The sequence below is a fragment of the Aeromonas sp. FDAARGOS 1411 genome, assembly GCF_019047125.1.
Lineage (GTDB): Bacteria > Pseudomonadota > Gammaproteobacteria > Enterobacterales > Aeromonadaceae > Aeromonas > Aeromonas veronii.
Genome location: NZ_CP077214.1, coordinates 460,810 through 518,480 on the forward strand (window position 1 = coordinate 460,810; position 57,671 = coordinate 518,480).

The 57,671-nt window shown below is 48.6% G+C and carries 50 protein-coding genes, 1 other RNA gene and 3 pseudogenes (2 of these 54 only partly in view); 30 read left to right on the forward strand and 24 right to left on the reverse strand.

Going from position 1 to position 57,671, the window contains the following annotated elements; all coding sequences use genetic code 11:
* The 3 genes and pseudogenes from fdhF to I6L41_RS02060 form a co-directional block, all read right to left on the reverse strand.
* Positions 1-2,774: the 5' portion of a formate dehydrogenase subunit alpha gene (fdhF, locus tag I6L41_RS02050; protein WP_216961622.1), read on the reverse strand. 1,393 nt of this gene lie to the left of the window's left edge; only the first 2,774 of its 4,167 coding nucleotides appear in the window; its start codon is at positions 2,772-2,774; its stop codon lies beyond the left edge, outside the window.
* A gap of 531 nt (positions 2,775-3,305) precedes the next feature.
* Positions 3,306-4,517: an EAL domain-containing protein gene (locus I6L41_RS02055; protein WP_216961626.1), complete on the reverse strand. Its 1,212-nt coding sequence runs from the start codon at positions 4,515-4,517 to the stop codon at positions 3,306-3,308.
* A pseudogene (locus I6L41_RS02060) lies at positions 4,510-5,535 on the reverse strand (response regulator); the annotation flags it as partial. The gene I6L41_RS02055 and the pseudogene I6L41_RS02060, both read right to left, overlap by 8 nt.
* A gap of 127 nt (positions 5,536-5,662) precedes the next feature.
* Here I6L41_RS02060 and I6L41_RS02065 point away from each other — a divergent pair.
* Positions 5,663-6,724, forward strand: coding sequence for an HNH endonuclease (locus tag I6L41_RS02065; protein WP_216961629.1), 1,062 nt, complete (start codon positions 5,663-5,665; stop codon positions 6,722-6,724).
* 348 nt (positions 6,725-7,072) lie between these two features.
* On the opposite strand, the gene I6L41_RS02070 is transcribed toward I6L41_RS02065, so the two are convergent.
* From I6L41_RS02070 to I6L41_RS02085, 4 genes are all read right to left on the reverse strand, one after another.
* A complete protein-coding gene (locus tag I6L41_RS02070; RefSeq protein ID WP_216961632.1) occupies positions 7,073-7,633 on the reverse strand; it encodes a hypothetical protein in 561 nt (186 codons plus the stop codon).
* 182 nt (positions 7,634-7,815) lie between these two features.
* Entirely contained in the window at positions 7,816-8,931 is a 1,116-nt protein-coding gene (locus tag I6L41_RS02075; protein WP_216961635.1) for a hypothetical protein, read from the reverse strand.
* Complete coding sequence (locus I6L41_RS02080; RefSeq protein WP_216961637.1) at positions 8,928-9,530, reverse strand: hypothetical protein; 603 nt, start codon at positions 9,528-9,530, stop codon at positions 8,928-8,930. The genes I6L41_RS02075 and I6L41_RS02080 overlap by 4 nt, the downstream gene beginning before the upstream one ends.
* 39 nt (positions 9,531-9,569) lie before the next feature.
* Positions 9,570-9,818 carry a hypothetical protein gene (locus tag I6L41_RS02085; RefSeq protein WP_049637249.1) on the reverse strand — a complete coding sequence of 83 codons (249 nt, stop codon included), beginning with the start codon at positions 9,816-9,818 and terminating at the stop codon, positions 9,570-9,572.
* Between the two features lie 384 nt (positions 9,819-10,202).
* Between I6L41_RS02085 and I6L41_RS02090 the strand changes: the two genes are divergently transcribed.
* Complete coding sequence (locus I6L41_RS02090) at positions 10,203-11,951, forward strand: hypothetical protein (RefSeq protein WP_216961639.1); 1,749 nt, start codon at positions 10,203-10,205, stop codon at positions 11,949-11,951.
* 153 nt (positions 11,952-12,104) lie between these two features.
* Here the strand turns inward: I6L41_RS02090 and I6L41_RS02095 are convergent, their stop codons facing one another.
* Positions 12,105-12,689, reverse strand: coding sequence for a hypothetical protein (locus I6L41_RS02095; RefSeq protein ID WP_216961642.1), 585 nt, complete (start codon positions 12,687-12,689; stop codon positions 12,105-12,107).
* Between the two features lie 118 nt (positions 12,690-12,807).
* Between I6L41_RS02095 and I6L41_RS02100 the strand changes: the two genes are divergently transcribed.
* The 3 genes and pseudogenes from I6L41_RS02100 to I6L41_RS02105 all read left to right on the forward strand — a co-directional run bounded on the left by I6L41_RS02100 (position 12,808) and on the right by I6L41_RS02105 (position 14,915).
* Positions 12,808-13,014 (forward strand): helix-turn-helix domain-containing protein, encoded by a 207-nt coding sequence (locus I6L41_RS02100; RefSeq protein WP_080989933.1) that lies wholly within the window; start codon positions 12,808-12,810, stop codon positions 13,012-13,014.
* 773 nt (positions 13,015-13,787) lie between these two features.
* A pseudogene (locus tag I6L41_RS20750) lies at positions 13,788-13,973 on the forward strand (DUF4172 domain-containing protein); the annotation flags it as partial.
* A gap of 114 nt (positions 13,974-14,087) precedes the next feature.
* Positions 14,088-14,915, forward strand: coding sequence for a Fic family protein (locus I6L41_RS02105; protein WP_254203431.1), 828 nt, complete (start codon positions 14,088-14,090; stop codon positions 14,913-14,915).
* A gap of 76 nt (positions 14,916-14,991) precedes the next feature.
* On the opposite strand, the gene I6L41_RS02110 is transcribed toward I6L41_RS02105, so the two are convergent.
* The 4 genes from I6L41_RS02110 to I6L41_RS02125 all read right to left on the reverse strand — a co-directional run bounded on the left by I6L41_RS02110 (position 14,992) and on the right by I6L41_RS02125 (position 18,414).
* A complete protein-coding gene (locus tag I6L41_RS02110; protein WP_216961649.1) occupies positions 14,992-15,252 on the reverse strand; it encodes a hypothetical protein in 261 nt (86 codons plus the stop codon).
* Between the two features lie 49 nt (positions 15,253-15,301).
* Complete coding sequence (locus tag I6L41_RS02115; protein WP_216961652.1) at positions 15,302-17,182, reverse strand: hypothetical protein; 1,881 nt, start codon at positions 17,180-17,182, stop codon at positions 15,302-15,304.
* A gap of 68 nt (positions 17,183-17,250) precedes the next feature.
* On the reverse strand, positions 17,251-17,658 hold the full coding sequence (locus tag I6L41_RS02120; RefSeq protein ID WP_216961655.1) for an H-NS family nucleoid-associated regulatory protein: 408 nt from the start codon (positions 17,656-17,658) through the stop codon (positions 17,251-17,253).
* A 564-nt stretch (positions 17,659-18,222) separates the two neighbouring features.
* Positions 18,223-18,414: a hypothetical protein gene (locus I6L41_RS02125; RefSeq protein ID WP_033113929.1), complete on the reverse strand. Its 192-nt coding sequence runs from the start codon at positions 18,412-18,414 to the stop codon at positions 18,223-18,225.
* 111 nt (positions 18,415-18,525) lie between these two features.
* Here I6L41_RS02125 and I6L41_RS02130 point away from each other — a divergent pair, with 111 nt between their 5' ends.
* The 18 genes from I6L41_RS02130 (at position 18,526) to I6L41_RS02215 (ending at position 39,520) form a co-directional block, all read left to right on the forward strand.
* Positions 18,526-18,978, forward strand: a complete 453-nt coding sequence (locus I6L41_RS02130) for an antitoxin Xre/MbcA/ParS toxin-binding domain-containing protein (protein WP_216963793.1) — start codon at positions 18,526-18,528, stop codon at positions 18,976-18,978.
* A gap of 791 nt (positions 18,979-19,769) precedes the next feature.
* Entirely contained in the window at positions 19,770-21,401 is a 1,632-nt protein-coding gene (locus I6L41_RS02135; protein WP_216961658.1) for a methyl-accepting chemotaxis protein, read from the forward strand.
* Between the two features lie 128 nt (positions 21,402-21,529).
* A complete protein-coding gene (locus tag I6L41_RS02140) occupies positions 21,530-21,895 on the forward strand; it encodes a response regulator (protein WP_005361917.1) in 366 nt (121 codons plus the stop codon).
* Positions 21,896-21,905: 10 nt separating this feature from the next.
* Positions 21,906-22,223: an anti-anti-sigma factor gene (locus tag I6L41_RS02145; protein ID WP_139731791.1), complete on the forward strand. Its 318-nt coding sequence runs from the start codon at positions 21,906-21,908 to the stop codon at positions 22,221-22,223.
* Positions 22,210-24,375, forward strand: coding sequence for a chemotaxis protein CheA (locus tag I6L41_RS02150; protein WP_216961661.1), 2,166 nt, complete (start codon positions 22,210-22,212; stop codon positions 24,373-24,375). Before I6L41_RS02145 ends, I6L41_RS02150 begins: the two co-directional genes overlap by 14 nt.
* Positions 24,376-24,377: 2 nt before the next feature.
* Entirely contained in the window at positions 24,378-26,051 is a 1,674-nt protein-coding gene (locus I6L41_RS02155) for a methyl-accepting chemotaxis protein (protein WP_005361910.1), read from the forward strand.
* Positions 26,026-26,565, forward strand: a complete 540-nt coding sequence (locus tag I6L41_RS02160) for a chemotaxis protein CheW (RefSeq protein WP_232298106.1) — start codon at positions 26,026-26,028, stop codon at positions 26,563-26,565. Before I6L41_RS02155 ends, I6L41_RS02160 begins: the two co-directional genes overlap by 26 nt.
* Positions 26,562-27,425 carry a protein-glutamate O-methyltransferase CheR gene (locus tag I6L41_RS02165; RefSeq protein ID WP_216961663.1) on the forward strand — a complete coding sequence of 288 codons (864 nt, stop codon included), beginning with the start codon at positions 26,562-26,564 and terminating at the stop codon, positions 27,423-27,425. Before I6L41_RS02160 ends, I6L41_RS02165 begins: the two co-directional genes overlap by 4 nt.
* Positions 27,422-28,498 (forward strand): chemotaxis response regulator protein-glutamate methylesterase, encoded by a 1,077-nt coding sequence (locus tag I6L41_RS02170; RefSeq protein ID WP_216961666.1) that lies wholly within the window; start codon positions 27,422-27,424, stop codon positions 28,496-28,498. Before I6L41_RS02165 ends, I6L41_RS02170 begins: the two co-directional genes overlap by 4 nt.
* Positions 28,499-28,509: 11 nt before the next feature.
* Entirely contained in the window at positions 28,510-29,727 is a 1,218-nt protein-coding gene (locus I6L41_RS02175) for an EAL domain-containing protein (RefSeq protein ID WP_216961670.1), read from the forward strand.
* A 191-nt stretch (positions 29,728-29,918) separates the two neighbouring features.
* Positions 29,919-30,272, forward strand: a complete 354-nt coding sequence (locus I6L41_RS02180) for a DUF3135 domain-containing protein (protein ID WP_216961673.1) — start codon at positions 29,919-29,921, stop codon at positions 30,270-30,272.
* Positions 30,273-30,643: 371 nt separating this feature from the next.
* Positions 30,644-31,600, forward strand: a complete 957-nt coding sequence (locus I6L41_RS02185; protein ID WP_216961678.1) for a sensor domain-containing diguanylate cyclase — start codon at positions 30,644-30,646, stop codon at positions 31,598-31,600.
* 225 nt (positions 31,601-31,825) lie between these two features.
* Positions 31,826-32,584, forward strand: coding sequence for a flagellar motor protein (locus I6L41_RS02190; RefSeq protein ID WP_216961710.1), 759 nt, complete (start codon positions 31,826-31,828; stop codon positions 32,582-32,584).
* The gene (locus tag I6L41_RS02195; protein ID WP_216961715.1) at positions 32,562-33,437 is read left to right on the forward strand and encodes a flagellar motor protein MotB; all 876 of its coding nucleotides are present in this window, start codon (positions 32,562-32,564) and stop codon (positions 33,435-33,437) included. Before I6L41_RS02190 ends, I6L41_RS02195 begins: the two co-directional genes overlap by 23 nt.
* Positions 33,438-34,162: 725 nt before the next feature.
* Positions 34,163-35,437, forward strand: coding sequence for an HlyD family secretion protein (locus I6L41_RS02200; protein ID WP_216961718.1), 1,275 nt, complete (start codon positions 34,163-34,165; stop codon positions 35,435-35,437).
* A 495-nt stretch (positions 35,438-35,932) separates the two neighbouring features.
* A complete protein-coding gene (locus I6L41_RS02205) occupies positions 35,933-36,259 on the forward strand; it encodes a hypothetical protein (protein ID WP_156128806.1) in 327 nt (108 codons plus the stop codon).
* A gap of 52 nt (positions 36,260-36,311) precedes the next feature.
* A complete protein-coding gene (locus tag I6L41_RS02210; RefSeq protein ID WP_216961722.1) occupies positions 36,312-37,466 on the forward strand; it encodes a cupin domain-containing protein in 1,155 nt (384 codons plus the stop codon).
* Between the two features lie 50 nt (positions 37,467-37,516).
* A complete protein-coding gene (locus tag I6L41_RS02215) occupies positions 37,517-39,520 on the forward strand; it encodes a peptidase domain-containing ABC transporter (protein WP_254203376.1) in 2,004 nt (667 codons plus the stop codon).
* A 110-nt stretch (positions 39,521-39,630) separates the two neighbouring features.
* On the opposite strand, the pseudogene I6L41_RS02220 reads toward I6L41_RS02215, so the two are convergent.
* A pseudogene (locus tag I6L41_RS02220) lies at positions 39,631-40,175 on the reverse strand (IS5 family transposase); the annotation flags it as partial.
* 207 nt (positions 40,176-40,382) lie between these two features.
* On the opposite strand from I6L41_RS02220, the gene I6L41_RS02225 reads away from it, so the two are divergent.
* A complete protein-coding gene (locus tag I6L41_RS02225) occupies positions 40,383-41,291 on the forward strand; it encodes an ABC transporter substrate-binding protein (protein WP_216961726.1) in 909 nt (302 codons plus the stop codon).
* A 376-nt stretch (positions 41,292-41,667) separates the two neighbouring features.
* Here the strand turns inward: I6L41_RS02225 and I6L41_RS02230 are convergent, their stop codons facing one another.
* From I6L41_RS02230 to smpB, 8 genes are all read right to left on the reverse strand, one after another.
* Positions 41,668-42,123, reverse strand: a complete 456-nt coding sequence (locus I6L41_RS02230; protein WP_139731803.1) for a hypothetical protein — start codon at positions 42,121-42,123, stop codon at positions 41,668-41,670.
* Positions 42,124-42,125: 2 nt separating this feature from the next.
* Entirely contained in the window at positions 42,126-42,545 is a 420-nt protein-coding gene (locus I6L41_RS02235; protein WP_216961730.1) for a hypothetical protein, read from the reverse strand.
* A complete protein-coding gene (locus I6L41_RS02240; protein WP_216961733.1) occupies positions 42,542-43,777 on the reverse strand; it encodes a hypothetical protein in 1,236 nt (411 codons plus the stop codon). The genes I6L41_RS02235 and I6L41_RS02240 overlap by 4 nt, the downstream gene beginning before the upstream one ends.
* The gene (locus tag I6L41_RS02245; protein WP_216961735.1) at positions 43,759-44,628 is read right to left on the reverse strand and encodes a hypothetical protein; all 870 of its coding nucleotides are present in this window, start codon (positions 44,626-44,628) and stop codon (positions 43,759-43,761) included. Before I6L41_RS02245 ends, I6L41_RS02240 begins: the two co-directional genes overlap by 19 nt.
* A gap of 1 nt (position 44,629) precedes the next feature.
* Complete coding sequence (locus tag I6L41_RS02250; RefSeq protein WP_216961737.1) at positions 44,630-46,237, reverse strand: tyrosine-type recombinase/integrase; 1,608 nt, start codon at positions 46,235-46,237, stop codon at positions 44,630-44,632.
* Position 46,238: 1 nt separating this feature from the next.
* The gene (locus I6L41_RS02255) at positions 46,239-47,492 is read right to left on the reverse strand and encodes a site-specific integrase (protein WP_216961739.1); all 1,254 of its coding nucleotides are present in this window, start codon (positions 47,490-47,492) and stop codon (positions 46,239-46,241) included.
* Positions 47,493-47,694: 202 nt separating this feature from the next.
* Positions 47,695-48,054: a transfer-messenger RNA gene (gene ssrA / locus I6L41_RS02260) on the reverse strand.
* A gap of 166 nt (positions 48,055-48,220) precedes the next feature.
* Positions 48,221-48,709, reverse strand: coding sequence for an SsrA-binding protein SmpB (gene smpB, locus I6L41_RS02265; protein WP_005334498.1), 489 nt, complete (start codon positions 48,707-48,709; stop codon positions 48,221-48,223).
* A 169-nt stretch (positions 48,710-48,878) separates the two neighbouring features.
* Between smpB and I6L41_RS02270 the strand changes: the two genes are divergently transcribed.
* Positions 48,879-49,313 (forward strand): SRPBCC family protein, encoded by a 435-nt coding sequence (locus I6L41_RS02270; RefSeq protein ID WP_005334496.1) that lies wholly within the window; start codon positions 48,879-48,881, stop codon positions 49,311-49,313.
* The gene (locus tag I6L41_RS02275; RefSeq protein ID WP_019446547.1) at positions 49,306-49,653 is read left to right on the forward strand and encodes an RnfH family protein; all 348 of its coding nucleotides are present in this window, start codon (positions 49,306-49,308) and stop codon (positions 49,651-49,653) included. Before I6L41_RS02270 ends, I6L41_RS02275 begins: the two co-directional genes overlap by 8 nt.
* 81 nt (positions 49,654-49,734) lie before the next feature.
* On the opposite strand, the gene I6L41_RS02280 is transcribed toward I6L41_RS02275, so the two are convergent.
* On the reverse strand, positions 49,735-51,009 hold the full coding sequence (locus tag I6L41_RS02280; protein ID WP_139742760.1) for an amidohydrolase: 1,275 nt from the start codon (positions 51,007-51,009) through the stop codon (positions 49,735-49,737).
* Positions 51,010-51,188: 179 nt separating this feature from the next.
* On the reverse strand, positions 51,189-53,645 hold the full coding sequence (fadE, locus tag I6L41_RS02285) for an acyl-CoA dehydrogenase FadE (protein ID WP_216961742.1): 2,457 nt from the start codon (positions 53,643-53,645) through the stop codon (positions 51,189-51,191).
* A 254-nt stretch (positions 53,646-53,899) separates the two neighbouring features.
* Here fadE and lpcA point away from each other — a divergent pair, with 254 nt between their 5' ends.
* The 3 genes from lpcA to I6L41_RS02300 all read left to right on the forward strand — a co-directional run bounded on the left by lpcA (position 53,900) and on the right by I6L41_RS02300 (position 56,079).
* Positions 53,900-54,478 carry a D-sedoheptulose 7-phosphate isomerase gene (gene lpcA / locus I6L41_RS02290; protein ID WP_005334485.1) on the forward strand — a complete coding sequence of 193 codons (579 nt, stop codon included), beginning with the start codon at positions 53,900-53,902 and terminating at the stop codon, positions 54,476-54,478.
* Positions 54,479-54,642: 164 nt separating this feature from the next.
* A complete protein-coding gene (locus I6L41_RS02295) occupies positions 54,643-55,452 on the forward strand; it encodes a class II glutamine amidotransferase (RefSeq protein ID WP_019446544.1) in 810 nt (269 codons plus the stop codon).
* 291 nt (positions 55,453-55,743) lie between these two features.
* Positions 55,744-56,079 (forward strand): Hpt domain-containing protein, encoded by a 336-nt coding sequence (locus I6L41_RS02300; protein WP_201902739.1) that lies wholly within the window; start codon positions 55,744-55,746, stop codon positions 56,077-56,079.
* A 39-nt stretch (positions 56,080-56,118) separates the two neighbouring features.
* Here the strand turns inward: I6L41_RS02300 and yvcK are convergent, their stop codons facing one another.
* On the reverse strand, positions 56,119-57,033 hold the full coding sequence (yvcK, locus tag I6L41_RS02305; protein WP_047438497.1) for a uridine diphosphate-N-acetylglucosamine-binding protein YvcK: 915 nt from the start codon (positions 57,031-57,033) through the stop codon (positions 56,119-56,121).
* 113 nt (positions 57,034-57,146) lie between these two features.
* On the opposite strand from yvcK, the gene I6L41_RS02310 reads away from it, so the two are divergent.
* On the forward strand, positions 57,147-57,671 hold the beginning of the coding sequence (locus tag I6L41_RS02310) for an FIST signal transduction protein (RefSeq protein ID WP_216961743.1). The gene runs 660 nt beyond the window's last position; 525 of the gene's 1,185 nt are visible here — the first part of the coding sequence; the start codon lies at positions 57,147-57,149; its stop codon lies off the right edge, out of view.

The window sequence follows — 57,671 nt, forward strand, 5'->3', positions numbered from 1 at the left end:
ATGATCTGCTGCATCAGGCCGTTGAGCAGCATCACGTCGGTGCCGGGGCGGTGGGCCAGATAGAGGCTGGCGTGGTCGGCCATCTCGATCCGCTTGGGATCGGCCACTACCAGCCGCGCCTTGCCCATGGTGACGGCCCGCTTGATATGGGAGCCGATGATGGGGTGGGCCGCCGAGGTGTCGGAGCCGATGATGAAGATGAGATCCGAGTGATCAATGCTCGGGATGTCGTTGGTCATGGCGCCGCTGCCAAGTGACGCTTCCAGCCCGGTGACGGTGGAGGCGTGGCAGAGCCGCGCGCAGTGATCTACGTTGTTGGTGCCAAGCTCCCGGCGAATGAACTTCTGAAACAGGTAGTTCTCTTCGTTGGTGGTTTTGGCCGACGAGAAACCCGCCAGTGCATCGCTGCCATAGCGCTGGCGCAGGGCGGTGAAACGCTCGGCCACCAGGGCGATGGCCTCCTGCCAGCTGGCGGGCACCAGCTTGCCATCCTTGCGGATGAGCGGTGTGGTGAGGCGCTCCTCGCTCTGGATAAAGTCAAAGCCGAAGCGTCCCTTGACGCAGAGCAGCCCCTGATTGACCGGCGAGTTGCGATTCCCCTCCACATAGCGGATGCGGTTGCGCGTCTCATCGACGTAGAGGGTGACACCGCAGCCGACCCCGCAGTAGGTGCAGATGGTATTGACCGGCGTGAGCAGTTCGGTGCGCCCCTGCGACTTGTCGCGGGCATCCACCAGGGCGCCGGTGGGGCAGACCTGTACACAGGCACCGCACTGCACGCAGTGGGAGTCGCCCATCGAGAGTCCCGTGTCGAACTGCGGCCGGTTCGAGAGGGTACCATCGTTGTTTTTGGCAAAGCGCAGCACACCCTGTACCGCCTGCTCACCACAGGTCTGCACGCACTGGCCGCAGCCAATGCAGCGGTTGGCATCGAACACGATAAATTCGCTGCTGTTATCCACTGCAAACTTCTGGCACTGGCTGGTATCGAGAGCGCTCTGCTCGACCTTGTATTCGGTGGCGTAGTCGCGTAGAGCACAATCGGTGTTGGCCTGACAGCCGCACTCGAGGCAGCGGCTGGCCTCACTGCGGGCATCGGCATCGTTCAAACCGCGCTCCACCTCGGCAAAGCTGCCCTCGCGATCCTGCTCTGCCAGATGGGGCATGATGCTGCGGGCGACTTTTTTCAGGTGAGCAAACTGGGCGGGATCGACCTGCTTGAGTGTGGGAGCCTTGCAGGCGTTGAAGGGGCGAACCGGATCGATCATGTCACCGTGAAGGAACTGATCGATGGCCAGCGCGGCCTTGCGACCATCGGCGACCGCCTCGATGGCGGTGGCTGGCCCGCGGCGCAGATCGCCGATGGCGAACAGGTTGCCGTGGCCGCTGTGCATGGTCTCGGGGTGGGACTCTAAAGTCTGCCAGCGGGTGAAGGGGAGGGTGAGGGATTCCCCTTCCATAAAGCTGAGATCCGGCTGCTGCGACACTGCCGCAATCACGGTATCAAACTCTTCAAGGAAGAACTCGCCGGTGGGCTCCGGGCGGCGGCGACCGGAGGCGTCCGGCTCGCCGAGAGCCATCTTCTCGAGGCGCACCTGACAGACGCGACCACAGCTATCCGGCAGATTCTCAACCGGATTGGTGAGCATCAAAAAGCGCACCCCTTCGTGCTCCGCCTCGTCGATTTCGTACGCTTCGGCGGGCATCTCGGCGCGGGTGCGGCGATAGATAAGGGTGGTTTCAGCCCCCAGCCTGACCGCCGTGCGGGCGCAGTCGATGGCGGTATTACCACCCCCGATCACCGCAACCCTATTGCCGGTGGTGAGCCGCTTGGCTAGCATCCGATCCTTGAGGTAATCGACCCCGAGATAACAACCGGCCAGGGTGCTGCCCGGGTAATCCATCGGCACCGCCTTGGAAGCGCCAACCGCCAGACAGACCGCATCATAGTCGCGGTACAGAGCCGAGAGGCTGAGCTCCTGCCCCAGTCGCTGGCTGGTGTGGATCCGCATGCCGCTCTGGCACATCAATGCGATCTCCTGATCGAGGATCGCCTTGGGCAGCCGGTATTCAGGGATGCCGTAGCGCAGCCAGCCACCCGCTTCGGGCATCGCCTCGAACAGATCGACCTCGAACCCCTCGTAACCCAGATAGTAACCGCAGGTGAGGCCGCCCGGGCCGCTGCCGATAATGGCCACCCGCTTGCCCTTGGCGGGCTTCTTTGCCGGTTGATAGGGGGCAATCTCGGCCAGATCGAGATCGGCGGCGTGACGCTTGAGCTGACGAATGGCCAGCGGTTCATCCACCAGCGCGCGGCGGCACTGTGCCTCACAAAAAGCAGGGCAGACCCGGCCGATGGAGAGGGGCATTGGCAGGGTCTGCTTGATGACGGCCATGGCCGCCTGGTGATCCCCCATGGCGATGTGGTGCAGATAGGATTGAATGTCTACTCCGGCCGGACAAGCGCGCTGGCAGGGGGCTTCGCAATCGGCGTAGTGATCTGCGAGGATGCGGCCGAGCGCCTGCTGGCGGTGTGCGCGCAGGGTATCGCTTTGGCTGGTGATCACCATCCCTGCCTCGGGGCGCGTCTCGCAGGCGCGGCGGATGCCGAGACCGGCAATCTCGACCACGCAGAGATCGCACGGCGTCTTGGGGGCGCTGGTGTTGTCACCGCACAGGGAGGGGATGTCGATCTGGTGCTGTTTGGCTATCTGGAGCAGGGTTCTGGTCGGGTCAACCGTCAACTGAGCCCCATCGAGGGTGATGGTGATCATGGCGTCATAAACTCGCTTTCAAGGCGCAGAAAATGCTGCATCTGGCGGAGCCAGCAGGGGAAGCGACAGGGAGGCCGCTTGCTATACGCTCACCATAACAAAGATTATTTACAACTTTATTTGATTTTAGACAGCTTATTGTTCAAAAGGGAAAACGATTTCAGGTTGTCTTGTCTACCTCATCGGCTCGGCGCATCGTTGAGAACCATTCCTGTTAAAGCAAGCGATTCATTGTTTTATTGTCAGTTTATGCGTCTGGTAGAAGAGAGGCCACTCTCGCTCACGGTAGGCGTGATCCGCCAGTAGCACCATTTGTGATGCAACTTATTTTGCATAAATGGTGGCTCAAGGCATGCGGTGCATGCGGAGCAAAGGGGGTGGGTGGCACTCGGCTGGATAGACGGTTGCTGGATAGGGGGCGGGCATGCGTGAGTGGCGAGCCCGACACAAAGAAAATGGCCACCTTTTCCAAGGCGGCCATTCACGTTGTCGATCGGTGCCCTGTTGGCCCAAAGGGTTGGTCGCAGGAGATCAGCCGGATATCAGGGTCGGCAGTCGGGCTTGCCAGATCTGATGCCAGTGCTGCAGTTCACTGCGCGGCATAGGGCGGGCGGTAAAAAAGCCCTGACAGATATCGCACCCCAGCTTGGCCAGCAGTTGCCAAGTCTGCACATCTTCCACCCCTTCGGCGACTGATTTCAGCCCCAGCTTGCGTGCCAGCTCGATGCTCGACTCGATGATGGCCAGACGGGAGGGGTCGGCATAGCAGCGATCGACAAAAGATCGATCAAGTTTGAGCTCGGTAAACGGCAGCAGCGCCAGCTGCTGCATCGAGGAGTAGCCGGTACCGAAGTCATCGATGGAGAGGCCAAAGCCGTGCATCCGCAGCCGGGTCAGCACCTCCAGTGCCTTGCCGATATCCTCGACAAACGAGCTTTCGGTCACCTCCAGGGTGATCAGCTCGGGATTGACGCCCCAGCGCTGGCACTGGTTGATCAGGAAGTGGCAGAGATCTCCCTCAATCAGCGAGGTGGTGGAGAGATTCATAGACAGATTGAGGGATAGGCCGGTCTGGCCCCACAGATGGCAATCCTGCAGCGACTTGTTGATGATGACATCGGTCAGCTGGTCGATAAGGCCGTTGTTTTCCGCCAGCGGGATAAACATGCCGGGGGAGATCAGCCCGTATTCCGGATGCTGCCAGCGGGCCAGCGCTTCCATCCCCACCCACTGGCCGGACGCAAAGCCGACCTTGGGTTGATACCAGGGCAGCAACTGGTCGTTGTCGAGGGCGCGTTTGAGCTCGTCCACCGAGAGGACGAGGCCATCGTCCTTGCCCGAGGGGGCCGACTTGGGTGCCCAGGAGTCGATCAACTGGCGCAGCCGCTGCGGGTTGGAGGGTTTCTCGATGCGACCCAGCACATGAAGACCATAGGCCGCGCTCATGCGCAGCACTGCTTCCACCACGTCATCTTCCAGCGCGCTGGAGAGGATGATGCCGCCCCGAAAGCCGCCCAGCGAGAGGCGGCGCAGCAGCGCCATGCCATCCATGCCGGGCATCCGCAGATCGCAGAACAGGATGTCGACAGTGTGGCTCTGGTATAACGCCAAGGCTTCGATGCCGTCTGCGGCCTCCAGTAGTTGCTGATAACCGAGCGCCCGGATTTGGTGCATCAGGGTCTTGCGTTGAAAACCGTGATCCTCGACCACCATGATGACCAACTCGTCTGCCGTTCTACTCATCGAGCCACAATCCCATTTCACGTTCAATATTGTTCATCTGTTCTTCCACTCTCTGTGTCAGCAGCGCGAGCTCGCTCAACTGTTTGAGGCGGGCCGCCGATTCCAGTTGCGCCGCCTGCTCGGCCAAGGAGATCTCCCCGACCATTCTGGCTGCCCCTTTGATGCGGTGGGCGATCTCCACCAGCTCCTGGCTATCATCGGAGGAGAGCGCGCTCATCATAGCGTGGCAATCTTTCCGGTTGGAGGCCAGATACTCCCTTGCCATGCTTTTGGCAATATCTTCATCGCCAAACAGATCTTGCCAGCGACCGATCATGTCGAGATTGATGGCCTGTCGTGCGTGCACTCTCTCTGTGATCGTAGTCGCGGGCAACCACCGCAGCAGCATCTGGCGCAGTGACTCCAGCGAATAGGGTTTGCACAGCATGCCGTTCATGCCGGCTGCCGTCATATTGGCTGCCGCCTCCTCCGAGGTATCGGCGGTGACGCCGATGATGGGGGCTTGCTCCCCTTGTTCCCGCAGGTGGCGGGTCAGGGTGTAGCCATCCATGTGTGGCATGTGGCAGTCGGTGATCAGCAGGGCGAAATCCCGGGTTTGCCAGGCGCGCAACGCCTTCTCGCCATCTTCCACTACCTCGCACTCCACCCCCAGAATCGCCAGCTGACGGGTCAGCAGGGCGCGATTGACCAGATGGTCATCGGCGACCAACACCCGCCCGCCCAGTTTTTCGATGCTGGCGGTATGGGCGGCCACGGTTCGCTCGGTGATCAGCTCGCGGCAGCTTTCGAGCAACAGATCCGGGTAGAGGGGGGATTGGCCGAGGCGCCACCATTTCTCCGAGCCCATGCGTCCCCGCAACGCTTCGCGGGGGGAGAGGATGACCCCCTTGAGGGTGCCGGATTGCAGCAAGGTGTGCCAATCGTTCCCCAGACTGGACTCCAGCGCGGCCTCTTCCGCCAACAGCAGGCCGTCGAGATCGGCGGTGAGCTGGTGGATATCGAGGGGGGTTAACCGGGCTCTGTCGATGAAGTGGAGCTGCTTGCATTGGAGGGGGGGATGACACTTCTCCATGTGTCAGAACCACAGGGGGATGCCTTGGCGCGTAGCGGCTTGAGTTGGCAGAGTCTGATCCTTGGAGGCGAACATGCACGCTTCCCCTGAGCAGCAACTCTCTTTTATTGCCTATCTGCAACGCATCTTTACCGAAGGCGATTTTGTTGCCACTTACAAGTGCGCCTTGCTTCACGGGATTGCAGATATCGCAATTGAGCGCAGTACCGAGACCCATGAGCTGATGGCGGCGCGCACTATTACGCTGGACGAACTGGCCACCAAGTTTGTGGAGCTCTATTGGCAGCACAGTCTGCCCTACTCGGCGACGGGAGAAACGGCCACCTTGCTCAAACAGAGCAGCGGTCGTCAGGCCATCATGCTGACGGAGTTGTCCCGGCTGCGTGAAGAGGGGGTCCGCTCGGTAACTGCACTGCGTCGTCACGACGCCTGGCGGCCTCTTCTTGCCCGAGTTCGGCGCATCCTTGTTGAGGGACCCTTGTGGCGTCTGCAGATCCTGGGTGGGCGAGAGGAGTGCCACCTCTATCCTCATCAAAGGGGCGCGGATCATATCTGCCTTAACCCCGGCATTCTCTACTGTCTCCACCGCTTTTACGATCTGGTGGTCTCCCTCTCCCGACAGCATTGGTTACAGCTTATCTGCGACATCAAGGGTAATCAGCCACTGATTGGCCCAAGTGTGGGGTTGGAGAATTTTCTATTTGGTTCAAGCCGTCAGGCACTGGGGCGAGTAGGAGAGGTATTGAGGGACTTGCAGGGAGGAACCTGTTTTTACTGTAACAAGGCGATACACGGGAGTGGTGAGGTAGACCATTTCATCCCCTGGCGTCGTTATCCAATCGATTTGGGCCACAACTTCGTACTGGCACACGCCAACTGTAACCGGAGCAAACGGGATTTTCTTGCCGCTCCCGAGCACAGGGATGCTTGGTACGAGCAGAATATCCTGACTCACGGGGCGTACCTCACGGATGAGCTGGCCCCTCTGGTGAGCGTCGATGCCGAGCGTTCTACTGCCATCGCCACTTGGGCCTATCAGCAAGCACTCCTTGAGCATGCCAGGTTGTGGCGTGGTATTGACCTGTTTGTGGACGTGACAGCCCCCAGTGTGAATATTCCTCTGCGCTTTCTGTGAGACGTTGAGGCTTTCACCCTAGATAAACTCGATAAAAAAGGGCCACCTCTTGCGAGGTGGCCCTTTCCAAACGTTTGGTGGAGTTCTTTAGACCTAAGATGCATAGAACGAATGAACGAACTAATTATTTTCAATTAAAACAATGTTTTATAATGTGATCTTTTTAAAATAGGAATTTTTTTAGGTAAATTTGTTCTGTTTTTCCACGGTCTGTGGACAACCTCCCCCGCATAGGGGTGACTTTTTTCCTGATTTTACATAGTTGGTTTTTGAGTGAACTTCTGATGAGTTGCTCGCTTGTAGCCAACGTTAGGCCGGTCTTACCCTAGATACAGGTCGATGCTCTTTCTAGACCTTCAACGCCTTCATCACCTCCTCCACGGCTGCCAACCTACCTCGTAAGGAACGATACTCCTGACAGGTATGCCTAAGCGCATTCTCAATAGTCTTCTCTAGCGCGGGGAAATCTGCTCGTAGCTCGTTGTATTCAGCGAACGTGGCCTGGTATTCCTGAATTTCAAATCGATAAGATTTCGCCTTAGCCTCCAATTCTTCCAGCCCCTTTCGCACCTCATCCTTCACTTCCACGACAGCCTTTTGCTCGACCTGAGTCACTGGAACCTGTGGGCCAAGTAGATCCTCCCGAAAGGTAGCCTCATCAAACAGCTGCGCTTTGACGTAATTTGGACGAAACCATTTATTGCCCACACTGCGCCTATTCAAAAGACCCATACCGACCAACTTGTTCAGGTGGCGGTATATGAGTCCATAGTATTTATGTTTTGATGGGCGCTTGAACTTGTCACCAAATACCGCGATTACGCACTCCTGTGCAGTGAAATCGTTCAGCTGTAACCGAATTAGTGCAGTGTAGAGTACGGTTGGAAGCCACACAGTTTGGGAGCCCATAGGTAACCCTCAGTCTCGAAAGACAACAATTAGTAGGAATCAAAATTAGGGTGAGGATTATAGTCCTCATCATTGGGTCAGACAACCTGAGAGATAATAGTAAGCTCTTACGAGGTTACTCATTGGCCCCGTTGGGGCCATGGTTAAAGGTGGTATTATTTTTCGGGAAATTAATTGTTTACTTAAATATAAATAGATTTGTAGACTAATTTGTTTATGTCTTTCTCTCTATCATATGGGTACAGATCTCGATAAACAGAGGCTGCCAAGTCAGAGACTTCCTTGCTAAGAATATCAAGAGCATCATCTTTTTCAACATTATTGAAAATTGACTGAACCTCATCTGGAGATTTTAGTGAATCTCTTAGAGTTTTATCATCCTTTAACTTTTGCAGCCAGAGATCAAGCCTGTGAAGAAGTAGCAGGGGAAAGTATTCAGGACATGTCAGTTGAGCATCCATGTGATACGCAATGCTAGTTAAGTCAAAGCTAGTAAGATTTTTGGCTACTTTCTTTTTATAATCTGGCATATCGGCCACAATATTCTTCATCAACCGAACGACTTTCTTAAGGCTTCCTCCATAAATAAAGTCCTTATCATCAACTTTCTTAATGTGAAGAAAAGGTTTGTTTTCGATGAACGCATGCTTTTCTTTATCGTAAATTCTCACACCGCGATCATGTTGTTGACCTGAACGTTGATAATCATAAGTGTCATACCAACAACTTGGGACAATATCAACCTTTCGAGCAAGGCTGCCACCACTTATTGAGATTGATTTTTTATTCGAGCAGTCAACAGTTGCTTGATGGTATCGGCTTGTCAGTTTAACTTCTGATGCCAAGCGGATTTCTTTAACTTTATCGAGCATAGGCCGCTTGTCAGAGGTATCTGTGTAGTTAGTTGATGGAAGTGCTGGTTGTTGGACAAGAACTACATCTCTTTTAAGAATCAACATATCGACATCGGAGTGTCCTTCAATATGAATATCTAAAGCGACAGAACCTTGAAGCCTGAATTCAGTATTAATATGGTCTGTTTCTAGCATGCCAACCAATGTATTAGCTACACGCGCCCCTTCATCTATTGAAACTTGAGTTGATTTAGCGCTCACTGGTGCCATTGCACCAATTACATACTTTATCGCATCACTGTCTTTGACCTTTTCATAACTTTCTTGTGGGCGATAATCATATGCAGCAGATAATGCAGTATAACCTTGATCAAGTGCATAGCGCTGAGCCGTACCCTGACGCCTTTCCTTCAATTTTTTCAAACGGTCACTAAAGTTGATCATTTATCACCTCGCGTCAGGTACATTTTTCCGAAAGTTCTTCTTCCATTACTATTAAAATATGCAGCTTCACCAGAAGTTAGTTCCTTATCAAAGATAACTTCACAGTAACCTCTATGTGAGTTCAACTCGTGGAACTGAGATGCATCAGGAGAATTACTATAACTATAATGAAGAACCCAGCCACCACGGGTTCCTGATTTTTTGGCAAGAGTTGCCGTATAGCTTTCGCTGGAGCTTTGTTTGGTTTTTAAGTTTATAGAAATCTTTTCCCAATTCTGCTCAATATCAATTTCAGCTTCCCAGCTATACTTTATAACACCGTCATCTTCGGAAAGCGTTTCACCTCTGACAGACCAAACACCATTTAAATCTGGAATTTTAAACAGTGGTACTTTCCATACATAGTTATTAAAAGTCCAATGTAAGGCAAAATATACAACAGCAGTTGAAACTGTTGCTCCAGCCATAAAACTGAAACCATCTACTTGGTGCAACCATAGAATAACGCTTGATATCAAACCAGTAAGAATAACTGATGCAGTTCCGAGATATCGACCAATTGTCGTTCTACTATGACCAAAAACAGCGTAATCATGCATATACCAATCCTTTCATGAGTAATAACATAATCCTGCTATTCATCGCTCTTTATTGGCTTGTGCCAAGATGCTGGCAGCCAGGGTCTTTGACGTTTCGCTGTACTTGCTGCTTTGTAGCACCATGGAGGCAAACGTCTCCATTTCAGCCCCAGTTTGCTTCCCAGCCCTAGCCTGAGACAGCGCGGAAGCCGCAAGGGAGCGCGCAGTGGCAGAGGAGGTTGTATCGTTGAGCACCTGCCCAGCAAGTGTTGCGACTTTATCGGAGGTCGTTTTACGGTTAGTTGTCATGACTATATCCTGTGCTTTGATTTTTATTTTGATACTATATGTGGTGCTGTATGTTTAAACAGCACAAACATATCCGATCCGATTGAGGCGATCAAGGAAAACGATTGATGTATCAGTAAGGTTGTTTTTCGAACTGATTGGGGAGCTTGGCAACAGCTATTCAACTATTTGATTTTTATCATTTTTATTGCTATTGCCACTCAAGTGGGGGGGGGGGATAACGTAATGTTCATGTATGGTGCAGTAAGCGCCATAGCTTCAATGACTTGGCGTTGAGACAGGCTTCCGCTAATGCAGGGACAGTTCGACTGCACTTATGGCACTTGGGCTTGGTTAGCGAGCATTCGCTGAGAACTGAAAGTAATCAATAACGGTGGGTTAGCAATGGATGGACACTACATCAACCTTTTCATGTGGGGATATCAAAGCCACTATCGGATTCAAATTCAGAGGTTAGCTCGCGATGTGCTTAAAAGACTGGGGGCTCCTTCAGAAGCGGAAGTGATTCTAGTTGGTGCTCGAAGCCCAAATAGCGATAACCGGAACCCAGTGTGCATCGAGCCAGAAGATGGAAAATGGCAGCTGTCATTATTTGATGGCCTAATTGATTCTATTGAATTTGCTTACAACAACCATGAAATGCAGAATTTGTATTTTGGTGATGCTCCGAGTATGCGTGATAAGCCGGAGTGGATGCGCCAAGATTCAGTGCGTACATCGGTAGAGCAGGCATTAAAAAAATTTGATGAAGAGTATCATGTAACTTCGTTCTGCGGAGCAGCTAGGCGCATTGATGACCACTATGTAACTCCTGTTATACAGATCCCAAATAGCCTGTTCTTGCAGCATCCCCCATTAGATCATCTGCCACTCAGAAAAGGCAATAATCAAAATGGATATCGTAGTCTCATCCATTCAGCTATGGCGGCTGTTCTGCATGAGGCAACGGAGGGGTTAAACAAGCCTGAACCTGGACGTTTTTCACATCGTGGTATGAGAGAGGCAGAAGAGATCGTCCGTATTGCTGCGAAAAATTTCATGCACACCCCAGGGTTATCAATCGAACGGCAGTACATGCATGACGATCTGTTTGCTACGTTGAATCTTGTTTCTTCCTTAATGTATGAAGGCTCGAAGGGAATTGGGCATCTTATCCTTGTTGACCCCAAGAATGATGTAGTCGAATTTATGGTTAAGTTTGCTGAGCCTGTGACGCTTCATGAACCAAGGTGGGTTAGGAAAGTTTTACAGATGGCGACTACAGGTATTGATATTATTGCGGACAGCCAGCGCATCTATGGACTGGGGCGACTTAAGGAATGGCATGATTCCAGTAACCAAGATGCATTTTTAGTCGTCTTTATCGACCATTATCACTGGGAGTTGCGTTGTGGCAATCAAGCATTACTTCGTAGTCATTATGCTGAACCTAAATTACCTCAAGAACCTTTTGATAAGGCTGCGTTCCTGGCAAATTATGCTCGACTCTTTCCAGAAACATCACATGAAAATGGATTAAATCTGTGGCATTTGATGATGGCTCAAGTTCGCCAAGAACACGGAAGTATGATTGTTGTTGCCAAAGATGCGGCTAGTGAAGCTCGTCGCCTTAGCAAGCAAGGTACATGTATTGAGCCCACTCTTCTTTCTGAAGAATTACTCCGAAGCGTCAGTGGCATCGATGGAACCATAATTCTAGATCCTGCGGGCTTCTGTCATGCTATCGGGATCATTCTTGATGGCGAGGCGACCGAACAGTGTACGCCATCAAGAGGCTCTCGCTACAACTCTGGAGTACGCTATGTTCATAAAGGAAGTCATCGAAGACTAGCTATTGTCGTGTCTGATGACCGGACTGTTGATATCATCCCTATGCTCAGGCCATTGGTAAGTCGTAGCATGATTGAGCAGCATGTAGCTAGGTTAGAAAATGCAACTATCGAAAATTTCCATGATCCTAGAAATTGGTTAGATAAACATCGTTTCTATTTAAATTTAGACCAATGCTCTAGAGTAAATAATTCACTTGAACGACTGGATAATCTCCCGAAAGAATTTTACCACCTTTATTTTTCCATAGAAAAATTTGAAGTCCATCCCGAAATGGATGAAAGCTATTTAACTGATGTATAGCGAGAGGATGGTATTCTGTACATCATATATTGACACTATTATGTGTACCGCTAGGTATATGAACGAGCAGCGGTGAGGTAAACTACATGACCTAAAATCACAGACACCTAGGGTCATGTAGTTAAGATCTGCTTATATATAGAAGGGATGATATTAGCGGGCCGACTCGGTGCTCCCCAAAGCCCTCATCACCTTCTCCACAGCTGCCAGCCGTCCCCTTAAGTCTCGGTATTTCTGACTGGTATTCCGAAGTGCATTATCAATAGTAATTTCTAGCGCGGGAAAATCTGTTTGCAGCATATTGTATTCAGCAATTGCTGCCTGGCACTCCTGAATTTCAATGCGGTAGAGGCTCGCTTTCGCGTTTAACTCATCTAAGAGAGCATCGTTCGATTGCTTTTTATACTCCTGAGCCTCCTGAGCCTCCTGAACTTCCAGCTCTCCCTGAGTCGCAGGGCCAATTAGTTCCTCTTGAAAGTTCACATCATGAAATAGAGGGGTTTTAACGAAACTTGGATACGATCGGACATCATCAACATTTCTCCGTTCCAGGAAACCCGCGTCAACCAACCTCATCAGATTACGATAAACGAGGCCATATCGCCTCTTATGGGCCTGATTGTACTCTGATTCACCAAAGACTGCGTTCAAGCACTCTGTTGTAGTGAAATCATCCATCTGCAATCGAATGAGTGCGGTATAGAGTGCGGTTGGTAACCACACAGTCTGGGAGCTCATAAGCAATCCTTGGTCTCGAACGAAAACATTTAGTGGGAATCTAAACTTGATTGCGGATTATAATCCGTGGTCGTTAGCCAGACAACCAGAGATAGTGCTCGCCAGTGAGAGGCGAGACATGCAAGATCTAGCAAAAAAATTTGGTGATGCTGTACGTAATAGACGGCTTCAATTGGGTGTATCGCAAGATGCACTCGCATATGCGGCCGAACTTGATAGAAGCTACGTAGGACGAATTGAGCGTGGTGAGGTTAATATCACCTTGGAAAAAGCTTATCGTCTTGCTAGGGTAATGGGGTGTGACATTCGCGACTTGCTGCCATAGATATATTTGCCAATTAATTATCTCTTCACCCAGATACAACTAAATTTTCCCATAATTATTCACAGTGATGGCGATTAGCATCATTGCCAGCTTTAGCATCTGCCTAAACACCTTTTTTGACCGTCATTGAACTCAGCTATCCATTCCAAAGGGAACTAAAGTGAGCGCAGCAGTGAAGACAGAGAGAACATGGGTATTCGTGTTGTTCATGCTCTATCACCTCTTGAATGCATCGATCCTGTTCATTCAGCCTGTCTATGACTGGTTTAACGATGAATACTCACTGACTGGGCTATATGTACTGCTCATGCCCTATCTCTGGGGCCTGATAACGGTACTGGGGGCGATTTTGTTCTTGTCAGACCGCTCTTGGAAATACCTGGCAGGCAATCTACTCGGTGGTTCAATTCTTCTCTTTTGGTGGCTTAGACTGGCATCCCAATATTAGTGAGTATCGTCAGGCATATGAATGAGTAGACCGAACGGCATTATCTTGGGGGTGGATTCATGCTGCGCAAGCTGCAAGCTCACAAGAACCATTCGAAACGAAAACGAGCTCCCGCCTTGTCTATCTACTGGTTGCTGTAGCGCCCCACAGCAGCAATAAATCGAGTTTTTCATTATCTCCGGTCTGAGATGTTCAGCCTGTATCTCCATCCTCATTACCAGCTCTGCTGTTTTGCTGCATGTGTTATATTCGGCTCAAACATTGAGCCGAATGATGGGCTGGGTCGGCTCATTATTGAGACCCTAGCACGTTGGATGAGGAAATAATGGAACCATTTTGGATTTGGCAACAAGCTGATTGGCCCCATTTTCGTTGGCGGGATAGCGAGATATTGCCCAGATTACGGCATGTGCAACGCAGGCTGGGAATTCTTCTTGGTAGCCACTCAAGATTGGGGAACTCCGACCAAACGTTGGATACGTTACTGGCTAACATCATCGCTTCTTCTGCTATCGAAGGTGAATGCCTCAATGCTCAATCCGTGCGTTCTTCCCTGGCTAGGCGGTTAGGGGGATCACAAACTCCGTCCTATCCCGTGTCAGATCGCTCAGAGGGGCTCGCGGCCATGATGCTGGATGCCATCGACAACCATGAACAACCACTGACAATTGAACGACTTTACCAATGGCATCGTTGGCTGTTCCCCGCCAACGAATGGTCGGTACAGCCAGTGAATGTAGGGCAGTTGCGAGGAGATGAGCCGATGCAGGTTGTCTCTGGGCGTGTTGATCGCCCCATCGTGCATTTTGAGGCACCACCCAGAGCGGCCCTTGACGATCAACTGGCCGAGTTCATGCTCTGGTTTAACCAGACTCAGCATGACCCCACGATGGATCCACTGCTTCGTGCGGCGATCTGTCATTTCTGGTTCGTGACCCTGCATCCCGTTGATGATGGCAATGGGCGGCTCACGCGGGCATTGACCGATCTCGCGCTGTCACAGGCTGACAGCCACAGCATCCGGCTGTATGCCATGTCAGTTGCGATTCTAGAACGGCGGGCTGACTACTATCGGGCACTGGAGTCAGCGCAGAGGGGATCGCTAGATATTACCTCCTGGATCTGTTGGTTCCTCGACACACTGGATTACTCCATAGAGTTGGCATTACAAAGTATCGCTCGTAGCCTTGCCAAGGCATTTTTCTGGTTGCGGCACTGTAATGACGATCTGAGTCCAGAGCAAACCAAAGTGCTGAATCGTTTACTGGATGGCGGCGAACAGGGTTTTGAAAATGGCATCAGTGCCAGTCAATATCAAAAAGTCGCCGGAGTTAGTAAGCCCACGGCTACACGCCATCTTGCGCAACTGTTAGATAGGGGGTGCATTGAGAAATTACCTGGTGGCGGACGCAATACACGCTATCAGATCTGCTTACACACCGAGGGAGTTTGAAAAAACATCGCCATGGGAGCGTTAATTTCGTTTGGTAGATGAGATCTGCGATTAACGTACTAATGACGCACTTTAGTTAAATGTTGACGCCATGATGCGTACCATCTGGCATATGGACGAATAAACTTAGCCGACAGTCTTGGCTCTCCACTGACCTTTTGAGCGACAACAAACCATCGAGAACATCGGCATCAATTTCAGGAACATCACCAGCCATGAGATTTGAAAGCAATTTGGTCAGAGCGATACGGACTCTCAGCACTTCGGCAAGCTCCTTTGTGCTCTGAGCTACCTCAAATGGTTGTGATTCGATTAAATCTTCCAATTTTTTACTCATAGACATCAGATACCTTATAATAAATGGCTAGGCCATTTGGCAGAAAATGCTATCCATTAACAGTAGAAAAGGCATCTCTTACATGTTTCACTATCACAGCATCTTGAGAAACTAGATGATTTAGACTCGATAACTTAATATATACCGGATTGTTTATTAAGTCAGAGTTGCGAGTATACATTTCAAGTGCTTTAATCGCCCATCCACCCAGTGATATATAGCCAGCCCCCATAACATTTGAGTATTCCATTACAGCCCCAGCAGCTGCGGGAATAAATGCACCAGCAAAATCCAGAGATGCTACTCTCGTTTGATTTTTTTCAATCCTTTGTATTTCTTTGTTTAAGCAGTAGAGCTTTTCTGTTCTTTGTTCCTCACTAAGCCTAGAAAACTCACCTATAATTTTTGGTAGAGTTCTAATAAGACTGCGTGATAATGCATCATCGAGTTCCAGTACGCTCATGTCATTATTAACTGCAAACACTTTACTCAAAATTGTCGATATCTCAGACTCTCGTATGGTTTGTGATGTACTAACAACTCCGTTATATAAGCCACTAATAATTTGGCAAGCATTAACCTCTGAGTAACCACTAGAGTCGAATGGAAAGTGATGGGCCTTTAATCCTTGGGAAAACTCGTAGCTAGAGCTCGCACTAGATAATTCTATAGTATAGTCTTTTCCTTTTTCTTTAAATCCCATTATGGCCATTCCAGATAGTCCCAAATAATGTGCACCTACCGCACCTTCTTTATTTGTAATATACTCTCCGAATTGCCATTGTGCCGAAAGCATATCCGCTAGTCGCTGCAATCCTATATTTCCAGAACGAGAGCAGTGGTGAACGAAATTATATTGTTCATCACTCGAAAAAGTAGTCCCAACAACACCACTCTTTTCTTGGATACCTTGAATGGTTGCTGCGGCTAAACGTCTAGAGAAAATAATAGAATTAGGATTAACTGAAATGATATCAAGGAGCAAGGATTGAGAATACCTAGCGAGATTTTGTGGGACAACAAATAATAATCGCCCACGAAAAATCAATTCACGCAACTCAAACCTATTAATTTTAAACATTTCATAAAAATGCTCATTGGACTGCTCAAGCGGCAATGCGATAACCACCTGTTCATATAGCGTCAAATAGACCCTAATATTTAGACGAGAGAAAACTGATGCATCAACAAAACAGCGTGTTCCGATTTTATCAAAACCAGGCAATAAGTAACTCGCTGCCGAATCAGAATGATTCCCACTAAAAATAAAATGTCGATTCTCAAGCCAAAAGTCTTCATCTTCTTCATAGCATGCAAGTAATTCTTTTGGGAATTGCTTATGAATCAGTCCGCTAGCAGCCAATAATAAGTTGCCATTTTGATTTGGTTTATAGTGAACTTTGCCAGGGTAGTCCTTTATTCTATCATTGTGTATAAATACGTAATCATACCCTTGATAACCAAGAGACTCACATATCAACTGAATTTCTTCCTTGTCACTTTCTGTGAAATTACATTTTAAGGTAATCTGGAACTTGTTAGTCCCATACTTAAAGTCAACGTAGAATGGATGATATTTTTTAGGAATATGTAAATTCAGTTCATTAATTGTTTCGTGCATATTCATAGGATGACCATGAAGATGACTTTTCTCAATTGAATTTCGCAGCGCTATAGGCTTATAGCTATCTAAGGTCTCCCCAACAATTTTTGCGGCTGGAATTCCAGCTGTTTTAAAATGATGATACTGCTGACTTAGCTCCTCTATAAGCTCCTTGTTACTGTTTACTTCTAGTATCACAGCAAATAATAAATCACCATCTGTAAACAATCCCTTATGTGTATATTTATGAGTGTCAAACCTAAATCTCTCATAGTCATGACGGATCACATCCATTATTGGAAGGCTATAAGGAAAGCTATCACTCATAATTAACCTCTACACATATCTATGGTAGCTAGAAAGAGCCCATACCACACAGGCATGGGCTCTCAGCATTAGATCAGGAAATCTTCCAGAGTCTTGCCAGCCGCAACAGCTTCTGCGATAGCCTTAGGCATGCGCCCCTGACCCGTCCAGGTCTTCTCCTGACCGTTTTCGGTGTACTTGTATTTTGCAGGACGAGGAGCGCGTTTGGCTTTAGCTGAACCCTCAGATTTCGCTGGAGCCGCAGTGCCAACCAGCTCGCTCGGATCGATGCCAGCGTCTTTCAGCATCGCGGTAAACTCAGCCAATTTTTGCAGGCGCTCGGCAGATTCCTCTCTCAATTTGGTTTCTTGCTGCTCACGCTCAGCAAAAACCTCATCAAATTTTTCTTTAACTTCGACCAGTTGCTCAAATGACAACTCACGCAATGCAGCTCGCAGACTACGGATATTCAACAAGGTTTTCAAAAAATCGTTCATTTTTATCCTCATGTATCACATTTTTATATCAGTGAAATTATCTCTCAACCCCAGTATTAGCACCACTGTTTTTGGCACCAAGACGATTATAGAAATAGCATTATTCAAAAAGACGTGAGCGAAATCGCGTTTGGAGTCGCTTGGTGACCAAGCTCCAATCTTATATGAAACTATGTAGCCAAAAATTAAATCTAGGTGGTAGTGAGCGTTGAGACCACCTCACCAGATGAGCCGATGAACGATCTTGATCGGCTCACGAAATGAGCCGATAGGACAATATCATTGGCTCACAGAATGAGTCGATGATAAGAAATTTTAGATTTGCCCCTTGAGGATCCAGACACTTCGCCCCTCTTAACTTAAGAGGTAGTCTTGGATGACTAGGCCACTACACATCCATGTCTCCAGAAAGCAAAAAACCCCGCAACGAGGCAGGGTTTCAGCATTTTTTTCAACTTCGCACTCAGGGTAGCGACTCTCCCTATGTCTTGATTTTATGAGAAGGTGAAGCCGCTAGTCAACATTATTACTGGCATAACCAGCATTGAGCACTCATTTGATATGTTATTTTTGGATGTCTTTGCACTCAAATTTTGGAGGTGTTTTCCAACCTGTAACGCGCCCGCTGCGTTTGTTGACCCTTCGGTATTCATTACCCAACAGGATTTCCCATTCAGAGCCGTTCTCCGATAGAACCTGAAAAGTAGTCCCCAGCTCAATGCCTAAACCTGGTTCAGTACAGACCAACTCGGTCATCAGCCCTCCTCAATGCAGGGGCATTTGGTTGTTAATTTTCCACTCAAAACGACAGTTTGGGGTAGGATAGCTCATGAGAGGTCGTGTTTGTACAATGAGGAGTGCTACATGATGCCCTATGCAACCTATCATCCTAGTAGTGACGCAGTTACTCCGAACCGTCTCCTAGAAGGTCTTGGTATTCCTCGTGACCCACTAGGAGCACATCAATGGATCGTGGCTGGCGTAGCACCGGACATACTCTATCGGCTCGCTGAATTGATGAAGACTGATGTGAGGATGGTTTGCCAGTGGGCTGGTATTAGCCGGAGTACACTGGCCCGCAAGCTGCGGATTACAGCCCCCCTATCAATATCTCAGGGTGCCAGGGTATACGGAGTTGCACAGGCCCTCGATGCGGTTCTCGCTTTTCACAGGGACGATACCGTCAAGACACTGTCGTGGTTAAACCGCACCGCCTGGGGCCTAGGTGGCGTAGCCCCAGTTAAGTTGTTGGCTACACCAATGGGGGTTCAGGCTGTTGTCGATCTAGTGGGACGGATTCGGCATGGGGTGTGCCTATAAATTTAGGCAGCCTGCGGCCTCATCTTTCAGTTCAAAAAAACATCACGATAGTTTTTTTCAAATTTTTTCATTTTAGCCACTTGAAAAACTCTGAAAACTGTCCATTTACTAATTATGAGAACAAAAGATTTTTTTAAACATTCCGCTGCTTCGCAGCGAAGATAAGCCAGCTTTTATTTTAAGCTACCAATCTTTATTGTTCGAACCTATCGTGTTTTACTGGGCGACTGACGTAATATAACTGTACATATCAAAATTCTTGATAACTACAGGCAAATTTTATTAATTGATGTCGCCTCGCTGAGTTATTAAATGTAAATTCCATTTCTTCAGCAAGAATGCACACTAATAAACACAAACCAATAATCAATCTTAATGGGTGGCTAAAATATATGAAAAATCAACAAGTGAAGATATTGCGCAGTGGGTAAGCTTGCAATTTAAATACTAAGATTTGAATGGAAGTGATTTAAAGGTTATAGAAGCCCATTCAAGTCTAGAACACGCATCCATGTTATGCAAATCGACCAATAAATTTAAATTATAACTATTTTCATCCCTACCAGATGCATCGCCTATACTGCAAGCGTGGTTACGAAATACCTTATCTCCACATCGTGACACAAAGCCTTATGTTGGGCGTCCTTACAATTTCCAGCGGCTGCTCGTCAGCCGCTTTTTTTGTTGTAAATTAATCATTTTTGATTTTCATCTGACGCTCTTGCTATCAGCAATTCTATTGCCTACACATTTATCCTGTAAGGAAGTCATTCACCATTGAGGTAAACACCATGGATTGGTTAAGAACGATATCAATAAAGCTTCGCCTGAGCCTCTTGCTTGCCGCGTTGCTTGCAACCATGTTTGGTATGGGATTGAGCCAAAAGCAGTCTGCTAGCACGATCAATGACATGCTCAACAACATGTATCTCAATCAACTCGTTCCTATCACCGATGTGGCAAATGCAAACATGCAGGCTATCTACCATCATCGCGAATTATTCAACTACGTTATCGAAGCAAAACAGTCGGAAATGGACAGAATTGCGGGTGTCATGGATAAATATGAAACCCAGATGATGGCATTACTCAATAAGTATCGTGCCACTGAGCTGACTCCTGATGAAACACGTTTACTGGCTGACTTTGACCGCCAATGGCCACCATATAAAGCAGCGGCAAAGAAAGTGATGGAAGCGTCTTATCGCAGTGATAATGAAGCGTCCATGCAGCTTATGAAGTCCGAGGCAACGCCTGCCTTTCAGCAAGTAGATGACACTCTGACAGCGATTGTGAATAAGAACGTTGATCTTGGAAAAAAAGCCTATGATGACAGCGATGTCGTAGTCGCTCAATTGGGTCAGGAGTTCGTGATAACCATGGGGCTGGTTCTGGTTATCGCTGCCATTGCAGGCTTATTAATCATACGTAGTATCCTTGCACCATTGGATCAAACAGTTACCGACCTTTCTCACATTGCCAAGGGTAATCTGGTGGATACGGTTCCGCCCTCTGGTAATGATGAGCTCACCAATCTGCAACACTCCATGGTGACAACGCGCAAGTCCCTTAAAGAAACAATTAACACCGTTTTGCATATTTCCGAAGAGCTTGGATCATCGGCAGCTCAGCTATCCAGTGCCGCGCAGCAAGTGATGACCAGTTCGGAAATGCAAGCCCAGGCAACGGCTAGTTCAGCTGCATCAATTGAAGAAATGTCTACCTCGATAGCCCAACTTTCTCATTCGGCTAACAGTGCAAATGAGCAAGCCATGAACTCAGGAAAATTGGCACAGCAAGGCGAGCATCAAGTTGAGGACGTTTCTCGGGAAGTGCGGGCCGTGACCGATGCGATAAATCAATCTACCGCGCAAATTCGTCAACTGGCTGATGATGTTACCAAAGTAGGTCAAATCACCGTCATGATTAAAGGAGTGGCAGACCAAACCAACCTGCTGGCGCTTAACGCCGCCATTGAAGCGGCACGAGCTGGTGATATGGGGCGTGGTTTTGCCGTGGTAGCTGATGAAGTGCGCCAATTGGCGGAGAGAACAACCAAAGCAACTCAAGAAATCGATAGCATGATAAGTGGCGTGCAAACCACGGCCATGGAAACAGTCAACTCCATGGACAAATATGTGCAGAGTATCGAAAACGTTCGCCTTAATACGGCCCAAGCAAGTGATTTGATGGCTAAGGTTGACCAAAGCTCCCAAGCGGTGGTTGGGCTGATGGGAGAGATCAACGTGATGTTGCATGAACAATCCTCAGCAAGCCAACTGATTGCCCAGTCTGTTGAAGAGGTGAACAACATGTCACAGGAGAACGTCTCGGCTTCGGAATGTGTCAATGGTGAAGCTGTACACCTGACCCAAGTTGTAGGGGAGCTCAAGAAGAGTGTCTCTATCTTTAAATTAAGTTGACCTCTTTGGTCACAAAATATCTCTATTGAACTCTCGAAAAACGCCTGCCAGGGAAGGCTGTGGGATGGTGACAACACATGCTTATCACCATCCCAGCTTGGGTGAGGGCAAGACGGACAGGGTGGTCTATGAAGTCTATTTTGGTGGTAGATGATGCGAGCAGCATCCGCTTTGCCCTCAATGCATTGCTTACTGAGGCGGGTTTTAACGTAGTTGAGGCGGAAGATGGCCAGGATGCGTTGATTCAACTGTCGCAGCATCGCTTTCATTTGATTATCTCTGATCTCAATATGCCCATCATGGATGGTTTGACCTTTCTGCGTGAGGTGAAAGCTCATCCCGGATTCCGTTATATCCCGTTCATCATGCTCACTACAGAAAATGCACCAGAGCTACGTCAGCAAGGTGCTGAGGCTGGTGCGAAGGTGTGGCTGACCAAACCGTTCGAGCCACAATCACTGCTCGATAATCTTGCCAAGGTTATTCAGCCATAAAGGGGGCGTGATGGGCATCACTATCGATAGCACCGGATCCAAGCCTCGCGCCGTTATTGAAGGGGAGCTCAGTATCATGACGGTTGCACAGGAGCAAGATAGTCTCCTGGGTTTACTCAATTACCCCTCGGTTGTTGTGACTCTTGATACCATCACCTTGCTCGATGGGTGTGGCGCACAACTGCTGAGCTTGTTGCAACAAGAAGCTACTTCACTGGGCAAATCGATGACGTTTGTCCTCGCCCCTGACAGTCTTGCAGCAGAGACATTTCGTGGTATGGGATTGTGGGCACAGCTAACAATCGAGGGCTGCGATGGACATCAATAAAGCGCGGATGCTCTTTTTTGAAGAGGCCTACGAGCAGTGTGACAACCTTGAACAAGCGTTGCTGGATAGGGTGGGTCACCCCTTGGGCGCTGACACCTATAACCAGATGTTCCGCACCGCGCACACCATTAAAGGCTCTGCTAGTATGCTTGGCTTGGAGCTGCTGGTTCGCTTTACCCATAGCATGGAGAATATCCTGGCGCGCTTGCGCAGTGGTGAGCTTGATCTTGATGACGCCCTAATTCAGCTTTTGCTCCGCTGTAACGACCAACTGCGCGATTTGCTGCAAAGCGCCGAGCACAATCCTGAACTCAAGCAAGTTGAAACCCAGCAAATCTTGGCGTTGATGTCTCAAATGCAAGGCTTTCAGAGCTTGCCGTCAATGACCATACCCGCCCCTCCCGTGATAGCAGATGAAAAACCAGGTATTACAACATCTGAGCGCTGGCATCTGTCGGTTCGCTTTTATCCTGATTTGTTCCGTGATGGTTTCGATGTATTGGCGTTGCTTAAATATCTGGGTAATCAGGGCGAGATCCATTACATCATGCCTGTGTGGCGTCCCAGGCCTCCTTTACAACTGCTGGATAGCACGGATTGCTTCCTGGGGTACGAGATTGTCATTGAGAGTGGCTGTGGCGTAGAAAAATTGCGCAGTGCTTTCGATTTTGTTGCCACGCAAAGCATCATTGTGTTGCTACCAGTACATGGAGACCTCTCCCTATATCGAGATGCTGCACCCACGTTGTGTGCATGGCTAGGGGAAGAGGTTGGTACACAGTATGCAAGGTGGGAGCAGGCTGGCTCACTCACAGCAGCTGATATTCAGGTATTGCTTCAGCCTGCCCTTATAGAGCCCACTCCACCTGCAACAACCTCACTAGCAACTGACACTCCTGAACCTGTAAACGCCTCGCGTAAAAGCCTCATTCGCAGTGACAGTCATTACATTCGCATCGATGCAGCCAAGCTTGACCAATTGATCAATCGAGTGGGGGAGTTGGTGATTGCCGCGTCTGCTACAACGTTACAAGCCCATCAGGCTGGTAATGTTGAGATGATTGAATCTGTGGCAGTGGTCAATGGATTGGTCGAGGGGATCCGTGATGATGCATTGACACTTCGGATGGTGCCTATCCATGAAATCTTCAATCGCTTCCCTCGTGTAGTGCATGAGTTGTCCCTACAAACCGGAAAATCGGTCACCCTCAATATTCAAAATGCAGACACCGATATTGACAAGTCCATGGTGGAAAAACTCACCGACCCGTTACTGCATCTGGTTCGCAATGCAATTGACCATGGCATCGAAAAGCCCTCGGTGCGCCAAGACAAGGGAAAGCCAGAACAGGGGCGCATCACACTGAATGCTTACCATGATGCCGGAGCAGTAGTAGTTGAGGTGAGTGACGATGGGGATGGTATATCTCGCGAAAAAGTATTGGCCAAGGCACAGCAAGCCGGATTGGTGAGTGATATCAAGGTGATGAGTGACAGCGATGTTTACCAGTTGCTCTTTGCTCCAGGATTTTCCACCAACAGCGAAGTGAACGAACTGTCAGGACGCGGAGTCGGGCTCGATGTTGTACGTAGAAACCTAGATGCTCTACGTGGTGATGTTACTGTGGAAAGTAATCCTGGCCAGGGCACTACGTTTAGGCTCCGTTTGCCATTGACGCTCGCCATCATTGATGGATTTCGGGTCGAGGTAGCTGACACATCATTCGTCATCCCATTGGAAATGATGACCGAGTGCTTGGAGCTACCAGATAGCGAAGAAGAGCTGACCGTACAACAACTGTATTTACGAGGAGAGTGGCTGCCTTACGTGCATTTGCGTGCTTTGTTTGGCCTTCCTCCTGCTCAAGGTTCTGAATTTGTGGTGGTGGTTCATCATGGTGAACGCAGAGCTGGCTTGGTCGTTGACCACCTGATTGGCGAATTGCAAACCGTGATTAAACCGCTGGGAGAACTGTTTCGCCCCCTGCGGGGTATCAGTGGCTCCACCATACTAGGCAATGGCCATCCGGCCTTGATCTTGGATATCCCACAACTGTTGGCACAAGTCACCATGTGGGAGCAACAGCGGATACTGCACACTCTCAGTGAGGGAGATTTATCCGCACCCTGCCGTCATGCTGAAGGAATATAACCATGGACTGGTTTCATCGCCTACAAGTCAGAACAAAGCTAGCTGTGTCATTCGCTACTTTATTGCTGTTGCTGATAACACTAGCGGTAACCAGCTATGTGTCGATCAAAACTATGGCGGAATTAGTCGAGAATATGCATGCCAATCAACTGGTGCCTATTCGTGATCTCGCTAATGCAAATATGCAAGCAATTTACCACAATCGAGCTCTCTATCGCTATATCGGTGAGATGGATCTTCAAGTTCGTCAGCAAACCCTCGACAACATGACGAAATATGAAAACAAGATGAACGAACTGATAGACCGCTATCGCATTACCTATCTGACGCAACCTGAAAAGGAAGCTCTAGCTCGTTTTGATAAATCATGGCCTGATTACAAGCGCTATTCTGATGAAATTGTGAGTATTGCCCGCTCTGATACAGGGGATGATGTTAACAATAAGCGGGCGATGATATTGATGAGCGAAAAAGGCAGGCCTGCATTCAATGTGTCTGACGATATCTTAACAGAGCTCGTCAATCTTAATGACAAACTTGCAGCTGGGGCTCTCCAAGATAGCCGCGACATTTATGCCAGTAATATTCGATCCATGCTCATGATTGCGGTGTTTGCATTCGTGACCTGCGGCATCCTGGCCATTGTTGTGACGCGGAGTATTTTGCGTCAGCTGGGTGCGGATCCGTCTTATACCGTACAAGTAGTGGAGAGAGTTGCGGATGGTGATTTGGCAACGGTGATCCAGTTAAAAGAAGGTGATCAAATCAGCTTGCTAAGCACAATCAATGACATGTCGCAGCGGCTGTCTGAAACATTAGGTGAAGTGAGCGCTATAGCTAATGCTATAGGCTCGGCATCTGAACAAGTTGCTGCCACCGCGAATGCCTTATCGCAAACCTCATCGGAACTGGCATCGAGCGTTGAACAGACCAGTGCTTCCGTTGAGGAGATGGCAGCCACCGTGAGTCAGAATGCTGACAATGCTAAGGTCACTGAGGGCATTGCAGTAAAATCAGCAGAGAACGCGACCGCCAGTGGCCGAGCCGTAGGCGATATGGTGCATGCCATGAAAGAGATTGCCTCGCGTATCACCGTCATCAATGACATCGCCAACAAGACAGATTTGTTGGCCATCAATGCGGCCATTGAGGCCGCAAGAGCGGGAGAGCATGGCAAAGGGTTCGCTACGGTGGCCGCGGAAGTGCGTAAGCTGGCTGAACGTTCGCAAACAGCAGCCAAAGAGATTGGTGAGCTCGCCAGTCGCTCGGTGGGAGTTGCTGAACAGGCGGGCACCTTGCTACGCGAAATGCTGCCAGGCATTGACCAAACAGCAACTCTTGTTCAGGAAATCGCAGCCGCGTCTCGCGAGCAACGCGCCAGCATAGGGCAAATTAACGTTGCAGTGATGCAGATCAGCGAAGGAATGCAATCCTCTGCGGCCTCAGCTGAAGAGCTGAGCTCAACATCTGAAGAACTCAGCTCAACAGCTTTGCAACTGCAAGAGCTGATGCGTCAATTCATGCTCCGCGACTCAACCAAAGCTAATGCGGCCCGTCAATTGACCAGAACTGTTTTGCACCACCCGATGACACCAACCAAGAAAGTACCGTTTGGTTCGCTCCATGCACATGATGCTTTGCAGGAGGGGGATGATGGCAAATTCAGCAACTACTGAGCTTGTGCAAAGCGACGTATTTCATTGTGTAACCTTCATGTTGGGTGGAGAGTGCTATGGCATCGATATCACCCATATGCGAGAAATCATCGAGTATGAAGGGATGACGGCGGTGCCGATGATGCCCACGTTTGTTCGTGGGATCATCAACCTGCGTGGTGCGGTTGTCCCAGTGATTGATTTACAAGTGCGCTTTGGCCAAGGTATGACAGCCCTGCAATCCACTACAGGTATTGCCATTTTGTCATTACCCACCTCGCTTGATTTCTACCAAGAGGTGGGGGTCTTGCTTGACGCTGTATGTGATGTGCTGGAATTACGGCGTGATGCCATCGAACCACCGCCCCATTTTGGTGTTGCACTGAGAAGCGATTTTATTGCCGGCATTGTCACCGTTAATGATCAGTTTGTTGTACTGCTGGATGTAACTAGAGCGTTGTCTTTTGCCGAGCTGAGTGCCTTGGTCGAAAGCAAGATGGCTAGTCATCATCTTGAGTTCAAGGGCTCAGAATGAATGACGGGAAACAGAAATTTTGCGAGCAAGGGCCGCAGTTGAGCATGAGAGAATTTGCGCTCTTTAAAACATTTTTGCTGACACAAGCGGGGATTCATTTAGCTGACAGCAAGCGAGCGTTGGTTCAGTCCCGTCTGGCAAAGCGCTTGCGTGAACTTAACCTGGGTAGCTTTCAAGCTTATTGGCAACGGCTGTCTCACCCAGATGAAGAGTTGGAACGGCAATGCGCAATTAATTTACTGTCTACCAACGAGACGTATTTCTTTAGAGAAGAAGCTCATTTCGAGTGGCTACGTAGCTACATTCAAGCGCAAGACCGTCCTCCCAAAGTATGGTCTGCCGCATGCTCCAGTGGTGAAGAGCCATACACGATAGCGATGATTTTCGCTGAGCAATTCGGCCTGGGTTCTCCTTGGCTGGTATGGGGCACCGATATCAACACCAATGTCATTGCTCATGCTCGTAAAGGGATATATTCCCTTGAACGAGTACAGCGCGTCCCTCCTCATCTGTGGTTGCGTTACTTACAGCGTGGACATGCAGAGTTTCACGGTTCTGTGCGTGTTAATCCTGTGCTTGCAAAGCATGTAGCGCTCTCGCAACTCAATCTATTAGACGTATCCCAGTTTGGGGAGCTGGCATTAGATGTCATTTTTTTACGGAATGTGCTGATTTATTTCAACACAACAACAAAGCATCAAGTGTTAAGCCAGGTATGTCAGCGCCTCAAGCCTGGTGGCTATTTATTGGTGGGGCACTCAGAAATGATCCGCGATGCAGAGCTCCCATTAGTGCAGGAAGCGCCTTCACGCTATCGGCGGATTGACCGTGATCCGGTACATTTTAAAGAGGCCATATGACTATCAAAGTGATGGTAATTGACGATTCTGCATTAGTACGTGAGATGCTGACCCAATGCCTTGCTAAGGCACCTGACATTGACGTAATTGCCACGGCTCTGGATCCGCTATACGCCATCTCACAGATGAAGCTGCGTTGGCCTGATGTGATCGTTCTGGATATTGAGATGCCACGCATGGATGGTTTGACATTCTTGCGAAAAATCATGAGTGAGCGCCCAACTCCTGTGATTATCTGCTCATCCCTTGCAACAAAAGGTGCCGCTGTAACCCTGGAGGCGCTCTCGTTGGGGGCGGTATCCATCATCACTAAGCCGACGCTTAATGTGAAAGATTTCCTTAGCTCCTCGACACAAGACATCATTCAAGAAATTCGGGCCGCCGCACAAGCCAAGCTTGCCAATATCCTCCCTTCAACAACAAACACCGCAACTAATCTTGGCGAGCGTGCGTTACACAGTGCTGATGTGATGATATCGGCCCCCACCTCTCGTTCAAACTACCAAACCACTGACAGGGTGATTGCGCTGGGCACTTCAACGGGGGGAACCCAAGCACTGGAGTTTTTATTAACCCGTTTACCCGCCACCTTGCCAGGTATTGCAATCGTTCAGCATATGCCAGAGATGTTTACTGCTGCTTTTGCGCAGCGACTCAACGGCGTTTCGCGGCTGGAGGTCAAAGAGGCCAAAACAGGGGATCGGTTGGTTCGTGGTACAGCTTTGATTGCACCTGGCGGTAAACATCTTTTGGTGCAGCGCAGTGGAGCTCAATACTACGCTGAAGTGAAAGATGGGCCGCTAGTATCTCGCCATAAGCCCTCAGTGGATGTGCTATTTCGTTCTGTAGCAGTGAATGCGGGACGCAATGCCATCGGTGTCATCATGACCGGAATGGGGGATGACGGTGCTAGAGGTATGCGCGAACTGCACGATACTGGGGCAAAAACTGTTGCTCAGGATGAGGCGAGCTGCGTGGTCTTTGGAATGCCCAAAGAAGCGATTGCTCACGGTGGCGTTGATGAAGTGATGTCGTTACAGCATATCAGTCAATACCTGGCTGCGCTGGCATAGAGGGTTACACCATGTCACTGGACAAATGGAAGGGACGATCGGCGTTGGTGGTTGATGACTCGCGTTTACAGCGATATGAAGTCACCTGCCTTCTCCAGGAGCTGGGGTTTGAGTCGGTGTACGGTGCAGAAGATGGTCGTGATGCGCTAGCGCAGTTGCAACAGCTCAACCAGATAGATTTGGTGCTCACAGATCTGAACATGCCTGGGATGGATGGTGTTGAACTCATCGCTCAGCTGGAAAAAATAGTGAGTAGCCCGTTGTTTGTTGCTGTTATGAGTGCGGCAGACCGTGATGTCCTTGACGTAATCCACATGATCGCTGATGCCAGTCCATTGGAGGTGATTGCTATATTAGAAAAGCCAGTTACCAAGGATGGATTGTCAGCGATGTTATTACAATCTAATCCCGACATGCACAAACACCAGCGAGCTAAGCATACATTGGAGTTCAGTGAAGGGGATGTCAGACTAGCCTTAGCAAAAGGGGAATTAGTGCCATTTCTTCAGCCTAAAGTGATCATGAGGGATGGCCACTTATTTGGATTTGAAGCGTTGGTACGCTGGTTACATCCCGAACATGGCACCTTACCTCCAGTGAGTTTCGTACATCACCTTGAGCAAGGGGAATTGGCATTACAATTTTTCTACGATTTTTTGAAAGCAAGTTGTGATGCCTTATGCCGCCTCGATGCATTAGCCCCCTCGTTAACATGTTCGATTAATATGCCAGTTGCTTTGTTATTGTCTGACAAGCTGGTCGATAACATGGTTGAGATCGTAGAGAGTACGGGGCTTGTTTGTAGCAAAATAATAATTGAAGTAACTGAAACCACTTTCATGTCAAATCTATCCGCCTCTCTAGGTACGCTAGCTCGCCTTAGATTACGGGGCTTTGGTATAGCAATGGATGACTATGGCACAGGCTATTCATCTATGCAGCAATTATCACGTTGCCCATTTACAGAGATAAAGATTGATAAGGAGTTTGTGCGGGATGCCTATTTGAGCCAAAAAAAATTGGCCATCCTCACATCCGCAATAGCCATGAGCCAAAAATTAGGTCTAAAAACAGTAGCAGAAGGTGTGGAGAGTGAGCAGGACTGGGTTCAGTTAACTCAGTTAGGGTGTGAAATTGCCCAAGGATATTATATCAGTAAACCAGTTCCTATTGATCAAATACCAGCTTGGTATGCCAAATGGTGTGATAGTGAACTGCTGAATAACTAATGCTTAATATATCATTGTACGGCTAGATGAGGTTGACAAGAGTGAGAGAGCAGGTGTGATAATTAAGTAGAGTTAGTAACTAGTGGCACGAGTGACCATGGAATATTGATGAGTAGACTACTAGGTGTAACACTGTAATTTTCATTTAATAGTCAGTGGAGGCCGAGCAATACTGGGCCAAGGAGAAAAGAATGTCACTACCCGATTTCGATTCATTAAAAGCGATGGCTGAACGCAATGAGGGTGAACTTGAGGCACTCCTTAAATCAGAGATTGATATTATTTTACAAGGGCTTCCACCAGAGCAAAGACGTAGGTTATTAGGCTTACAGTTTCAAATAAATTGTCAAAAAGAACTCTCCCATAACCCGATGGATTGCTGTATACGATTGAGTAATATGCTATATCTGTATTATCGACGATTTAGATGGGCTTTAGAAGAGTTTAAGGAGGCTGGAACAGTCCCATCTAGCCTTGATACCAATCAAAAAAAAGGGAGTGTCGTACAGTTGCACTCTTCATTAGAACACGATATCAAGAAATAGTAGCTATTATGCTGTGTGTGATAATACGTTAGGTGATAAATATTTTATTGGCATCTCTCTGTATTTTTCTGTGACGATCTTATCGAAGCAGATAGCGCCAGTTTTTATTGACCTGCCAGATATTTATCATTATTGACGAAGCAATCTGTTCTGCGATTACTGAAATTATTTTGTCCGTAGCAATGTGATTCCTAGATACTCAGTTGTTGAACATTGAACGACATCGTTGTTTAAATAAACCATGCAAGTCATGATGTAATCACTGGTGGCGTTTCACTATCTACTGTAATAGACCGTTAGTACATTAGACATAGAGACACGGAGCATACGTTGGTGGCATAGCCAGCGCCCCACACAACAAGGAGATGTTGATGCAAAGCCCTGTAGTACCTGATAATGAGAGGCTCCGTTTGGATGCTTTGCGCCGTTTGGCGATTTTTGATAGCCCCGCAGAGGAGCGTTTTGATCGGATTACCAGAATGGCTCGCAACATGTTTGATGTGCCTATAGCGTTGATATCATTAGTTGACGAAAACAGGCAGTGGTTCAAATCATGTTGTGGGCTATCTGTTTTAGAGACGCCACGGGAGATTTCCTTCTGTGGGCACGCAATTCTTGGTGAAGAACTGTTTGTCGTCGAAGACGCAGCCCAAGATCCACGATTTTCTGACAATCCCTTAGTCACAGGAGAACCACACATACGCTTCTATGCAGGCCATCCACTAGAAGTGGGTAATGGCCTGAAACTCGGCACATTGTGCATCATAGACTCTAAACCCAGAGTGTTTAGCCCACGAGACCAAGCGTTGTTAGCCGACTTGGCATCCATGGTTGAGAGCGAGCTACGTGCGGTTCAAATGGCAACAATAGATGAGTTAACGGGGATAACTAACCGTAGAGGATTCATGTTGTTAGCTGAGAAAAGTTTGAAATATGCATTTCGTATAAAATCTCCAGCTACATTATTATTTTTAGATCTGAATCACTTCAAGATGATTAACGATAAGTTTGGTCATGATACTGGTGATGATGCCTTGCAACAAATGGCAGAGTTATTATGCCAAGTATTTAGAGATGCTGATATATTTGCTCGTCTTGGTGGGGATGAGTTTGTCGTTCTTTTGCCTAGCACTGATAGAGAACATTGGCAGAGAATTAAAGAAAGGCTGAATAATGTATTGAGTGATTTCAATAAGCATAGTGGTAAGCCATACCAACTTTCATGTTCCTTAGGAATTGTTACTTACGATGCCAGTATACCACCTGATTTAGATAAACTACTCCGGCAAGCAGATGAAGATATGTATGCACGCAAAGTACAGCGATGAGGGGGGCTACGAGCAATAATGGTTATTCAGTCATCGTCGGGGGGGGGGGATGCACACCATTTGGACGGGATGAGACGATCGTCTCTTTTTCCTGTTCGGTGAACTGTTATCCCTTGCGAACGTTACTCAGTGCCCATTAATTGCTCTGTGATTGGATTTCATTTTTAAAATCTGATACTTAACTAGCTATACTAGCCATTATCACTATACAGGGACGTGTAAAAAATGAGCTTGATTGGCTTGGTACTGGCGTTGATCGCCATCCTTGGCGGCAACATTATCGAGGGGGGGCACCCCAGTGCGCTACTCGATCTGCCCGCATTCCTTATCGTAATCGGTGGCACCATAGGTGCTGCGTTGACCCAGTTCCCATTCTCCGTCGTCGGTAAAACCGCCAAACGTTTCAAGTGGCTGCTGACCCCGCTTAAGCTCGACATGCATGAACAGGCCCAGTTACTGGAAACCCTTGCAGGTAATGCCCGCCGCAGCGGCATGCTGGCGCTGGAAGGGATGATCGACGAGATCAAGGATCCCTTCCTCAAGAAAGGGGTGCAGATGATGGTTGACGGTTACGAGAAAACCAAGATTCACGAGGTGCTGGAGAACGAGATTGAGTTCGAGCAGGAAGATCTCGAACAGACGGTCAAATTCTATGAAGCGATGGGTGGCTACTGCCCGACAATGGGGATCGTTGGTGCGGTATTTGGCCTCATCCACGCCATGGGTCTGCTAGATGCCCCCGACAAGCTGGGTGGTGCCATCGCGGTGGCCTTTATCGCCACCATCTATGGGGTATCCGCCGCTAACCTGATCTTCTTGCCGTTTGGCAACCGCTACAAAGGGTTTGCTCACCAGATCCGTCACTACAAAGAGATGACCCTGACTGGCATTCTCTGCATTGTGGATGGCGAGTCACAAGCACGCCTGCAAGTTACCCTTGAACCTTACCTGGGAGGTCACGGTGGCCAAAAAGAAAAAGGCTGAAGCGCCGGAGAACCATGAACGCTGGCTGGTCTCCTATGCCGACTTCATGACCCTGCTGTTTGCCCTGTTTGTGGTGCTCTACTCCTTTGCCATGGCCAAGCAGTCCGAGACCCGAGAGCTGATCCAGGGCTTTATCGAGTCTCTGGGTAAAATCGGCCTCATTTCCCCTCCTGCTGGCTCACCCTTGATGCAGGGGGGCACAGGTATTCTCGAACCGGAATCGAAAACTACCCCAAGTAGCCCGAAAAAAGAGACTGTACTGGAAAAAGATGCCCCCATGGCGGCATCGGATCCCTTCAACGAGACCATAGGTGCCTCGGAAAAACCGAGCGCTACCGAATCATGGCCCCACAAGACCAAGGAGCAGGAGTGGGTGCAGGTGACCAAGCAGAAGCTGGAGCAGCAACTCAAGGCTCAGATCGAATCGAAGGATCTGGAGGTCGAGCAACTCGGCAGTCAGTTGGTGATCCGCATCGGCGAGAAGGCGCTGTTCCCCGCCGATTCGGCATTCCTCCAACCCCAGTTCATCCCGCTGGTCAACAAGATCTCCGGCATTTTGGCCAACATCCCAGGACAGGTGGTGGTCACTGGTCATACCGATAACTCCCAGGCACCAGTGGAGCTCTATCGCAACAACTGGGAGCTCTCGGTGCTGCGGGCCTCCTCCATCGTACAAACCATGCTCAATAACCCCCAGTTGGATGCCAAACGTGTCATTGCACAGGGTGTTGCAGATACCCAACCCCGCTTTGCTAATGACACCACAGAGCATCGTCAGGCGAACCGCCGGGTCGATATCACGCTCTCTCAAGGCAAGGCAGCAGAAGAATCGCTGCAACTGCTCAAGCCCTAGCCATCCCACTCTCGAAACCAGAATGCTATGACAGAAGTAACCGTATGGAGATGGTATTCACCTGACAGTTGCCCACCAAAGGGAGTGGTCATACGGTTTCAAACCGGATAACAAAACGCCCCTACCGTGTTATCTGGAGTCACTATATGCTCACACAGTAGACTCCGCCGCCTCGTGTTCATCAAAAAGCTTAATAACGTCAACAACACACTACTCGGTGGCAGCCGTCAAATCAGAACTATGGGCCAACGGTTTGCTAAACAGATTGCTTGGTTGTAAAGGGAGTCCTTGATTACTCCCTCACCAGGCCAACTGATGGCGCATTAGGAGAAGTGTAGGAGCGGGCTGACCATGATGCTGGATGATGGAAAGGCTATCCCCTACAGCACGTTGAATCGGCTCTGGAATTGATACCAAAGAAAGGGCGCACGAAAGTAGCGTAAACAAGACACCTGTTTGAGATTTGTGTAAGGTGATAACTAGATCAGTACAATCTATATGGGAAACAACGGCACATGTAATAGATAGTATGATCAATATCGAAACCCATACTTGACAGCCCCGCCAATAATCATTCATGTCAGTTATTGATCGTTCGGCAATCCAAAAATGATCCGCTTGTTATTAATGAAAATGATTATCAATCAATGATTGATAATCCGGTATTCATTTGATACATTCATTCCACATCTTAACTGGAGGCATCTAAATGGGGTTTCTAACATTTGAGCAAGGAATCTGACCTATTCCGTAGTGAAGCTATATCTGCAATTCGTGAAACTAAATTTGGCACTGTCCTCTTGCATCAGCCTTGGGGCTATATAGTGGCATCTGGAATTTCAGTCTTAATTGTGCTGTTAATCGTCTCCTTCTCATACTTTGGAGTATATACAAAGAAAACGACTGCCAGAGGTCTGTTAATGCCTGAGCATGGCATTCTAAGACTAACTTCAAGTGCAGCTGGAATATTAACAAGGATAAATGTAGCTGATGAGAGCGAGGTAGAAAAAGGAGAAGCTCTTTTTGTTATCTCTGGTGAGCAGTTTAGTGGCAGTGAAGGAATACGGAAAAAGATATCTGAACAGTATAATAAACGTAAGATTCTTTTGGAGCAAAACAGAATAGCCTCAAACACAAGATTTCATGAGCAGGCTTCAATTACTGAGCGTCGAATGCGTGGTCTTGAATCCGAATTATTAAAACTAGATGAAGAGCTAGTTTTATTTAAAAAACGTATAGAACTCGCACAGGAAAGCATGAAGAGGCAAAAGCAGCTTTTTCATAATAAGGTGATCTCCATATCACAGCTACAGCTCGCAGAATCTGAACTACTAACTTTAAAAGGACAACAACACACACTAGAGCGAACTCACTCAAGTTTAACTAGGGAGCGGTTGGAGTTAATCTCGATTAGAGATGATCTAAAAACCAAAAACGTCATTGAGATAAACGCAATAGATGGTGAGATTGCATCTTTACAGCAAGAAATATCTGAAAACAATGTAAGGTACAGTCAGAGTATAAGAACACCTGTTAGAGGAATTGTCACAGGCGTAACATCTCAGATTGGACAATTTGTAACGGCAGGGACGATATTAGCAAGTATCATACCTAGTAATGCGAAGTTATATGCTCACATTTACATTAGTTCAGACCAGCTCGGTTTTATAAAAAAGGGACAATCGGTAAAATTACGATACTCATCATATCCATATCAAAAATTTGGAATGGGTAATGGTACTGTTATTGACATATCAAGTGTGCCATATGCGGTGCAGGAATTGCCATTACACGTAGCAAATACAATTCAAAGTAGTAATGCTAAAGATGTGGTTTATCGGGTCGTTGTTGCTTTGGATGAGCAATTTATAAATGTGTATGGGAGGAAAGAAACCCTAAAAACAGGGATGTATCTAGAAGCTGACATCCATCAAGATACAAGAAGAATATATGAGTGGGTTATGGAGCCTATTTATAGTATCAAAGGGAAAATATCCTGATTTGGCTTGTATTTAATTTTTTTGATTGGGAGTATATAAATGTGTTGGGGGTTCATAATAGAAGCAATGGCTTTTATTATTGCAATGATATTGCCTGCAATTATATTTTACGGAATTAACTATCTATACTTACGTTACGTAAAAAAGGATATGAAACGAAAAAGAAGCACTCTTTCATTTATTCTTTTTATAGTTGTCCTGATTCCCTTTGCTAACAAGACACACAAGATTGTTTTGGATGTGTTGTCGTTAGCTTTATGCAAAGTTTACTAAGTAATGAAATCTTGGTGCAATAATGCCCACAAAAATAATATCAAAACCATTAACTTTATAATTATCTTTGCTTGAGCTAAAGATCCAAACTGTGATTTTTACTTTCTATCTATTTATACATTAATCGCACGATGAATGGGGGGGGCAGAAGGTACTATCTAATTTAAACATGTATGTTTTATATTTTTAACTTTACTTAAATAATATATTTTGAGGTTTTAGATGAGAGAATTGTCGATTGAAGATCTTGAGTTAGTTAGCGGCGCCATAGGCCCTGCTGGAGCTGCGGTTGGAGGTATTGCTGGCGGTGCTGGATATATAGGTTATGCCGTAGCTACTGGCGAAGGAGACTTGGCTGGTTTTGCCGGAGCTGTAGGAGGTGGGGCCGCAATGGGATTTCTTGGCCCCGCTGGAGGTGGTCTAGCTTTTGGTGCTGAGACTGTACTTGCTACTCAAGTTGGTTTTTATGGTGGTATGGCAACTGGCTATATAGAAGATGCTTTTAACTGGGCTGGCGGTGATTACGCTGGCCAAAATTATCAAAAGTAATTGTTTGGCTGCTGGTGAGTCAATGACTCACCAGCAAATAAAGGGTTTTATCATGAAAATTAACTTCTGCATGACTAAAAAAGAATTCATTGATGTGTATCAAGAACGAAAACCAGTTCTTTTTAAAAAAGTCTTAAATAGTGATGGGTTCAGTTGGGACGATGCAAATGGAATTTATAACCGCAGTGATGTTTCATCCAAGGATTTTAAATTAGCATACAAAGGTATAAGGCCTAAGAGCGACTATGTCGAAACTTATTCAGACATAGGTGTATTGCGACATAGACTCATAAAACCAGCTGTATATGACTACCTGCGGAAAGGAGGAACTCTAATTGCAAATAGGATAATCAATGAGCCAATTGTGAGCATGCTTGCAAGACAGATTGGTGAGTATACTGATCGAGAAGTTGTCAGTAGTGCCTATGTTGCGTTTGGAGAGCAAAGTTCATTTAGAGCACATTGGGATACTCGTGATGTCTTTGCAGTACAACTCATTGGAAGAAAGAGATGGGAAATTTTCGAACCATCTCTTGAAATGCCTTTATATATGCAACAAAGCAAAGACTATGAACACGTATATCCATGTCCAGAAAAACCATGTATGGATTTGATACTTGAGCCTGGTGATATACTTTACATACCGAGAGGGTGGTGGCACAACCCATTGCCACTTGGTGAACCAACGTTTCATCTCGCATTTGGAACATTTCCAACATATGCAATGCAATATCTAGAATGGGCGATGAAGTTAATGCCTAACTACCTTAGTGCAAGAAAGTCACTAATAAAATGGGATGATGATGAACAAACTATTAAACAAATGGGGGAGGACTTTATCAAACTCATAGATAATAAAGACTTGTACGATCAATTTATCATGGAGCACATGAATAGAGTTAGGATCGATTCTCCTTTAGCCATGGAAATCTTCGGGAATAATGAAGGGGTATCTATACCACGAGATTTCTCTCTACACTTGAATACCTCTATTATATACCATAAAGATAGTGAGTTTATTATATCAAATGGTACCAAATTAAACCTGGATACATCGGGAGGAAAGATAATTAAATGCATAATGGATAACCCAGGGATTAGCATTGCTACATTGTGTAAAATGCACCCAGACTTATCAGCTAATAAAATAGACGACCTTATAAACGATTTATGTCGCGAAGATGTTATATCTTACTATAAAAAATGAAAACAGTTCTTCAAACAGAAAAGCACGAGTGCGGCCTAGCATGTTTAGCCATGATAGCAATATATCATGGCCTTCAAACAGACTTGAATTCATTGCGCAGGCGATTTTCTATTTCATCTAGAGGTACTGACTTATCTAAATTAATTTCATATGCTCAAGCAATGAATTTTTCTAGCCGTCCGTTGAGGCTAGAGTTAGAAGAGTTAAACAAACTTAAGGTTCCATGTATCCTACATTGGAACATGAATCACTTTGTCATTTTAGAAAAGGTTGTTGCTAAAAATTTATATATAATCGATCCCGCGCTAGGACGCCGCCGCTTATCCATTTCTGAGGCATCATCTAGCTTTACTGGCGTTGCGTTAGAATTGATGCCTAACCAGAAGTTTGAGCCTCAAGAAATATCTCAGAAGATTAAGTTATCTAGCTTAATCGGTCGTTCTGTCGGCTTGAAACGGTCATTGCTGAACATTTTAGCATTGACGTTCTCATTGGAGATAATATCACTACTAACTCCACAAGTAACACAGTGGATAGTTGATGGGGCTCTTGTCTCATCAGATCATAGTCTTTTACAGTTAGTTGTAATTGGTGGCTGCATACTAACAACAATAGATTTGGTATTTCGAGTAGCTAAAGGTTGGATGGCTTTAAATCTTAACCAGCAATTAATATTGCAGTGGTCTACTAATCTATTAGGCCATTTGGTTAAACTTCCTTGGAGATATTTTGAGAGTCGGCATCTTGGCGATATAGTATCTAGATTCCAATCATTATCATCTATCAGAAATGTGATCGCTAATGGAGCAATCACTGCTGTTCTTGATGGCATTGTAATGATTATTACACTAGGGATGATGATCCTCTATAGCCCACTACTAGCACTGGTTGTGATTACAGCGCTATTTTCATATATATTAATGAGAGCAATGTTTTACTCACCTCTTCGAAGTGCATCAGAAGAGAGAATTGTATTATCAGCTAAAGAACAATCATTCTTTCTAGAAACCATAAGGGCGATTCTTCCACTTAAATTATCCAATGCAACATCCCTGCGTGTGGCAAATTGGCAAAATCTATTGGTTGATGTTCAGAATAGAGATATTAAAACTCAGAAGATACTGCTAATGTTTTCTAGTTTGAATACATTTATCTTTGGTGTTGAGGGTATGGCTATTTTATATATAGGAGGTTCGAACGTAATAAATAGTGAGCTGTCATTAGGCATGTTACTTGCGTTTATTGCTTACAAAAGCCAGTTTACATCTAGGGCTAGCAGGTTAGTCGATTTATTTTATGAAGTTAAAATGCTCTCATTGCATGCAGAACGTCTTGCTGATATTGCTCTAGAGGCGCCTGAAGTTGACCTCGATGGCGAGGTATGTACAGACAATGTTGTACCGACCATCGAGGTTCGAAACGTCTCATTTAGATACTCTGATGCAGACCCGTGGATTTTTAGGGATGTATCCTGCATCATCGAATCTGGTAAATCAGTAGTTATTACAGGGGAATCTGGTTGTGGTAAAAGCACCTTATTAAAATTGTTGTTAGGATTATTATCCCCATCAGAGGGAGAGATTTTAATTGGTGGAGTGCCTATTCGACAATTAGGATGCAGAGCTGTGAGAAACTTGTCAGGTACGGTGATGCAAGATGATTGTTTATTATCAGGTACGATTGGTGAAAACATATGCTCATTCTCTCATGAGCATAACCAACTCAGAGTTGAGCAGGCCGCAAAGATGGCCTGTATACACGACGCGATAGTTAGTATGCCTATGGGGTATCAGACAGTCATATCAGAAATGGGTGCAGGGTTTTCTGGAGGTCAAAGGCAAAGAATATATTTGGCAAGAGCGCTCTATAAAGCTCCCAAAATGTTGTTCCTAGATGAAGCTACCAGTAATTTAGATATGGAGAATGAATTTGACGTTTTGAATGCAGTCTTAAAGTATCCTTGCACAAAAATCATGATATCTCATCGAAAGGATGCGGTTAGATTAGTTGACTACAACCTGCATGTTGAAGGCGGTAAGGTTCATAGAATCTAGGGAGAATATCAAGTCCCAAGTGATAGCGACACTTGGGACTTTCTGGCTGACAGAGGTGTTGTTTCCCAAATCGACCATTAAGCTGCAACTGCTCCAGCCTCTAGTGGCAGCTACACTCGAGGCTTTCTGACCGGTAGGCCAAGGATATTCAGCTTGTTTATGGCGCTTACATACGCCATGACCTCTACGACTTGGCTGTTGTAGTTACGCAGACTGATTTTTCCCGCCAGCAAATGCTTGCACCGATGCATTGCAGTCTCTGCCAGTGAGTGACAGTGATACCCCGATATCTTCTTCCTGTGCGCCAGCCCTTCCTTGCACATCACCAGCAAGGCCTCATTTCTTGGTTTTTTTCAGAGTCCAACGTTCTTGCGAGGCGGGATACAGGCTGTCGCCACTTTATTCGGGATAAGCTGATGGATGGTCTTGCTGTCGTAGGCGCTATCAGCATAAACACGTCCCAGCTTGCGCCGCAGTGGGTTGAGCAAGGTAGCCAACACCTCTGCATCATGGACATTTTCCAAAGACACCTCCGCCCCACGATATCGTGAGTCACCAGGTCTACCGCCAGATGCAACTTGCGCCAGGCTCGCCGTTTCTCGGCACCGTGTCTTCTGACCTTCCATTCGCCTTCACCAAACACCTTCAGCCCGGTTGGGTCGAATAGCCCTTCCTTGTGAGTGCTCGAATGAGAGTCTATGTCATTATTTAGTGAGTTGGTAAAGGTGATTGTTTGCTCAAACTGTGTAATCTAGATGAGTGGTAGGGTATTGGATATCACGTCGTTAAGCTTAATATTCAAAGGTAGACTAAACGGAAAATTATTTGAATCCGATTTGGTAGCTTTGTGGAGGACGAGGATATGATTAGACTATGTGCCGTAGCCCTATTTCTGACTCTAATGGCGCCATCATCTCATGCTCTCACCATTGCTATGGTTTTGTGGCGTGGCGAAACAGCAGCAGAAACAGCATTTCGGGCCGAGTTGAACCGTCTTGGCTACCATCCTAAGATTATAGTTTTTGATGCAAATCAAAACCGAGCAGTTCTTGCTCATATGTTACGCAAGGAAGTTGTACCAAGATTGGATGAGTTCGACTACATCTACACTTTTGGAACTACCGCAACAGCAATGGCAAAGAAGACAATTTATGGCCGCAAACCTTTGGTATTTACTGCTGTCTATGACCCCATTGGTGCTAGTATTTTGTCTGCGGATAAAAATATGAATAGTATGATAGCAGGTACTAGTCATATGGTGCCTATAGCAATGCAGTTGGCCAATGCAAGTAAATATCTATCGACGAAGAAACATATTTTAATTCCATTCAATCCCAGAGAGAAAAATACTCGTTTCATCACTGACATGATAAAGGATGAGGCTGCACGTTACAGTTGGGAGGTCTTTACCTGGCGCATTGCACCGCTTCCTAAAAGGCTCGATAGTGAGCTAAAGCGCCTAAGACAGGATGCTAAGAATGATATCGTTTTTTTGCCATCAGATAGCTATCTACTTTCAGTTGCTCCTCGCTTATTGAATGCGTTAAATGAAGAAGGTATTCCAACAATTTGTAGTGTTGAGTTATTTGTAAAATATGGATGCTCAGTTAGCACCATTAGCAGTTATGATTCTCAGGGGAAGCTGGCAGCAAAAATCATTGATAGCAATCAGAGAGGGATTTTGTTGAAGGATATTCCTCTCCAGATAGATAATGCACCGAGGTTGGTGGTCGGGGAGCGTATGACTCTCCCACAAGCGGTAGATGAATGATATTGTATTAATGTACAGATCTGACACTACCCCAAACCAAAATGCTCAATAACGTCAGCAAAGCTGCACGTTAATCAGCGATAGCGGTCTGCCTTTACGGAATCATCAAACCTATGCAACCAATGGCTGGTTCGACAGGTTGCTTGGTTGCAAAGGGAGCATCGATTAGTCCCACCCAGGCGAGCTCATTGCCCTTTAGAGAATGTGCTGGGGCAGGCAGACCAACAGGGAGGGTCATGCAAGCAGAACCCCTTACAGCATGTTGAATAGGCTCTGGGATTGATGCCAAAGGCAGTGTGCAAAAAAAAGTAGCGTAAATATAAGATATTTGTGTCCAGTTATAACTGGAACTGTAAAAACAATGAAGATGATCGAATCAATTACCCTCTGGAGGTTTAGGCACTTTATCAAGTTGCAATTCATCATCGGTTTCATATTTTTGTAAAAGAGACCGCAGAAGACGGTTCTCCATCTTCAGTGCGGCAATATCGTCTTCTAACTTACTTATTTTAGATTTTGCACATCTTACATAACCTACTTTACTAGGTAGGTTATCTTTTACATGTTGAGCTTCTGCTTCATTTCGTGTGTGGTAGGCAGATACCCAACGATACTCGGCGTTCCTTAATTCAGCAGATGCTTCATTAACATTAAGAGTGGATGTGCTGACACCAAGAAGTCTTGCTAATTCCTTACGCTTTACACCTTTGAATGCTTTAGGGCCCGCTGTCTGTATCCAGTTATAAAAATCAAGCTTAGCGTCACGTTCTGCAATCCATATACGAATGTTATTTGCTATATCTTTTGCTCGTGAAATATTTGATTTAGCCATTCTCATCGCCCCTGAGAATTGATCGTCTCTTGGCTAACAGGTAAAGCTCTGTTCAGTTCAGCTTCGCTCATTCCACGATCCGTTGCATTCTTCTGCCATAAGACAAAGCGATGTAACAAAGCGTTATTTTCACGCTCTAGTCGACGTATTTTACTTTCCAATTCCTCGATACGTTTTGCTGCATGACTTAGTGAGCTTGGCTTTTTAGCCGATGCAGAAATGCCAGTTCTCAGTTCGAGCTTTCGCTCTTGTATTCGGTTAGTTATTCGTGGGAAATTTCGAATTGCTCTGTCTGATGGTGCGTCACCATATTTTGACTTTAGCCTATTAAGTAGCTTAGGTGTTGAGAGAGTTCCTTGTTCTATACTCCAAGTGTCAATCAAATGGAGTAAGTAATCTATGTGTTCTTCTTTCAACCTCATTCTTCATCCTCACTATAATCTGATAGAAATTCATTGAACTTTATTTCAGCTAGGATATTTTTTTTGCTTTCTATGGCCTCAAGCTTTGGTAGCATTCGTGATAAACCAAGGTGCCTAATTGCTTCTGTATGTTTTATTGTTGTTAACTTATTACCGTTCTCAATTTGTTTTGCTAGTTCTTGAGCTTGATATATTAACCCTGATTTTGGGGCTTGCTCGTAAGCCAGCATAACAAGTGCACCATCTTCGAGCGGCGAATCATCTCCTAATATTTTTACCAATCCATCTATGATCTCATGACGAATCTGCAAGCGTTTCAGTCCGAATGAATCGCATTCAGATGCAGCTAAGGCTATTTTATCGCTGACCTCGTTGAGTTCCTCTATCAGTCTTTTAAGCGTTCTCTTATCTCCCTTACAGTGAAGGTTTTCAGGGCACTCAATGCAGTTACATGTTCTAATACAGGGTGATTCACAGTAATTGTGTGTACACATACCTAGCGGTGTTTTAAAAGTAAATCCACCCGTACCCTGAGCTACTAATTCAAATTTGAGACCAAGGTTTTTCCGTGTCATAGGTATCTGGTGGTTAATTCGATCAAGACGCTGTTGTGGTGTTAGCTCCACTTCTTCAAAGTTGCCACCAGTGGATACCATTATTCTTTTTTGTTCAGCTGTTCGATGGTCATACACAGACCCCATTTCTTGACGATGGCTCCACCAGTTTAATTGAAACTCACCCATCCCACCTAATCTTGCCGCAGTGTTGACCATATGTCGGTAAGCATGTGTATTATAGTCATCTGGATTTAAGTTGAGATGCTCATAACCTATTCGTTCAAAAAAACTACGTACATATATATTTGCTCCTGAAGACGCACTTTTTACTTCTTTGGAGCGCAACCAATCTCTAAAATGGGATTTGTTAATTTTTATCGCACAATTCTCTACGGTATCTCTACTCTGATGGGTTTGATGCTTGAGCATTACCATTAATGCTTCAGAGTAACGAACTTTGTTTTGTTCAGAATAAATTGGAAAGTCTGCTGGAATCCACCCACTTCTTAGTGCATGTTGGTATGCGGATGGATTATATTCTGGACACTGTTCATCCCAAGACTTAAATACTTGTCGGGCAGGTTCTGTGACATGCTTAATGCGTTCAATAGCCTCAATGATGGCATGTTCAAACTCGCCATTTACTGTCGATGGGACTAATTTCCAGTGATCCATATCAGTTTTTTTGCATACCAAGTAATACCATAAACTACGGTGTCATCTACTTTTGCTGTCACAAGGCAATTAACTGAAAGTTGTTCGAATAGATCTTGAGAACGAGCTGGAACCATCATTAAGATCGTTAGAGAAGATGATACTATGACGTTTTTGAAATCATTGTCCAATTCAGAGGGATTTTCACCATGTGATAACCAAGGTTGATTACGAAAGTACTCTGCTACTGCCATTACTGCTTCGTAATCAGGAAGCTTATAGCTTTTTTCATCTATTAGTTTTTCCTTGTAGCTATCACTCGACATCTTGTTGCGTACTTTTACTCTTGGATTTATCCATTGTAGAACACTCTGGGATTTAATAATTCCTAGTGATCCAAAGCACTCTACAATAGGTTTTAGATTTTCAAAAAGAGAACTCATGTTCTTCTGTAACGTATTATTGAGATCAATTAATGATATGCTTGTGAAGTCAGCTTCGTTATTCAATGAACGCTCTCTGAGAACATGTTCAAGTGCAAGGTAATCTGAAAGTATAGAATTAACCGCAGCTCTTGAAATACCACCTTTCATGATGTGCATATGTAATATAAGAGACTGAATTAGTTCTCGTGATTCTTTGGAGATAAGATACACATCGTCAGGATTTAGGCTTTTGATAACATCTTTAAATTCATGCTTAATGAATCGACCCGCGCCGTGCCACCGACTTTCGTTCCATACCCATGATTTGGAGGCATCAAATGGGCAAGTTATTGGTTCAGACATCATCCTACGATAGTGTGAGATGAGTCTCTCTATTGCTTGTCGTCCTTCAAGTTGTTCCCTATTAACATAGGCTATAATATTCATTCTATTTTTCCTCTTCATACTGTATTCCCTTAACTTCAGGGAGTTCACTTAGCATTTTAAGGCGTACTTGATCTGCCATGAATTTGCGCTCTAAAACAGCTATCTGAATAGTTCGCCAATTTTCAACTCCCCGAAAGTCACCAAATTCGCATGCCTCTTTAATTCTATCCTCCACATAATTGAGTACGGCTTTGTGATTTCCAAATGGACTTGGGATAAACAGTTCGCATTCATAACACGCTATAGGGTAATCCTCGGTACAAAAGACTTCTTTACCACATAGACCTACATCATGGGACTTATGCTTTGTGTAGAGTTTTATTACCTTTTCAGTGTCAATAGAGATCACTTGGTTTTTATCGAATCGTTTAGCTAAAGCCGAAAGAGTGGTCTCTAGATGTTCGCCAATTTTGATAGCCAAAACGGGTAGCGCATTAACGTAAGCCATGGCAGCCTTGTAACTAGCATGGTCTAGAGAGTTTGCTACCTCTGCAATAGATGCTCCAGACATTGCTTGCTTAGTTGCGTAAGTGTGTCGTAATCGTCTTGCTGTGAGATGAAGTATCTTACCTGTACGTTCAGATGTAATGGAGAATATGGAACTATCTTCAAATGCTGCGTTTAGCAATTGTCTGACGTAGGTGGAAGAGTGTAGGACTTTGCTGTTAAGTGACATGTCACAGCCTAGTTTTTCGAGCTCAGTACTGACAAGCTTGGTAGGTCTATCAATGCAGAAGAGAGGCACAAGTCTTTTTTGTTCAGGGGTGATTTTTCCTAATATTTTTTCAGCGGACATTATAGAAATGTTTGCAACAGCAGCGATATCTTTGTCAAAATCTAGCTCCCAAGATAAAGGGACTTCATTGAATTCCGCGCGAAACGTCTGATATTTTTGTTTCGCAACAGGGCAGTTATATAGTATGACTTTCCTAGTTGTTCCATCTAAGTTTATAGTGCCAGGCTGAAAGTCACAGATCTTTGAGCTTGCTAATTGCTCTGGTCGCTTGCCAGTAATAAAAACAAGTTTTAATATTAAATACGTTTTTGCGCATATCTTCCCAGTATAATGGGCTCGTACTAGTTGGTAGATAAACTGCTTGCGTTCGTACTCTGTTAACGCGCGTGTATCCTCATTCTTTTCATGTTGAAATCTATTTCCTCTATCGCCTATAACTAACTGTGACAAATAATCACCTAATCCTGATTCAAATGCCCATCCATAACCCTCTGATAAACAGCATTCAAGGATGACCTTTACGTCTGATTTAATCGACTTTGGTTCGCTTGACGAGTAAAATCTTAGAAGTGTATCGATGGAAATACCTTTATTAATGTCAGTAAACTTTATTAGAAATTGTTTAAAGCGAGAGGATGATGCTCTTAGTGTTGCTATGGATAATAAATTTGCACGTTTGGCAAAAGCTCGTCTAAGAGCTTCTTCCTGTTTTTGGGGTAGTAATCCAGATAACCACCCAACATTAAATGATGATTTTGCATCTAACTGCCAGTGAGACGTGTAAATATCAAACTCAAATCCATCCTTGGACGTATAGATTTCTCGATCTCTTGAGGGTGGTATGGTAATATGCTCCCGATTTCTATTCACCATGTTATCCCTCATTCAGCAATGAAATAATATTTGACACTTCTTGCTCATACTCATCCTGCTGTTTTATCTGACGTTCGAAAAGCTCTTCTTTGATAAACTTACGTGCATAGAGGCGTACGGTTGGTGAATTTTCACTTGCCCATCCAAATTGGAGCAAGAGAAGCTCTACAAAATCTTTCCACTCCTTTCCTTTCTTTTTCATGCGAACACAATACTTCCATGTTGCAGTATGCCTAAGTACGTGGGGTGTTAAATCAATCGAGGTGACGTTACGCATAGCCTCTGTAACACTATTAATACTGTGTAATGGTTTTCCCTGATTACTGTTACTGTGGCTAACAAAAATGTAATCTGTTTTTTGTCCATTTGGTGTTTTTGCCTTTATCTCTGTGATGTAGTAGTCCAGAGCTTTAAATGCCGTATCACTGATGGCAACTTCACGTTGAACAGTCTTGGGAAGTCTTTGCTTCTTGCGAGGATCGTCGAGTGAACCAGATCGTTGAACTATACGCAAGCCATGTTGTTTGCTCTTGCTACGAATTACATCAGTAATCTTTAAATTCAGTAGCTCGCCACTTCTCATGCCGGAATCAAGTAAAATTAAAATAATCGTGAAATTACGAATTCGTGTTGCCTCACCATCCCATGGGTTTTCAGGTGAAAGTGGGTTTGCAACGTTTAGAATTCGCTTAATCTCGGCATTTCCAAGAGACTTTGATGCACCGAAATTATCCTTAGGTACTACTACTTTTTGGTTCCCTAAGTAGGTTTTAAATTCATAACCAACGGTGCGAATCTGTTCTCTTGTTATGCTTTTACTATGGTAGTCAGAAAGAATGTTTGATAACCACTCAACGTACTTCCCAATGTACTTGATTTTGTCGTTGAAATTGGCAGATGTGACCTGTCGTGGTATAGCATCAAATTTTTTCCAGATATTTCGAGTCAGACTCGCTTTTACATGCATTTCACTTGTATTTGTATATACGCTGGAAATGAGTTTTGGTAGTTCGTCTGCACGTAACTTCAAAATTGAGGTCAATGAGTCAATATCATTAATGTTGAAGGCTTTACCACTGGATATTTTGTCTATGAGATTGATACCTCTAAGCTCAGCCCACATGAAGAGTGATTGAAGTGCTTGTAGATGCTTTTCAATCGTACCTAGACGAAGGTGGCGTGCGCGGAGAGAGTTTGTGACATATAGCGTAGACCAGTAGTCGGGCACTCCTGACTCACTATCAAGCAGAAGCATATTTCTCTGGCCAGATGGTTCTATGTATAGTCTCGTTACTAGCACATATCTTCCTCAAAGCTCTCAGCTTAAAGAAATGCTAGTAGCTGACCAAAAAAAAGCAAGCCAACTTTCCTATAAGGAAGTGCTTGCTTTCCATACGTACAAAGACTTGTGAGGCATTTTTGGCGAATAAACTTCCTAAAATGTCTCAGTGTCGGAATGGTGGAGCTGGGGGGATTTGAACCCCCGTCCAAAATTACTACATCCTTGGCACTACATGCTTAGTCACTCTTTACATTCGCCAACCCGCTGCGGAGAGACACGCCACGAATTGACTAGCTCGATTGGTTTTAATGCTTCCGCCCCGAGCAGGACTTCCACACGATCCTGTGAAGGATGACCTTCCGATTCCCTAGGACACAGGCAAGCTAGGGTAGAAGGGCTCTATGCAGGTTATTAAGCTGCTAGTGCGTAGTTTTCGTCGTTTGCGACTATTTTTTTGCGGTTTATTAACGAGGCCTACCGCACCTCGGCATGCACCTTGGGTTTCGTGAATCTTGTCGAATCCAGAATCAGCCCCAAGTTGTTAATTGAGATTGTACGCAAAAATGCTGTCATAGCAAGGCGTTGATACCCATTCCCTCTGGCAGCCAGTCTGTTTGCCGATTTATTGTACGCAGCTGAGCCTGAAGAGCCAGCTGCGCCGGGGGAAGGTGAACTGGCGCCCAGATCCTGCCAGTAGCGGGTTAGCCGCGATGCTTGTTCTTCATGATGCGGGCTTTTTCCCGATCCCACTCGCGGGCCTTGGTATCTTCGCGCTTGTCGTGCTCTTTCTTGCCCTTCACCAGGCCGATCTCGACCTTGACCCAGCACTGTTTCCAGTAGAGGGCGAGGGGCACTATGGTGTAGCCCTGACGGGCGATCAGGCTTTCGAGCTTGTCGAGTTCACGACGGCTCAGCAGCAGTTTGCGGGTGCGGGTCGGGTCACATACCACATGGCTGGAGGCCGCTTGCAGTGGCAGGAAGCTGGAGCCGAACAGATAGGCCTCGCCATCGCGGAAGATGACATAAGCTTCGCTGATGTTGGCCTTGCCCGCCCGCAGGGATTTGACTTCCCACCCTTGCAGGGACAGACCCGCTTCGATCTTCTCTTCGATGAAGTATTCGTGGCGCGCGGTTCTGTTGAGTGCAATGGTGCTGGACCCGGCTTTGTTTTTACTGTTTTTTTTGCTCATGACGGGCGATTTCCGGCAATGACTAGGAGGCTCGTATTATACGTAGGCAGGGGCGGCTGTAAAACGCGCAGCAGGTCAAGTGGTGGCTTTATGAGCGGTTTGGCTGAGGTTTTACCTCCACAACCCCAAACATGGTGATAAAATCGCGCCGATTGGATGAGGAAAAGCCATGCCCCGAATTACGCGCAGTGCCCTGGTGATGTTCAGTGCAGAACAGATGTTCAAGTTGGTTAACGATGTGGATGCCTATCCGCAGTTTTTGCCCGGCTGTGTTGGCAGCCGTGTCCACGAGGCTGGCGATGACTACATGATGGCGTCGGTCGATGTGGCCAAGGCGGGGATTGCCAAGACCTTCACTACCCGAAATCAGCTGGATGTGAACCGCCAGATCAGGATGGAGCTGGTGGATGGCCCCTTCCGCAAGCTGGCGGGCTGGTGGACCTTTACCCCGCTCGATGTCGACGCCTGCAAGGTGGAGTTTGATCTCGATTTCGAATTCACCTCCAAGCTGATCGAGGTGGCCTTTGGTCAGGTGTTCCGTGATCTGGTGAGCTCCATGGTCTCCGCCTTCTCCAACCGGGCGAAGGAGGTCTACGGTGTCTGACCAGCTCAATATCGAGGTTGTCTATGCCTTGCCGCAGCAGCAGACGGTGATTGCCCTGCGGGTGGCGCCCGAGACCTGCGTGCAGGCGGCCATCGAGCAGTCCGGCATCGTACAAAAACACCCCGAGATCGATCTGGCGGTCAACAAGTTCGGTATCTACAGCCGCCCGGTGAAAGGGAGCGAGCCGCTGCACGACGGCGATCGTATCGAGATCTACCGCCCGCTCATCGCCGATCCCCGCGAGATGCGCAAAAAGCGGGCCGAGAAGGCCAAAGAGGAGGGGAGAGCCGATAGCGTGACCGGTGGTCGCCCCGATGTGCATCGCAAGCACCGCGAGTAGCTCTCGGGTCTTTCTTGCAGAAAAAAGGCGCCGTGGCGCCTTTTTTTGATCCCGTTAGCCGGTGAGCTGGCCGAGGGGATATCAAGAGAGGGCTGCTTCTGCCACACCCAGCCGGGCGCGCGCCCAGGCGGCCAGCAGCTCGACCCCACTTTGCATCACCCGCTCATCGAAATCGAATTCGTTGTGATGGTGCGGTGCCGCCAGATCGGCCCCCAGAATGAGGTAAGCCGCTTCGCCCCCCTGCTTTTGCACCCGCTCCATCAGAAAACCGGCGTCTTCACTGGCGCCAAAGCGGCGAGTCTGGATGGTGGCGAGCCCCTGCTTGCGGGCCAGCGCCGCCAGCTCGGCCTGCAGTGCCGGGCTGTTGTCGAGGGCAATGGCCTCACCCTGCTTGATGATGCGGTAGGTGACACCGTGGGCGAGGGCAGTCCCTTCGACGATGCGCTGTACCTGACTGAACATGTAGTCGTTGAGCGTGCTATCGGCGCCGCGGGTTTCACCGCGCAGCTCGGCATGATCGGGGATGACGTTGCGGCCGCTGCCAGCGTGAAGCTGGCCGACGTTGATGCGGGTCATGCCGTCGCGGTGGCGGGGAATGCCGAGCATGGCGGTGGTGGCCATGCAGGCGGCGGCCAGCGCATTGCTGCCTGCGTTGGGTTCGAGTCCCGCATGGGCGGCGGTGCCCATAAAATGGACGTCGAACTTGGTGGAGCAGAGAAACTCGGTGGGGTTGATCACCAGCTCGCCGCTGCCAGCGTGAATACCGATATGGAGCGAGAGCAGGGCATCCACGTCATCGAGTGCCCCCCCGGCGGCCAGCGCCTTGCCACCGCGGCACCCCTCTTCGGCGGGCTGGAAGAAGAGCTTGATGCGGCCGCACAGCTGCTCCTTCATCGCCATCAGGCTGCTGGCCAGCCCCATGCCGATGGCGGTGTGGCCATCGTGGGCGCAGGCGTGCATCCACCCCTTGTTGTGGGAGGCAAAACCCTCCTGCTGCGGCTGGTGCTGTTCGGCATCGGACTCTTCCACCTCCACCGCGTCGATATCGAAGCGAAAGGCCAGGGTCGGGCCGGGACGGCCGGTATCCAGCTCCCCCATCAGCCCGGTGACATCGCCGATCCGCTCCAGCCAGTCGGGATGGGCTCCCTGACGGCGGGCACGAGCCTTCTCGGCCGCCACATCCACATCACGCCCCATCATCAGATTGCTGGCCAGCAGTTTGTCGCCGAGCACAATGCGATAACCGAGCTCGCTCAGGTGGTGGGCAATCAGGCTGGTGGTGCGAAACTCTTTCCAGGCGGCTTCCGGCAGGCGGTGCAGGTCGCGGCGCCACAGGATCAGGTGCTCAAGGGTCATCTTGGCTTCCTTGGTGATTCGATTTGTCGGCTATTGTGCCTTTTTTCCCGGCTGACCACACGGGGGCTGCAGCTGGTCGGGGGAGCTGTGAGTGCAAGTGGTGGCTGTTCGGGCCGTGAATAGTGGTGAGCGCCCATAAAAAACGCCTCCACAAGGGAGGCGTTGTCGATAGCTGGTTATCAGGCCGCGTGATGGTAAGCGGAGGCTTCAAACAGCTTCTTGTTGGCCACCAGATCGATGGGGTCAAAATCATCGACGTTGATGGTGCGCAGGCGACTTACCTCGGCGCGGTGCAGCAGCTCGGCTTCGCTCTGGGTCAGTACGCCAGCGGCCAGACCCATGTCGGCCACCTTGTCCAGCGCCATGAAGGGACGCTTGATACCATCGCTCTTGCAGACTTTCTCGAACAGCGGCTCGGCGGCCAGCACGTCATCGAGCGCTTGCTCCAGCAGACCGAAGGGGTTGCCCTCTTCGCGAGTCAGGTATTGGCCCTTGGCCAGGCGGCTGCGGGTCTCGCTCGGGGTTTGCAGCAGACGGGCCACTTGCTGGTCCAGCTTGTCGCACGGACGGTTCAGGTCACGACCCAGCGGCAATACCACGGCGCGCAGGGCAAGGCCAATCCAGCGGTTCGGGAAGTTGCGCAGCAGCTCGTCGATCGCTTCTTGTGCTTTGAACATGGCATCTTGCAGTGCCCAGTGCAGCAGCGGCAGGTCGGCCTGCTGGCGTCCCTCGTCCTGATAGCGTTTGAGGGCGCTGGAGGCCAGATAAAGCTGGCTCAATACGTCGCCAAGGCGGGCGGAGACCCGCTCCTTGCGCTTGAGCTCGCCACCCAGGGTGCCCATCGCCATGTCTGACAGGAACGCCAGGTTGGCCGAGAGGCGGGAGAGCTGCTGGTAGTAGCCCTTGGTCTGATCCTTGTAAGGGGCCGCGGCAAAGCGGGCGCCGGTGATACCGAGCCAGAAGCTGCGTACCAGGTTGCTGATGGCAAAGCCGACGTGGCTGAATACCGCCTTGTCGAAATCTTTCAGCGCCTGCTCCTTGTCGGGATGGCTGGCGGCCAGCATCTCCGGCAGTACATACGGGTGGCAGCGGATAGCGCCCTGACCGTAGATGATCATGCTGCGGGTCAGGATGTTGGCCCCTTCCACCGTCACGGCGATGGGGGCACCCTGATAGCCGCGGGCCAGATAGTTGTTGGGGCCCATGCAGATGGCCTTGCCGCCGTGGATGTCCATGGCATCGATGATGCACTTCTGGGCACGGTCGGTGAGGTGGTATTTGACGATGGCGGAGATGACCGAGGGCTTCTCGCCAAGGTCGATACCGGTCACGGTCAGGTTGGCTGCGGCGCCCATGATGTAGGCGTTGCCGCCGATGCGGGCCAGCGGCTCTTCAATCCCTTCCATCTTGCCGATGGGCAGCTTGAACTGGCGACGGATGCGGCTATATGCGCCGCTCGCCAGGGCCAGCATCTTGACGCCACCTGTGCTGTTGGAGGGCAAGGTGATGCCGCGACCGACCGACAGACACTCGACCAGCATGCGCCAGCCCTGACCGGCCATGGCCGGGCCACCGATGATGAAATCGAGCGGGACGAACACATCCTTGCCCTGGGTCGGGCCGTTCTGGAACGGCACGTTGAGCGGGAAGTGGCGACGGCCGATGCCGACACCCTTGATGTGAGTCGGGATTAGCGCGCAGGTGATGCCGAGCTCTTCCTCTTCGCCCAGCAGGTGTTCCGGATCACGCAGTTTGAAGGCGAGACCCAAGACGGTGGCGATAGGGGCGAGCGTGATATAGCGCTTGTTCCAGGTGAGGCGCATACCGAGCACCTCTTTGCCTTCCCACTCGCCCTTGCAGACGATGCCAAAATCGGGGATGGAACCGGCGTCCGAACCTGCCTCCGGGCTGGTCAGGGCGAAGCAGGGGATCTCTTTACCTACCGCCAGGCGGGGCAGGTAGTAATCTTTCTGCTCGTCGGTGCCGTAGTGCTGCAGCAGTTCGCCCGGGCCCAGCGAGTTGGGTACGCCGACGGTAGAGGCGAGCACGGCGCTGGCGCCGCACAGTTTTTGCAGGACACATGACTGGGCGTAGGCCGAGAACTCCAGACCGCCATATTTCTTCTTGATGATCATGGCGAAGAACTTGTTGTCCTTCAGGTATTGCCACACCTCGGGGGAGAGGTCCGCGCGCTCGTGGGTCACTTCCCAGTCGCTCACCATGCGGCACACTTCCTCGACCGGACCATCCATAAAGGCCTGCTCTTCGGCAGAGAGGGTGCTGACCGGGATGGCGTGCAGCTTTTTCCAGTCCGGGTTGCCCGCGAACAGATCGGCTTCCCACCAGGTGGTGCCCGCTTCAATCGCCTCTTTCTCGGTGCGGGACATCTCCGGCATGATCGATTTGTAGATCTTGAACAGCGGCTTGGTTATTTGATTGCGGCGAAATTCCACCAGATTGAGCGGGATGGCGATCACCGCGAACAGCGCCCATACCAGCAAGGGCACATGACCATAGATGGCGCCAAGCACCAGGGCGGCGCCGGTGACCAGGGTGGAGATGAACAGGGATGCCCGGCGATAGGCCAGGGCTCCGATAACCAAGATCACCCCGAGCAGAGTGAGGGTCGTCGTCATTGCTTGCTCCTTGCGTGAAAGATTGCCAACGTGGCGTAACTGATCCAGAGGTCTGACCTGTTGGATATGGCCCCTGTTGTAATTCATACGCACAAAGTTATCAAGCTGTTTACATCTTCATTACCTTCTCTCTGTGATCCCCATAACGCTCACGCGCCGCCAGCGCTGTGGCTCGCAGGGGGGCGACTGTGCGATTCGCTTGTGCGAGAATAGCCGCGATCTACACGCACACTAAAAACAGTGGAAGAGACATCATGTACCAAGAATTGATCCGCAATGAACTGACCGAAGCTGCCAGCGTGCTGCAGGCCTTCCTGGCTGATGAGCAGAACCTGAAAAACATCGAAGCGGCCGCCAAACTGCTGGCTGACTCTTTCAAAGAAGAGGGCAAGGTGCTCTCCTGCGGCAATGGCGGCTCCCACTGCGATGCCATGCATTTTGCCGAAGAGCTGACCGGTCGTTACCGCGAGAACCGCCCGGGTTATGCCGGTATCGCCATCTCCGATCCGAGCCACCTCTCTTGCGTCTCCAACGACTTTGGCTATGACTATGTCTTCTCCCGTTACGTAGAAGCGGTTGGCCGTCGTGGCGACGTGCTGCTTGGCATCTCCACCAGCGGCAACTCCGGCAATATCCTGAAAGCCATCGAGGCAGCCCGCGCCAAAGGGATGAAAGTGATCGCCCTGACCGGCAAGGATGGCGGCAAGATGGCGGGTCTGGCGGATGTCGAGATCCGGGTTCCGCACTTTGGCTATGCCGACCGTATTCAGGAAGTGCACATCAAGGTGATCCACATCCTGATCCAGCTGGTCGAAAAAGAGATGGCCAAGTAATCAGGCCATCGTCACCAGACAAGGGCAACGCCGGTAACATGGTTCGCCATCGGCCGGTTGTTGCTAGTCACAGGGGAAGGGATTGCGCCTTCCCCTGCTGTCTGTCGAACCAGCGTGCTGGTCGAACATGACACAAGCCAAATCATGAAAGGAGTCTGCCGGATATGTGCGAACTGCTCGGCATGAGTGCCAATGTGCCGACCGATATCTGCTTCAGCTTTACCGGGTTGATGCTGCGCGGCGGCAAGACCGGGCCCCACAAGGATGGCTGGGGGATCACCTTCTACGAGGGGAAGGGCTTTCGCACCTTCAAGGATCCCGAGCCCAGCGCCCAATCTCCCATCGCCAGACTGGTACAGGCGCTGCCCATCAAGAGCTGCGCCGTGGTCAGCCACATTCGGCAGGCCAACCGTGGCTGCGTGTCGCTGGAAAATACCCACCCCTTTACCCGTGAGCTGTGGGGTCGTTACTGGACCTTCGCCCACAACGGTCAGCTGACCGGCTACAAGAAGCTGCCAACCGGCCGCCACCGTCCGGTAGGGGATACCGACAGCGAGCACGCCTTCTGCTGGCTGCTCGATCGGCTGGAGCAAAAATATCCCAAGCGTCCGGCCAACTTTCCCGCCATGTTTCGCTATCTCGCTACCCTGTGTGACGAGCTCAGAGCGTTCGGGGTGTTCAACATGCTGCTCTCGGACGGGGAGTATGTGATGAGCTACTGCAGCAACAACCTGCACTGGCTGACCCGCTGTGCGCCCTTTGGCGAGGCGAGCCTGCTGGATGAGGAGGTGGTGATCGACTTTCAAAGCGAGACCACTCCCAACGATGTGGTGACCCTGATCACCACCCGTCCGCTGACCGGCAATGAGAATTGGGTCAAAATGGCGCCCGGCGAATTCAATCTGTTTCGCATGGGGGAGCGTGTGGCGACCAACCAGGTCGCGCTTGAGCAAGATAAAAAAATACCAGGGTAGATACCTACCCTGGTTCTTCGCAGCAGCCATAAAAGGCAAAAGGGATGAGAGGTGTTGCTGAGCATCATCACTCTGACGGCATTGAGTGTTGATCAATTGTTAATTTGTGGCAATCAAGTTGTTGTCTTGACGGGCGTTTCAGCATCGCTATTTCGATACTGATCACATTTTTTGCCACTTTATTCCCTGAGCCATCCAATCGGGTGCTTCATCACTGCCTGGTCGTGAGCCACGACATCGAAAACTATCTATAGTATGGTCTGTTTGAATACCGTTCTGGAGGAGCCTCGCATGGAGTGGGTGGATCGCAAGGTGTTGCAGCAGCTGGCAGAGGATATCGGTTCGGATATGCTGCCTGTGGTCATCGCAGTCTTTATTGAAGAGGTGGGCGAGCAGCTGAGTCAGCTCAGGCCCCTCTATGAGCAGGGGGAGTGGGAGGCGCTGGCTCGGGTGGCGCATAGCATGAAATCATCCTGTGGCAGCTACGGCGCCATGCCGAGCTATCAGCAGGTGATGGCGCTAGAGATGGCCAGCAAGCAGGCCGATGTGGCCGAGGCAGAGCGCCAATTGCAACTGCTGGAGGCCTCCTTGCCCCAAGTGCTCGCGTTTCTTGCCGATTATCAGTAACGGCGCCATGCAGGGATGCCGGGGCGCCGTGACCGTTGCCTAACGCTGGTTGAGCAGTTGCTGGATGATCCGGTCCAGCGCCAGTTTCAGCTTCAACCGATCGTGCCGATGGGGCAGCTCAAGCTCGCCCAGCTCGGCTTCGATCACTCGCCCTTGCCAGTCCCCCGCATCACCCGCGCCTTGTGGGGCCAGGATGGCATCCAGCCGACCCTGACCGACCCGGGACTCCAGCCAGCGACACTGACTCATCAGGTCCAGCTGGCTGGCTGGGCCGTTTTCCGCCACCAGATTGCAGACGAAAACCAGCATGGCGCTGCTCTCGTTGATGGCCTGGGCGATCTCGGCCAGCAGCAGTGGCGGCATGATGGAGGTGAGGAAACTGCCCGGCCCCAGAATGATCATGTCCGCCTGCTGCAATGCCAGCACCGCTTCCCGGGTCGCTTGCACCTCCGGCATCAGGCCGAGGGAGAGGGGCGGTGTTGCCAGTTGATCGATGGATACCTCTCCCAGGATCTGGGTGCCACACTCCATATGGGCGCAGAGATCGGTGGGAAATTCAGACATGGGTAGTAATTGTGACTCGATTTTGAGCATGTCACTGATCAGCTTGATAGCATCAAGAGGACGGACACAGAGATTATCGAGCGCCAGCAGCATCAGGTTGCCAAGGTTGTGACCCGCCAGCTCGCCTTTGCCGGCGAAGCGGTATTCGAACAACAGGCTGCCGATACTGGGATCGGTGACCAGCTGGTTCAGGCAGTTGCGCAGATCGCCCCAGGCGATGCACTCCTGACTCTTGCGCAAGCGTCCGGTCGAGCCACCATCATCTGTGGTGGCGACGATGCCGGTGAGCCGTTGACCGAGAAACGAGAGGGACGAAAGCACTCGTCCCATGCCGTGGCCACCACCGATGGCAACGACCCGATCGAAGTCATTGATGTTTTTTTGCCACATATGGGCGTCCTGTCATTGGTCTCAGTTGACCGCTATGTTAGCAAGTGAAGCGAGATAATTGTTTGATAAAGGTATGATTTTTGCTTGAGGCTGCCATTCGATAAAACAAGGAGATGGTGTTGAAATTTCTGACCGTTCACTCCCTCGCCCAGAATTCATCGCTGGCGGCCCAAGATATCTGCGCGCAGCTGCGCCACCATGCCGATCTGGCCCCCTCCCTGCTGTTACTCTATTTTACCCAAGCCCATGAGGGGGCGATACTGCGCGACGCGCTCAAACGCCAGTTCCCGACGACCCGCCTGCTTGGGTGCAGCTCTTGCGGTGGCGTCATGACCGAGATGGGACACCACGCCCGAGACGGATATGGGCTGGCCGTTGCTGCCCTGTACGATGAGAAAGGGGCATTCGGGGTAGCCGGTGCCAGCGGTGACGGGGTGGATGTGCGGCAGTTGCTGCGCCGAGCCATGAGCGACTGTGGTCGGCCGGGCGAGCTGCCCCAGCTGATCCTGTTTCATGCCAGTCCCGGCAAGGAAGAGGGGCTGCTGGCCGGTATCGAGGCCGAACTTGGTGCCTCGGTGCCGGTGGTCGGTGGATCCGCGGCTGATAGTAGCGTCAGCGGTGACTGGCAGCTCTGCTGG

Coding starts and splice junctions, on each gene's coding strand:
- I6L41_RS02225 (WP_216961726.1), top strand. CDS start 40,383: ATGATTAGACTATGTGCCGTAGCCCTATTTCTGACTCTAATGGCGCCA.
- fadE (WP_216961742.1), bottom strand. CDS start 53,645: ATGACGACGACCCTCACTCTGCTCGGGGTGATCTTGGTTATCGGAGCC.
- I6L41_RS02130 (WP_216963793.1), top strand. CDS start 18,526: ATGCCCTATGCAACCTATCATCCTAGTAGTGACGCAGTTACTCCGAAC.
- I6L41_RS02100 (WP_080989933.1), top strand. CDS start 12,808: ATGCAAGATCTAGCAAAAAAATTTGGTGATGCTGTACGTAATAGACGG.
- I6L41_RS02280 (WP_139742760.1), bottom strand. CDS start 51,009: ATGACCCTTGAGCACCTGATCCTGTGGCGCCGCGACCTGCACCGCCTG.
- I6L41_RS02205 (WP_156128806.1), top strand. CDS start 35,933: ATGAGAGAATTGTCGATTGAAGATCTTGAGTTAGTTAGCGGCGCCATA.
- I6L41_RS02165 (WP_216961663.1), top strand. CDS start 26,562: ATGAATGACGGGAAACAGAAATTTTGCGAGCAAGGGCCGCAGTTGAGC.
- I6L41_RS02090 (WP_216961639.1), top strand. CDS start 10,203: ATGGATGGACACTACATCAACCTTTTCATGTGGGGATATCAAAGCCAC.
- I6L41_RS02235 (WP_216961730.1), bottom strand. CDS start 42,545: ATGAGGTTGAAAGAAGAACACATAGATTACTTACTCCATTTGATTGAC.
- I6L41_RS02085 (WP_049637249.1), bottom strand. CDS start 9,818: ATGACAACTAACCGTAAAACGACCTCCGATAAAGTCGCAACACTTGCT.
- I6L41_RS02180 (WP_216961673.1), top strand. CDS start 29,919: ATGTCACTACCCGATTTCGATTCATTAAAAGCGATGGCTGAACGCAAT.
- I6L41_RS02245 (WP_216961735.1), bottom strand. CDS start 44,628: ATGAATATTATAGCCTATGTTAATAGGGAACAACTTGAAGGACGACAA.
- I6L41_RS02120 (WP_216961655.1), bottom strand. CDS start 17,658: ATGAACGATTTTTTGAAAACCTTGTTGAATATCCGTAGTCTGCGAGCT.
- I6L41_RS02075 (WP_216961635.1), bottom strand. CDS start 8,931: ATGATCAACTTTAGTGACCGTTTGAAAAAATTGAAGGAAAGGCGTCAG.
- I6L41_RS02210 (WP_216961722.1), top strand. CDS start 36,312: ATGAAAATTAACTTCTGCATGACTAAAAAAGAATTCATTGATGTGTAT.
- I6L41_RS02230 (WP_139731803.1), bottom strand. CDS start 42,123: ATGGCTAAATCAAATATTTCACGAGCAAAAGATATAGCAAATAACATT.
- I6L41_RS02095 (WP_216961642.1), bottom strand. CDS start 12,689: ATGAGCTCCCAGACTGTGTGGTTACCAACCGCACTCTATACCGCACTC.
- I6L41_RS02215 (WP_254203376.1), top strand. CDS start 37,517: ATGATAGCAATATATCATGGCCTTCAAACAGACTTGAATTCATTGCGC.
- I6L41_RS02300 (WP_201902739.1), top strand. CDS start 55,744: ATGGAGTGGGTGGATCGCAAGGTGTTGCAGCAGCTGGCAGAGGATATC.
- I6L41_RS02135 (WP_216961658.1), top strand. CDS start 19,770: ATGGATTGGTTAAGAACGATATCAATAAAGCTTCGCCTGAGCCTCTTG.
- I6L41_RS02250 (WP_216961737.1), bottom strand. CDS start 46,237: ATGGTGAATAGAAATCGGGAGCATATTACCATACCACCCTCAAGAGAT.
- I6L41_RS02070 (WP_216961632.1), bottom strand. CDS start 7,633: ATGGGCTCCCAAACTGTGTGGCTTCCAACCGTACTCTACACTGCACTA.
- I6L41_RS02140 (WP_005361917.1), top strand. CDS start 21,530: ATGAAGTCTATTTTGGTGGTAGATGATGCGAGCAGCATCCGCTTTGCC.
- I6L41_RS02170 (WP_216961666.1), top strand. CDS start 27,422: ATGACTATCAAAGTGATGGTAATTGACGATTCTGCATTAGTACGTGAG.
- I6L41_RS02150 (WP_216961661.1), top strand. CDS start 22,210: ATGGACATCAATAAAGCGCGGATGCTCTTTTTTGAAGAGGCCTACGAG.
- I6L41_RS02065 (WP_216961629.1), top strand. CDS start 5,663: ATGCACGCTTCCCCTGAGCAGCAACTCTCTTTTATTGCCTATCTGCAA.
- I6L41_RS02115 (WP_216961652.1), bottom strand. CDS start 17,182: ATGAGTGATAGCTTTCCTTATAGCCTTCCAATAATGGATGTGATCCGT.
- I6L41_RS02185 (WP_216961678.1), top strand. CDS start 30,644: ATGCAAAGCCCTGTAGTACCTGATAATGAGAGGCTCCGTTTGGATGCT.
- I6L41_RS02055 (WP_216961626.1), bottom strand. CDS start 4,517: ATGAGTAGAACGGCAGACGAGTTGGTCATCATGGTGGTCGAGGATCAC.
- I6L41_RS02240 (WP_216961733.1), bottom strand. CDS start 43,777: ATGGATCACTGGAAATTAGTCCCATCGACAGTAAATGGCGAGTTTGAA.
- I6L41_RS02295 (WP_019446544.1), top strand. CDS start 54,643: ATGTGCGAACTGCTCGGCATGAGTGCCAATGTGCCGACCGATATCTGC.
- lpcA (WP_005334485.1), top strand. CDS start 53,900: ATGTACCAAGAATTGATCCGCAATGAACTGACCGAAGCTGCCAGCGTG.
- I6L41_RS02270 (WP_005334496.1), top strand. CDS start 48,879: ATGCCCCGAATTACGCGCAGTGCCCTGGTGATGTTCAGTGCAGAACAG.
- I6L41_RS02125 (WP_033113929.1), bottom strand. CDS start 18,414: ATGACCGAGTTGGTCTGTACTGAACCAGGTTTAGGCATTGAGCTGGGG.
- I6L41_RS02255 (WP_216961739.1), bottom strand. CDS start 47,492: ATGCTTCTGCTTGATAGTGAGTCAGGAGTGCCCGACTACTGGTCTACG.
- I6L41_RS02190 (WP_216961710.1), top strand. CDS start 31,826: ATGAGCTTGATTGGCTTGGTACTGGCGTTGATCGCCATCCTTGGCGGC.
- I6L41_RS02160 (WP_232298106.1), top strand. CDS start 26,026: ATGATGGCAAATTCAGCAACTACTGAGCTTGTGCAAAGCGACGTATTT.
- smpB (WP_005334498.1), bottom strand. CDS start 48,709: ATGAGCAAAAAAAACAGTAAAAACAAAGCCGGGTCCAGCACCATTGCA.
- I6L41_RS02110 (WP_216961649.1), bottom strand. CDS start 15,252: ATGAGTAAAAAATTGGAAGATTTAATCGAATCACAACCATTTGAGGTA.
- I6L41_RS02175 (WP_216961670.1), top strand. CDS start 28,510: ATGTCACTGGACAAATGGAAGGGACGATCGGCGTTGGTGGTTGATGAC.
- I6L41_RS02145 (WP_139731791.1), top strand. CDS start 21,906: ATGGGCATCACTATCGATAGCACCGGATCCAAGCCTCGCGCCGTTATT.
- I6L41_RS02080 (WP_216961637.1), bottom strand. CDS start 9,530: ATGCATGATTACGCTGTTTTTGGTCATAGTAGAACGACAATTGGTCGA.
- I6L41_RS02105 (WP_254203431.1), top strand. CDS start 14,088: ATGATGCTGGATGCCATCGACAACCATGAACAACCACTGACAATTGAA.
- yvcK (WP_047438497.1), bottom strand. CDS start 57,033: ATGTGGCAAAAAAACATCAATGACTTCGATCGGGTCGTTGCCATCGGT.
- I6L41_RS02155 (WP_005361910.1), top strand. CDS start 24,378: ATGGACTGGTTTCATCGCCTACAAGTCAGAACAAAGCTAGCTGTGTCA.